This is a genomic window from Methylobacterium sp. UNC378MF, assembly GCF_900103195.1.
In the GTDB taxonomy this organism is placed as follows: Bacteria; Pseudomonadota; Alphaproteobacteria; order Rhizobiales; family Beijerinckiaceae; genus Methylobacterium.
Genome location: NZ_FMWU01000017.1, coordinates 110,586 through 158,396, shown reverse-complemented (window position 1 = coordinate 158,396; position 47,811 = coordinate 110,586). Strand labels below are relative to the sequence as shown.

Annotated in this window: 45 protein-coding genes (1 of these 45 cut by a window edge); 23 read left to right on the top strand and 22 right to left on the bottom strand. The window is 68.5% G+C overall.

Features of this window, described 5'->3' with window-relative positions; genetic code table 11:
- On the top strand, positions 1-1,189 hold a 1,189-nt coding region (locus BLT59_RS18865; protein ID WP_091783712.1), incomplete at its 5' end, for an acyl-CoA carboxylase subunit beta.
- Positions 1,190-1,224: 35 nt separating this feature from the next.
- Here BLT59_RS18865 and BLT59_RS18860 read toward each other — a convergent pair.
- The 3 genes from BLT59_RS18860 to BLT59_RS18850 all read right to left on the bottom strand — a co-directional run bounded on the left by BLT59_RS18860 (position 1,225) and on the right by BLT59_RS18850 (position 3,397).
- A complete protein-coding gene (locus tag BLT59_RS18860; protein ID WP_091783666.1) occupies positions 1,225-1,686 on the bottom strand; it encodes an ABC transporter ATPase in 462 nt (153 codons plus the stop codon).
- A gap of 65 nt (positions 1,687-1,751) precedes the next feature.
- The gene (locus tag BLT59_RS18855; protein WP_091783709.1) at positions 1,752-2,306 is read right to left on the bottom strand and encodes a tellurite resistance TerB family protein; all 555 of its coding nucleotides are present in this window, start codon (positions 2,304-2,306) and stop codon (positions 1,752-1,754) included.
- A 170-nt stretch (positions 2,307-2,476) separates the two neighbouring features.
- The gene (locus tag BLT59_RS18850; protein WP_091783663.1) at positions 2,477-3,397 is read right to left on the bottom strand and encodes a metallophosphoesterase; all 921 of its coding nucleotides are present in this window, start codon (positions 3,395-3,397) and stop codon (positions 2,477-2,479) included.
- A gap of 185 nt (positions 3,398-3,582) precedes the next feature.
- Between BLT59_RS18850 and hemC the strand changes: the two genes are divergently transcribed.
- A complete protein-coding gene (gene hemC / locus BLT59_RS18845; protein ID WP_091783660.1) occupies positions 3,583-4,506 on the top strand; it encodes a hydroxymethylbilane synthase in 924 nt (307 codons plus the stop codon).
- Between the two features lie 10 nt (positions 4,507-4,516).
- Positions 4,517-5,389 (top strand): PhzF family phenazine biosynthesis protein, encoded by an 873-nt coding sequence (locus BLT59_RS18840; protein ID WP_091783657.1) that lies wholly within the window; start codon positions 4,517-4,519, stop codon positions 5,387-5,389.
- Between the two features lie 179 nt (positions 5,390-5,568).
- Here the strand turns inward: BLT59_RS18840 and BLT59_RS18835 are convergent, their stop codons facing one another.
- The gene (locus BLT59_RS18835) at positions 5,569-6,639 is read right to left on the bottom strand and encodes a phytoene/squalene synthase family protein (RefSeq protein ID WP_091783655.1); all 1,071 of its coding nucleotides are present in this window, start codon (positions 6,637-6,639) and stop codon (positions 5,569-5,571) included.
- Complete coding sequence (locus tag BLT59_RS18830; protein ID WP_091783652.1) at positions 6,620-8,143, bottom strand: phytoene desaturase; 1,524 nt, start codon at positions 8,141-8,143, stop codon at positions 6,620-6,622. The genes BLT59_RS18835 and BLT59_RS18830 overlap by 20 nt, the downstream gene beginning before the upstream one ends.
- 620 nt (positions 8,144-8,763) lie before the next feature.
- On the opposite strand from BLT59_RS18830, the gene BLT59_RS18825 reads away from it, so the two are divergent.
- The 3 genes from BLT59_RS18825 (at position 8,764) to BLT59_RS18815 (ending at position 11,537) form a co-directional block, all read left to right on the top strand.
- Complete coding sequence (locus BLT59_RS18825) at positions 8,764-9,735, top strand: GDP-L-fucose synthase (protein ID WP_091783649.1); 972 nt, start codon at positions 8,764-8,766, stop codon at positions 9,733-9,735.
- A gap of 77 nt (positions 9,736-9,812) precedes the next feature.
- Positions 9,813-10,835, top strand: a complete 1,023-nt coding sequence (locus tag BLT59_RS18820) for a lipase (RefSeq protein WP_091783646.1) — start codon at positions 9,813-9,815, stop codon at positions 10,833-10,835.
- A gap of 3 nt (positions 10,836-10,838) precedes the next feature.
- The gene (locus BLT59_RS18815) at positions 10,839-11,537 is read left to right on the top strand and encodes a GDSL-type esterase/lipase family protein (protein WP_091783643.1); all 699 of its coding nucleotides are present in this window, start codon (positions 10,839-10,841) and stop codon (positions 11,535-11,537) included.
- On the opposite strand, the gene ilvD is transcribed toward BLT59_RS18815, so the two are convergent.
- Positions 11,538-13,367, bottom strand: a complete 1,830-nt coding sequence (gene ilvD, locus BLT59_RS18810; RefSeq protein WP_091783706.1) for a dihydroxy-acid dehydratase — start codon at positions 13,365-13,367, stop codon at positions 11,538-11,540.
- Positions 13,368-13,494: 127 nt separating this feature from the next.
- Here ilvD and ade point away from each other — a divergent pair, with 127 nt between their 5' ends.
- On the top strand, positions 13,495-15,216 hold the full coding sequence (ade, locus tag BLT59_RS18805; RefSeq protein ID WP_091783641.1) for an adenine deaminase: 1,722 nt from the start codon (positions 13,495-13,497) through the stop codon (positions 15,214-15,216).
- 88 nt (positions 15,217-15,304) lie between these two features.
- Complete coding sequence (locus tag BLT59_RS18800) at positions 15,305-15,730, top strand: organic hydroperoxide resistance protein (protein WP_091783637.1); 426 nt, start codon at positions 15,305-15,307, stop codon at positions 15,728-15,730.
- 268 nt (positions 15,731-15,998) lie between these two features.
- On the opposite strand, the gene BLT59_RS18795 is transcribed toward BLT59_RS18800, so the two are convergent.
- The 5 genes from BLT59_RS18795 to BLT59_RS18775 form a co-directional block, all read right to left on the bottom strand.
- Positions 15,999-17,147: an acyl-CoA dehydrogenase family protein gene (locus BLT59_RS18795; protein WP_091783634.1), complete on the bottom strand. Its 1,149-nt coding sequence runs from the start codon at positions 17,145-17,147 to the stop codon at positions 15,999-16,001.
- 10 nt (positions 17,148-17,157) lie between these two features.
- A complete protein-coding gene (locus BLT59_RS18790; RefSeq protein WP_091783631.1) occupies positions 17,158-17,907 on the bottom strand; it encodes an SDR family oxidoreductase in 750 nt (249 codons plus the stop codon).
- 43 nt (positions 17,908-17,950) lie between these two features.
- Positions 17,951-19,087, bottom strand: a complete 1,137-nt coding sequence (locus BLT59_RS18785) for a CaiB/BaiF CoA transferase family protein (protein ID WP_091783629.1) — start codon at positions 19,085-19,087, stop codon at positions 17,951-17,953.
- Between the two features lie 218 nt (positions 19,088-19,305).
- Entirely contained in the window at positions 19,306-22,470 is a 3,165-nt protein-coding gene (locus BLT59_RS18780) for an efflux RND transporter permease subunit (protein WP_091783626.1), read from the bottom strand.
- Between the two features lie 49 nt (positions 22,471-22,519).
- Complete coding sequence (locus BLT59_RS18775) at positions 22,520-23,773, bottom strand: efflux RND transporter periplasmic adaptor subunit (protein WP_091783623.1); 1,254 nt, start codon at positions 23,771-23,773, stop codon at positions 22,520-22,522.
- 254 nt (positions 23,774-24,027) lie between these two features.
- Between BLT59_RS18775 and BLT59_RS18770 the strand changes: the two genes are divergently transcribed.
- Both BLT59_RS18770 and BLT59_RS30690 read left to right on the top strand, forming a co-directional pair.
- Positions 24,028-24,255 carry an HOOK family protein gene (locus BLT59_RS18770; protein ID WP_091783620.1) on the top strand — a complete coding sequence of 76 codons (228 nt, stop codon included), beginning with the start codon at positions 24,028-24,030 and terminating at the stop codon, positions 24,253-24,255.
- Positions 24,256-24,592: 337 nt separating this feature from the next.
- Complete coding sequence (locus tag BLT59_RS30690) at positions 24,593-24,856, top strand: hypothetical protein (RefSeq protein ID WP_139174071.1); 264 nt, start codon at positions 24,593-24,595, stop codon at positions 24,854-24,856.
- Here the strand turns inward: BLT59_RS30690 and BLT59_RS18765 are convergent, their stop codons facing one another.
- From BLT59_RS18765 to BLT59_RS32255, 3 genes are read right to left on the bottom strand one after another with little or no spacing between them, the layout of a single operon-like run.
- Entirely contained in the window at positions 24,857-25,006 is a 150-nt protein-coding gene (locus tag BLT59_RS18765; protein ID WP_244514051.1) for a hypothetical protein, read from the bottom strand. It abuts the gene before it with no gap.
- 58 nt (positions 25,007-25,064) lie between these two features.
- On the bottom strand, positions 25,065-25,679 hold the full coding sequence (locus BLT59_RS18760) for a cysteine hydrolase family protein (protein ID WP_091783614.1): 615 nt from the start codon (positions 25,677-25,679) through the stop codon (positions 25,065-25,067).
- Complete coding sequence (locus BLT59_RS32255; protein WP_091783611.1) at positions 25,676-26,929, bottom strand: GNAT family N-acetyltransferase; 1,254 nt, start codon at positions 26,927-26,929, stop codon at positions 25,676-25,678. The genes BLT59_RS18760 and BLT59_RS32255 overlap by 4 nt, the downstream gene beginning before the upstream one ends.
- Positions 26,930-27,026: 97 nt before the next feature.
- On the opposite strand from BLT59_RS32255, the gene BLT59_RS18750 reads away from it, so the two are divergent.
- The 6 genes from BLT59_RS18750 to ureG all read left to right on the top strand — a co-directional run bounded on the left by BLT59_RS18750 (position 27,027) and on the right by ureG (position 32,312).
- The gene (locus BLT59_RS18750) at positions 27,027-28,040 is read left to right on the top strand and encodes a LysR family transcriptional regulator (RefSeq protein WP_091783609.1); all 1,014 of its coding nucleotides are present in this window, start codon (positions 27,027-27,029) and stop codon (positions 28,038-28,040) included.
- 117 nt (positions 28,041-28,157) lie between these two features.
- A complete protein-coding gene (locus tag BLT59_RS18745) occupies positions 28,158-28,778 on the top strand; it encodes an urease subunit gamma (protein WP_091783606.1) in 621 nt (206 codons plus the stop codon).
- A 2-nt stretch (positions 28,779-28,780) separates the two neighbouring features.
- Entirely contained in the window at positions 28,781-30,508 is a 1,728-nt protein-coding gene (gene ureC, locus BLT59_RS18740) for an urease subunit alpha (RefSeq protein ID WP_091783603.1), read from the top strand.
- A 12-nt stretch (positions 30,509-30,520) separates the two neighbouring features.
- On the top strand, positions 30,521-31,009 hold the full coding sequence (locus BLT59_RS18735; protein ID WP_091783600.1) for an urease accessory protein UreE: 489 nt from the start codon (positions 30,521-30,523) through the stop codon (positions 31,007-31,009).
- A complete protein-coding gene (locus tag BLT59_RS18730; protein WP_244514050.1) occupies positions 30,963-31,685 on the top strand; it encodes an urease accessory protein UreF in 723 nt (240 codons plus the stop codon). The genes BLT59_RS18735 and BLT59_RS18730 overlap by 47 nt, the downstream gene beginning before the upstream one ends.
- A gap of 9 nt (positions 31,686-31,694) precedes the next feature.
- Positions 31,695-32,312, top strand: coding sequence for an urease accessory protein UreG (gene ureG / locus BLT59_RS18725; protein WP_091783597.1), 618 nt, complete (start codon positions 31,695-31,697; stop codon positions 32,310-32,312).
- 39 nt (positions 32,313-32,351) lie between these two features.
- On the opposite strand, the gene BLT59_RS18720 is transcribed toward ureG, so the two are convergent.
- Positions 32,352-32,582, bottom strand: coding sequence for a hypothetical protein (locus tag BLT59_RS18720; RefSeq protein ID WP_091783594.1), 231 nt, complete (start codon positions 32,580-32,582; stop codon positions 32,352-32,354).
- A gap of 199 nt (positions 32,583-32,781) precedes the next feature.
- Here BLT59_RS18720 and BLT59_RS18715 point away from each other — a divergent pair, with 199 nt between their 5' ends.
- Positions 32,782-32,985, top strand: a complete 204-nt coding sequence (locus BLT59_RS18715; RefSeq protein ID WP_012319822.1) for a DUF3311 domain-containing protein — start codon at positions 32,782-32,784, stop codon at positions 32,983-32,985.
- Positions 32,982-34,442, top strand: coding sequence for a sodium:solute symporter family protein (locus tag BLT59_RS18710; RefSeq protein WP_091783591.1), 1,461 nt, complete (start codon positions 32,982-32,984; stop codon positions 34,440-34,442). The genes BLT59_RS18715 and BLT59_RS18710 overlap by 4 nt, the downstream gene beginning before the upstream one ends.
- 6 nt (positions 34,443-34,448) lie before the next feature.
- Here BLT59_RS18710 and BLT59_RS18705 read toward each other — a convergent pair whose 3' ends face one another.
- The 4 genes from BLT59_RS18705 to BLT59_RS18690 all read right to left on the bottom strand — a co-directional run bounded on the left by BLT59_RS18705 (position 34,449) and on the right by BLT59_RS18690 (position 37,953).
- Positions 34,449-35,222 carry an ABC transporter permease subunit gene (locus BLT59_RS18705; protein WP_091783588.1) on the bottom strand — a complete coding sequence of 258 codons (774 nt, stop codon included), beginning with the start codon at positions 35,220-35,222 and terminating at the stop codon, positions 34,449-34,451.
- The gene (locus BLT59_RS18700) at positions 35,219-36,133 is read right to left on the bottom strand and encodes an ABC transporter permease (RefSeq protein WP_091783585.1); all 915 of its coding nucleotides are present in this window, start codon (positions 36,131-36,133) and stop codon (positions 35,219-35,221) included. The genes BLT59_RS18705 and BLT59_RS18700 overlap by 4 nt, the downstream gene beginning before the upstream one ends.
- Positions 36,134-36,203: 70 nt before the next feature.
- Positions 36,204-37,262: an ABC transporter ATP-binding protein gene (locus tag BLT59_RS18695; RefSeq protein ID WP_091783582.1), complete on the bottom strand. Its 1,059-nt coding sequence runs from the start codon at positions 37,260-37,262 to the stop codon at positions 36,204-36,206.
- 4 nt (positions 37,263-37,266) lie between these two features.
- Positions 37,267-37,953: a Crp/Fnr family transcriptional regulator gene (locus BLT59_RS18690; RefSeq protein WP_091783579.1), complete on the bottom strand. Its 687-nt coding sequence runs from the start codon at positions 37,951-37,953 to the stop codon at positions 37,267-37,269.
- A 245-nt stretch (positions 37,954-38,198) separates the two neighbouring features.
- Between BLT59_RS18690 and BLT59_RS18685 the strand changes: the two genes are divergently transcribed.
- Positions 38,199-39,101: a UDP-3-O-acyl N-acetylglycosamine deacetylase gene (locus tag BLT59_RS18685; protein ID WP_091783576.1), complete on the top strand. Its 903-nt coding sequence runs from the start codon at positions 38,199-38,201 to the stop codon at positions 39,099-39,101.
- A 19-nt stretch (positions 39,102-39,120) separates the two neighbouring features.
- On the opposite strand, the gene BLT59_RS18680 is transcribed toward BLT59_RS18685, so the two are convergent.
- Positions 39,121-40,167, bottom strand: coding sequence for an HD-GYP domain-containing protein (locus tag BLT59_RS18680; protein ID WP_244514049.1), 1,047 nt, complete (start codon positions 40,165-40,167; stop codon positions 39,121-39,123).
- A 285-nt stretch (positions 40,168-40,452) separates the two neighbouring features.
- On the opposite strand from BLT59_RS18680, the gene BLT59_RS18675 reads away from it, so the two are divergent.
- Positions 40,453-42,318 carry an ABC-F family ATP-binding cassette domain-containing protein gene (locus BLT59_RS18675; protein WP_091783571.1) on the top strand — a complete coding sequence of 622 codons (1,866 nt, stop codon included), beginning with the start codon at positions 40,453-40,455 and terminating at the stop codon, positions 42,316-42,318.
- A gap of 160 nt (positions 42,319-42,478) precedes the next feature.
- On the opposite strand, the gene BLT59_RS18670 is transcribed toward BLT59_RS18675, so the two are convergent.
- Complete coding sequence (locus BLT59_RS18670) at positions 42,479-43,783, bottom strand: aspartate aminotransferase family protein (RefSeq protein ID WP_091783568.1); 1,305 nt, start codon at positions 43,781-43,783, stop codon at positions 42,479-42,481.
- A gap of 92 nt (positions 43,784-43,875) precedes the next feature.
- On the opposite strand from BLT59_RS18670, the gene BLT59_RS18665 reads away from it, so the two are divergent.
- Positions 43,876-44,730, top strand: a complete 855-nt coding sequence (locus BLT59_RS18665) for a LysR substrate-binding domain-containing protein (RefSeq protein ID WP_091783565.1) — start codon at positions 43,876-43,878, stop codon at positions 44,728-44,730.
- A 71-nt stretch (positions 44,731-44,801) separates the two neighbouring features.
- Here the strand turns inward: BLT59_RS18665 and BLT59_RS18660 are convergent, their stop codons facing one another.
- The gene (locus BLT59_RS18660; protein WP_091783562.1) at positions 44,802-45,482 is read right to left on the bottom strand and encodes a hypothetical protein; all 681 of its coding nucleotides are present in this window, start codon (positions 45,480-45,482) and stop codon (positions 44,802-44,804) included.
- An 803-nt stretch (positions 45,483-46,285) separates the two neighbouring features.
- On the opposite strand from BLT59_RS18660, the gene BLT59_RS18655 reads away from it, so the two are divergent.
- Positions 46,286-47,350 (top strand): WcbI family polysaccharide biosynthesis putative acetyltransferase, encoded by a 1,065-nt coding sequence (locus tag BLT59_RS18655; RefSeq protein WP_091783559.1) that lies wholly within the window; start codon positions 46,286-46,288, stop codon positions 47,348-47,350.
- 80 nt (positions 47,351-47,430) lie between these two features.
- Positions 47,431-47,811 carry the beginning of an alpha/beta fold hydrolase gene (locus BLT59_RS18650; protein ID WP_091783556.1) on the top strand. Its footprint extends 648 nt past the window's final position, so 381 of the gene's 1,029 nt are visible here — the first part of the coding sequence; it begins with the start codon at positions 47,431-47,433; its stop codon lies beyond the right edge, outside the window.

Sequence of the window (47,811 nt, the reverse complement as noted above, 5' to 3'; positions counted from 1 at the left end):
GCTCAAGATGCGCGCCCCGATCATCGGCATCTTCGATGCCGGCGGCGCCCGCATCCAGGAGGGCGTCGCCGCGCTCGGCGGCTACGGCGAGGTCTTCCGCCGCAACGTCATGGCCTCCGGCGTCATCCCGCAGATCTCGGTGATCATGGGACCGTGCGCGGGCGGCGACGTCTACTCGCCGGCCATGACCGACTTCATCTTCATGGTCCGCGACACGAGCTACATGTTCGTGACCGGCCCCGACGTGGTGAAGACGGTCACCAACGAGGTCGTGACCGCCGAGGAACTCGGCGGCGCCAAGGTCCACACGACAAAGTCGTCGATCGCCGACGGCTCCTTCGAGAACGACGTCGAGGCGATCCTGCAGATCCGTCGCCTGCTCGACTTCCTCCCGGCCAACAACATCGACGGCGTGCCGGAGCTCGAGAGCTTCGACGACGTGAACCGGCTCGATGCCTCCCTCGACACGCTGATCCCGGACAATCCGAACAAGCCCTACGACATGGGCGAGTTGATCCGCCGGGTTGTCGACGAGGGCGACTTCTTCGAGATCCAGGCGGCCTATGCGCGCAACATCATCACCGGCTTCGGCCGGATCGAGGGCCGCACGGTCGGCTTCGTGGCCAACCAGCCGCTCGTGCTGGCGGGCGTGCTCGATTCGGATGCCTCGCGCAAGGCCGCCCGCTTCGTGCGCTACTGCGACGCCTTCGGCATCCCGATCGTCACCTTCGTGGACGTGCCGGGCTTCCTGCCGGGCACGGCGCAGGAGTACGGCGGCCTGATCAAGCACGGCGCCAAGCTGCTGTTCGCCTACTCGCAGGCGACCGTGCCGCTGGTGACGATCATCACCCGCAAGGCCTTCGGTGGTGCCTACGACGTCATGGCGTCGAAGCACGTCGGCGCCGACGTGAACTACGCGTGGCCGACGGCGCAGATCGCCGTGATGGGCGCCAAGGGTGCGGTGGAGATCATCTTCCGGAGCGAGCTCGGCGATCCGGAGAAGATCGCGGCGCGCACGGGCGAGTACGAGGACCGGTTCCTGTCGCCGTTCGTGGCGGCAGAGCGGGGCTATATCGACGAGGTGATCATGCCGCACTCGACCCGGCGCCGGATCGCCCGCGCGCTCGGCATGCTGCGCACCAAGAAGATGGAGCAGCCCTGGAAGAAGCACGACAACATCCCGCTCTGACACGGGAGCGCCAGCCGGCGGCAGTCTCCGCCGGCTTAGCTGCGGTTGCTGTGCTCGATCACCGCGCACAGCGTCAGCGGGCCCTTGTCGGGCGAGACCATCGCCGAGCAGGTGACCCGGGCGCCAGCGAGATCGATGTTGCTGTGGCGCAGCTTCGAGGCGGTCGCCTGGGCGCGATGTGCCGCCTCGGTGATCACGGCAGCATCGATGCCGGTCACCACGTGCCCGGCCTGTCCGAACAGGTCGTAATAGCGGTCCGGCGGGTTCGCGCCGCGGAACTGCGCGCCCACGGAGGACAGGTCGGGGCCGCCGCAGGCCAGAGTCAGCGTCATGTCCGGGCCGGCCGTGAAGCTCGCATAATCGCTTCGGCGATCGGCCGTCTTGGCCGCCGTCTCGGCGGCGACCTTGTCGATCAGGGCGTCGCACGATTGCGCCCGGGCCGCTCCAAGGCTCGCCGCGAGGGAGGTGAAGACGAGGAGAGGTAAGAGCGCTCGCATAGCCGCGAGGTAGCGCGACGGCCGGAAAAGGCGAGCGGGCCGTCGTGGCCCCGCCGCGATCCGGATCAGGTGGATTCGCCGCTTCGTTGCACCAGTGCATGCACCTCGCCGGCGAGAAGCCGTCGTTTCAGGCGGGCGATACCCTCGCGCTGCAACTCGCTCGGTGGAGAATGCGCGCCGGCCACCTGTGTCAGCATCGTGATCAACTCCCCCCGCTCCGCCGGCGTCAGCGCGTCGCGCAGCAGCGGAGTCAGTGCATCGGCGACCTGCGAGAACGGAAGCCGCGCCTGCGTATAGCCCCAGGCCCGCTCGAAACTGGCCGAGATCCGGTCCACCTCCAGGGGGTTCTCCATGTATGCGAGGATCCGCGTCTTCTCGCTGGCCGTCAGAGGGCTGCCCGTCCGGACCAGCTGGATCATCAGGATGACCGCCGCGAGGCGCGGATCGCGCACACGTTGCAACGGCGTGCCGACGAAGTCCTCGATGGTCGAAACGGCGCGGCGCTGAAGCCCCTTCGTGTCGCGGTTGACTTCCTGGAGACCCTTGATGGTTCCGTGCGTGCGCAAGATCCAGAACAGTCCCGCCGCGATAAGGCCGATGAGGCCGAGCAGGATCGGCATGAGCATCCCCATATCGAATCGATGCGGGACGGTCTCATGCACCTCTCACAGTGTCAAACTGGAGCGAATGCCTTCCAACTACACGCCGCCGTCATAGTATTAAAGGTATCGAAGGCCGTTTTCTTGTGTGCTGCCGGACTGTATTTCAATCAGTCTCGGCTGCTCGGCGCTCAGGTGGCGGTCGGCGACGTGTCCGCTCTCCCCAGATCGAGGAGGACGATCTCCGGCGGAACGCCCATCCGCACCGGGATCCGGCTCATCCCGAAGCCTCCCGAGACGATCATGTGGCGGCCGTCCTGAATGACGTGGCCGTAGGAGTAGTCGTGTCCTTGCACCTTTCGGATCGCGGGCGCGTGGCCGAATAGGCGGATCTGGCCACCGTGGGTGTGCCCGGCGAGCGTCAGCGAGACGCGGTCGGGCACGGAGACGAAGATATCGGGCTCGTGCGCCATCAGGATCACGGGCGCCGCATCCGTGATCGCCTCCAGCGTCCGCGGCAGATCGGCCAGGCTGAACGTGCTCCAGGCGTTAAAGAATGGCTGCTGGTCGCCGAGACCGGCGAGCCAGAAAGGCCGTCCGTCCTTCACGAGGCGCACCGCGTGGTTTTCCAGAACCGGAATGCCCTGCGCCTCCAGAAGGCGCCGGACCGCCGGCACGCCGCGGCCGGACCTCTGAACGGCATGGTCGTCCCACCAATCGTGGTTGCCGAGGATCGCGTGCGTGCCGAGCGGTGCCTTGAGCTCCGTCATCATCCGGGCGAATTGGTCGAGTGGTAGCTTGCGCCACGCGATCCTGCCGGCCGGATAGTCGCCGAGCAGCAGCACCAGATCGGGCTCGAGGGCGTTCGTCGCCGCGACGATCTCCGCGACCCGGTCGAAGGGCATGTACGGCTCGCAGATGTGGAAATCCGCCAGTACCGCGACCCGCATGCGCAAAGCCGGATCCCAGTGCGGCAGCGCCGGCGCGTAGGACGTCACCACCAGCCGGTGCAGTGGCTCGACATCGAAGGCGTAGACGCCCGTTGCGGCCGTGAGGCCGGCACCCGCACCGAGCCCGGTCAGGAACTGCCGTCGGCTCGGCATGATCAGCATCGCGATGAGACCTGTTGACCCTTCGAATGGTGGGCGTCCCGCTAGGCGCGCAGTCCGGCGAAAGCGGGGCGGAGCGGATTTCACGTCCGCGGGACCGCGTTCCGGAACCGGAAGACCGAGCGTGGCCTGACGCCGCGCTCGGTCTATAAGGCTTTGTCTCGTCCAGCGAAGCGATCCGGAACCAGATGTTGAACCGCCCCCTGCGCATCGGCACCCGCGGCTCCCCGATGGCGCTTGCGCAGACCGGGATGGTCCGCGACCGGATCGTGGCGGCCAATCCGGGCCTGGAGACGGAATTGGTGGTCGTCACCACCGTGGCCGACAAGATCCTGGACCGGCCCCTCTCCGAGATCGGCGGGAAAGGTTTGTTCACCAAGGAACTGGAACAGGCGCTGTTCGCCGGCGAGGTCGACGTCGCCGTGCATTCCATGAAGGATGTGGAGACCTGGCTGCCCGACGGCCTCACCATCGCCTGCATCCTTGAGCGTGATGACCCGCGAGACGCGTTCCTGTCGCCGCACGCCGACGGCCTGGCGGGGCTGCCCACGGGCGCACGGGTCGGGACCTCGTCGCTCCGCCGCGGCGCGCAGGTCCTGATGCGGCGACCCGATCTCCGGGTGGTCCCGCTGCGGGGCAACGCCAACACGCGGATGCGGAAGCTCGAGGCCGGAGAGTGCGACGCCACGCTCCTCGCCCTGGCGGGCCTGCAGCGTCTCGGCCTGGAGAGCATGGCGCGCAGCGTGCTCTCGGTCGAGGAGATGCTACCGGCCGTGGCCCAGGGCGCCCTGGGCATCGAATGCCGCTCGGATGACCCGGTGATCCGCAACCTCCTGGTGCCCATTGCCTGTGAGCGGACCACCATCGCGGTGTCGGCCGAGCGGGCGCTGCTCGCGGAACTCGACGGATCCTGCCGGACTCCGATCGCAGCCCTTGCACAGATCGACGGCGACCTTCTGCGGATCGACGGCTTGCTGTTCCTGCCCGATGGCAGCCGCCACTGGTCGGCCTCCCGACAGGGGCCTGCGACGGATGCGGAGCGGATCGGCCGGGAGGCCGGAGCTGCCCTGAAGGCAGCGGCCGGCGACACGTATACCCGCCACCTGCAGTGAGACCGGGCTTATGCACGCCGTGACGATAGTCGACGTCTTCACGCATGCGGGCGCGGGCGGAAATCCCTGCCCGGTCGTCTCCGACGCGCAGGGGCTCGACGCGGGGGCCATGCGGGACATCGCCCGGCGTTACGGCCACGAATCGGGCTTCGCGCTGCCGCCCGATGATCCGGACCATGACCTGCGCCTGCGCTTCTTCGTCCCGAATCACGAGATGGAGATGTGTGCCCACGCCACCATCGGCGTTCTGTGGGTTCTGGCCCGCGAAGGTCGGCTGCCGAGCTCGCCGGTGCGGATCGCGACCGCAAGTGGCTCGGTGACGGGCTTCCTAACGCCGCGCGGCGCGGAGGCGTGGAGTGTCGCGATCACGCAGCCGGTTGGGCGTGTTCGTCCCCTCGGGGACGCGCAAAGAGCCGACGTCTGCGCGGCGCTTAGAATCGGGCCTGACGCTCTCGCTGCGCGGCCGGTCCACAATGCCGTGACGTCGCGGGTCAAGACCCTCGTGCCGATGCGCGATACGGCCGCGCTCAACGCCCTCGCGCCCACCGGCGACGCTGTCGAGGCGGCATGCGCGCGGATCGGTTCGACCGGGCTCTACCCCTATGCCGTGCTGGACGGGCCGGCGCGCCTGTTCGAGGCGCGGCAATTCCCCCGCGCCTCAGGCTATCCCGAGGATGCCGCCACGGGGATCGCCGCGGCGGCCTTGGCCTTCGGGCTGCTGCAGGACGGTCTCATCGCCGCGGATGACCGCCCGATCCGGATCCTGCAGGGGCGGGCCATGGGCCGCCTGTCGGAAATCCGGGTACGGCTCGGTTTCGCCGAGGGGCGCCCGGTCGGGTGCCTCTTGGAGGGTGACGTTGCTTCAGTGCAGGCCGCTCGCTAGGGGCCGGCGAAGGATCCGATCGGCGCCTGAGATCGGACGCAGACGGAATTGCCCATCTCGGATACGTCAGAGGCCCGGCTCGCCCTGTCCGCAGCAGAGGCTGTTTGTGATGAACGTCGGCCCTGGATCCGCACCAGGCGGTGATTGGCTGATCGCTCAGCGAGACCGCACTCGACCAATCAGGACGGCGCCGAACGGCCGAACGCCTCGCGTTCACGCATCCGCTCGATCAAGTCGAGGACGTGCACGACGCGGCCACTCACGTGCCACCAGGGCCGCAGAGCCGGACGCTGGCGCATCGGCAGGGAGGATTCGCGTGCTACGGCCTCGATCAGGAAGGCCGCCTCGGGAAGCGGCGGCGCGCCGAGGCCCAGCGCTCCCGCAGGCGTGCGGATTGCGCGGGCGATCAGGGCGAACTTCCGCGGGGTTCTGACCCGTGCGCGACGGCGAACCGAATCGTAGCCATGCGCGGCCACCACCAGGCCGATTTCGGCGTAAATCAAACTGGCTGCCCGAATCGAGGCCCGACAGCCGCCGGGCAGCGCCGAGATTCCCGCCTCCGCGCGGGCATAGAGTCGCTCCGCCTCGGCGAGCAGGCGGGCCACCACGTCGGCCAGAGCAGGGCTCGGCCGTGGATCGGCAAGGAACGCATCGGGATCCAGCCCGGCCGCCCGCATCCAATCCAGCGGCAGATAGAGGCGACCCATCCGGGCATCCTCGCCGACATCGCGCGCGATGTTGGTTAACTGCATCGCTGCGCCGAGATCACAGGCGCGGGCCAGGGCGTCGGGTGTGCGGGTGCCCATGACCAGGGCCATCATCGCTCCGACGGAACCCGCCACCCTGGCCGCATACGCGTGCAATGCCCCGAGATCGGCGTAGCGCCGGCCCTCGGCATCCCAGGCGAAGCCCTCGATCAGTGCGCGCGGCAGCGCCTCCGGGATCGCGTAAGTGGCGACGATCTCGGAGAAGGCGCGATCGGCAGGCGCGTCGGCTGGCTGGCCCGCATAGGCTTGGCCGATCCGTGTCTCGAGCCGCACCACTGCGCGGCGACGCTCGGCCGGGTCGGCCGCGTCGTCGACGAGGTCATCCGAGAGGCGGCAGAAGGCGTAGAGGCCGTAGGCGGCCTCGCGCACATCGCCCGGCAGCAGCTGACCGGCCGCGAAGAAGCTCTTCGAGCCGGCCCGGATCGCGACGCGGCAGGCAGTCCGGTCGGCCGCAGCGGCAAATTCAGGCGGTAACGCGGGCATCGGGGACCACGCTGTCGAGGATACGGGCGGAGGAGAGGACCCCGGGCAGGCCTGCGCCCGGATGCGTCCCGGCGCCGACTAAGTAGAGGTTGCGGATGCTGCTCGACCGATTGTGCGGGCGGAACCAAGCCGATTGGGTCAGCACCGGCTCCAGGCCGAAGCCCGAACCCCGGTAGCTGAGGAAATCGTCCTGGAAATCGAGCGGGGTCGTGACCTTCGAGGTCACGATGGCCTCCGACAGGCCGGGCAATACGCTCTCTTCCAGCATGGCGGCGATCCGGCGCCGATATGGTTCGGCGAGGGCGTGCCAATCCTGGCCGCCGGCGAGGTTCGGAACCGGTGCCAGTACGTAGAAGGCGTCGCATCCCGGGGGCGCAAGGCTTGGATCGGTGGCGGTCGGCCGGTGGAGGTACAGACTCGCATCCTCGGCCAGCACCTTGCGGTCGAAGATGTCGGCCAGCAGGTCGCGATATCGCGGCCCGAGCAGGATCGTGTGGTGATCCACCTTCGGAAAGCGCCGGCTGGTGCCGAAGTACCAGACGAACAGCCCCATCGATGAGCGGGCGCGCTGGAACCGGCCCGAACTCCAGCGCTGCGCCTCGGGCAGCAGACGCGCATGCGTCACGGCCGAGTCGGCATTGGAGACCACAAGGTCGGCGGCGATCGTCTCGCCGCTCGTCAGGTCCACGCCCGTGGCCGCGCCCGCCTCCACCCGGATGCGCGTAACCTCGACGCCGAGGCGCAGGCGGCCGCCCTGGGACCGGATCAGCCGCACCAGCCCGTCGACCAGTTGCCCCGTTCCGCCCATCGCGAAGTGGACGCCCCAGCGCCGCTCGAGGTCGGCGATAAGGCAATAGATGGCGCTGGCTCGAAACGGGTTGCCGCCGATCAGCAGCGGATGGAAGCTGAACACTGTCCGCAGCCGCTCGTCGCGGATGAAGCGCGCCACCACGTCGTGGACGGACCGGTGTCCGGAAAGGCGCAGCAGGTCGGGCGCGATCTTCAGCATCGAACCGACACTGCCGAAGGGCACGTGACCGAGTTGCTCGAAGCCGATCCGGCAGACGGCACGGCTGTGGGCCATGAAACGATCGTAGCCCGCGACATCGTCCGGCGCGAAGCGCGCCACCTCGGCACGCATGCGGTCCACGTCGCCGCTATAGGCGAAGGATGTGCCGTCGGCGAAGCGGATCCGGTAGAACGGATCCATCGGCACAAGCATCACATCGTCTGAGAGCCGGCGACCGGCCAACTGCCACAGCTCCTCGAAGAGCTGCGGCGCCGTGACGATGGTCGGACCGGCGTCGAAGGTGAACCCGTCCTGCCGGTGGACTCTCGCACGCCCCCCCGGCTGCGTCAGGCGTTCGAGCACGGTCACACGGTAGCCCCGCGCACCGAGCCGGACTGCCGCGGCAAGGCCGCCGAAGCCCGAGCCGACCACGAGGGCATGCGGGCGCCGATCGATCTTTTGCGCAATCTTTTGGTCGACCGCGAGTGTCAGCATTGCTTGACACTACCGCCTCCCTTTCACGGCGCGCAAGACCGAAATGCGTTTGACGGCGTCTCCTATGTGCGTTGTTCAGAATGCGCCGGCCAGACCGGCCCGAACGTCGCCGTCGCAGGTCTTGGCAACGCCAACGGTCACTCCGTCTCGGGCGCAGGCAGTCCTGAGCCGATGCCCCACGGTGAGACCAACAACCGATTCGAGACGACCCCTAGTCGAACACCGCCGGAAGCGGTGCAGAGCAGTAGTCCGTCCGCCATCGACGTCGCATGCACGACAGGCTGAGACGCCACGGGGCACGTTGCCGACAACGGCAAGGCCACGAATCCGCCGGAGAACGATCCCGATCACCAAAGCTGCACGGCGAAGCGCGTTTCCGGAACAGCCTCGACATCGATTGCTTTGTGAGCAGGAACGCGGTGCGGCGACTGTCCAGGCAACCATATGCAACTTTTAGATGTGCCAACATCGAACTCGCGCTGCAGCGGGATTCGGTCCGCCGGCGACCACTCGGGGAGCCTGTCCCGCCTCACAAAACGCGTGTTTGCCCGGCGATATCGCGCCGCAAAGGGGCTATAGGGGCTTGGAAATCCGAGCTTTCGGCAGGGAACGAACGCGTGATGGACGGTCGAGGTCAGACCATTTTCGTGGCGGGCCATCGGGGCATGGTGGGCTCGGCGATCGTGCGTCGCCTGCGTGAGCTGGGTCACGAGCGGATCCTCACGGCAGACCGCCGGGCTCTCGACCTTCTGGATCAGGCCGCTGTCCGGCGCTTCTTCGCCGAGAACCGCATCGATCAGGTCTACCTCGCCGCCGCGCGTGTCGGCGGCATCCACGCCAACAACACCTACCCGGCCGAGTTCATCCACGAGAACCTGCTGATCCAGTCCAACCTGATCGACGCCGCGCACACGCACGGCGTCGACCGGCTTCTGTTCCTCGGCTCGTCGTGCATCTACCCGAAGCTCGCCCCGCAGCCGATGCGCGAGGATGCCCTGCTGACCGGGGTGCTCGAGCCGACCAACGAGCCCTACGCGATCGCCAAGATCGCGGGGATCAAGATGTGCGAGAGCTACAACCGCCAGTACGGGCGGCGCTATCGCAGCGTCATGCCGACGAACCTTTACGGGCCGAACGACAACTTCCATCCCGAGAACGCCCACGTCCTGCCGGCGCTGATGCGCCGCTTCCACGAGGCGAAGCGGGAGGGTCTGGCGAAGGTCACGGTCTGGGGCACCGGCCGTGCGATGCGCGAGTTCCTGCACGTCGACGACATGGCGCGGGCCAGCGTCTACGTGATGGAGATGGATGATGCGGTCTACGCCGCGAATACGCGTCCCGACCTGTCGCACATCAACGTCGGCACCGGTGAGGATTGCACAATCCGCCAGCTGGCCGAGGCGCTTGCCCAGGTGATCGGCTACGAGGGCCAGCTTGAATTCGACGCCACCAAGCCCGACGGGACGCCGCGCAAGCTGATGGACGTCTCGCGGCTTAAGGCCATGGGCTGGCGGCCCGAGATCGCTCTCGAAGACGGGCTGCGCCAGACCTACGGCTGGTTCCTGGAGAACCACACGACGCTGCGGAGCTGAGCGGGCTCTCCGTCCCGCCGCTCGGTTCAACATCCATCGCACAGCCACCGGGCATCCGCCCGGGGAGGAGACGGATCATGGCCCACCGGCCGCCCGACCACAGCGCGGACGCGCGACGGCGGAAGTTCCTGCAGAGCTTCCAGAACTTCGACGCGAACAGCCGGTTTCCCGCGCCCTACGCGCATTTCGCCGGCAAGCCGCTGACCGAGGCGCCCGGTCAGGGCTGGCGCTACGACGCCCTCGGGTACCGCAACGACGTGCATGCCGATACGCGGCCCCCATCCGAGACGCTGCGGGTCTTCGTCGTCGGCGACAGCACCTTGATCGACGGGCAGGTCTTCGCCGACACCGTGCCTGGACGGCTGGAGACCGGGTTGAAGCGGGCGCACGGTCCGGGCGCGCGGGTCTACAATTTCGGCGCGGTCTCGGCCTGCCTGAACCAGATGATCGCCCTGATCACAACGCGGCTGATGGATCTGCAGCCCGACGTCATCCTGATCGTCGGCGGCGCCACCGACATCTTCCAGCCCTGGAGCTTCGATCCGCGGGCTGGCGTCCCCTACAACCACTTCGCGAACGAGAGCCTGTACGATTACTTCTTCGATCCGAGGAAGTCCGCCGACGACGCGGAGGCCCTGTCGTATGACGGCCTGCAGGCGATGATCTTCAACCGCCTCGAGAACCTGCGCGCGCTCACGAACTGGCAATCCGACATCTGGGAATGGGAGGTGGTGCGGCAGTTCGAACTGGCGCTCAAGCGCCTCGCGCGGCTCGCGCCGGGGATCGGCGCGCCGGTGCGGTTTCTGCTGCAGCCGACGGTCGTCCGCAAGGGGACCCTCGCGGGCGCGGAGGGCGGGGCCGCGTCCGGCGCGTTCCTCGCCTATCTCGACCGCCAGTACGAGCGCTTCGAGAGCATCCTGGGGCGGCTGGACACGGCCGATCGGGCCTTCGCGGCGCGGGATCTGAGCCGGCTGTTCGAGGCCGATAGCCGCGCCCTGTTCACCGACATCGTCCACGTGACCTCGGAGGGCCGCCAGGTGATGGCGGACCGCCTGCAGGCGGAAGTCACCGAGGTGATCGAGGCGGCGACGCCCGCCTGAGCCATGGCCGAACCGATCGTCTTCATCGGGGACTCGATCACGGAGCTCTGGGGCTTCCACCGGGCCGGCACCTTCGAGGCCTACGACCTCATCCCCCGCGGCGGCTCCGGCCAGACGGCACGCTGGATCACGATGCGATTCGCCCGCGATCTCGCGGAGACCGAGGCCTGGGGTGTGCATCTCCTGTGCGGCGTCAACGATATCGGCCGCAACGAGGGCGCCTTCGTCTCGGTCGAGGGGATCTGCCGGACGCTGGCCGGCATGCTTGACGAGGCCCGCGTCCTGGGCGTGAGGGCCTGGATCGGCTCGCTCACGCCGGTGGACGGCATCCCGTGGAACCCGGAGGTGCGGGACGCGCCCGCCATGATCGCGGCGGTCAACGCGTGGCTCCGGGACCACGCCCACGAACACGGCGCGACGTTCATCGACTATCACGCCGTGCTGGCGACCGAGACCGGCGGACTCCGACCTGACTACGGGACGGACGGGCTTCACCTGAGCCCGGCGGGCTACGCGGCGATCGAGCCGCTGATGCTCCGGGCCCTGGGGCGCATCCCGGAGGCCCCGCCCGAGCCCATGTCGTCCGCGAAGGGAACGCCCGCGAAGGCGACGCGGACAACCCGCGCGCGCCTCATCGGCGTCGCGGTGGCGGCGGCAGCCCTGTTCGCCGCCGTCGCAGCCCTGGTTCTCGAACTCCGCTGATCAGACCCGCCGCACCGCGCCGTGCGCCGCGCTCGTCGTGAGCATCGCGTAGGCGCGCAGGGCCGCGCTCACCTTCCGCTTGCGCGGCTTCGCCGGCTGCCAGCCCGCCGCCTCCTGGGCGCTGCGACGCTCGTCGAGCTCCGCCTGGTCCACGTCGAGATGGATGCGGCGGTTCGGGATGTCGATAGCGATCCGGTCGCCGTCGCGCACGAGGCCGATGAGGCCGCCCTCGGCCGCCTCGGGCGAGACGTGCCCGATGGACAGACCCGAGGATCCGCCGGAGAACCGCCCGTCGGTGACGAGGGCGCAGGCCTTCCCGAGCCCCTTCGATTTCAGGTAGCTCGTCGGGTAGAGCATCTCCTGCATGCCGGGACCGCCGCGCGGACCCTCATAGCGGATCAGCACGACCTCACCGGCCGTGACCTTGCCGTTGAGGATGCCGTCGACGGCCGCGTCCTGGCTCTCGAACACGCGGGCGCTGCCCGTGAAAGTCAGGATCGAGGCGTCGACGCCCGCGGTCTTCACGATGCAGCCCTGCTCGGCGAGGTTGCCGTAGAGCACGGCGAGGCCGCCGTCCTGCGAGTAGGCGTGCGCGGCGTCGCGGATCACGCCGCCCTCCCGGTCGACATCGAGCTCGTCGAAGCGGGACTCCTGGCTGAAGGCCACCTGGGTCGGCACGCCGCCGGGGGCCGCGCGGTAGAAGGTCTGGACCGAGGCGGCCGGCGCGCCGCGCACGTCCCAGCGGGCGAGCGCCGCGCCCAGCGTGCCGGCCGAGACGTTGCCGACGCCGGTGTCGATCAGGCCGGCCCGGTCGAGCTCGCCCAGGATGCCCATGATGCCGCCGGCGCGATGAACGTCCTCCATGTGGACGTTGGCCACTGCGGGGGCGACCTTGCACAGCACCGGCACCCGCCGGGACAGCCGGTCGATATCGGCCATGGTGAACGGCACCTCGCCCTCGTGGGCGGCGGCGAGCAGGTGCAGCACCGTGTTGGTCGAGCCGCCCATGGCGATGTCGAGGGTCATGGCGTTCTCGAATGCCCGGAAGCTCGCGACCGCGCGCGGCAGCACGCTGGCGTCGTCCTGCTCGTAGTGGCGGCGGGCCAGATCGACGATCAGGTGGCCGGCCTCGACGAAGAGGCGCCTGCGGTCGGCGTGGGTGGCGAGCACCGAGCCGTTGCCCGGCAGGGCGAGGCCGAGGGCTTCGGTGAGGCAGTTCATGGAATTCGCCGTGAACATGCCCGAGCAGGAGCCGCAGGTCGGGCAGGCCGAGCGCTCGATGACGGCGACGTCCTCGTCGGAGATCCGGTCGTCGGCGGCCGCGATCATCGCGTCGACGAGGTCCACCTTCTTGGCGATGCCGGGCAGCTGGACCTTGCCGGCCTCCATCGGGCCGCCCGAGACGAACACCGTCGGGATGTTGAGGCGCAGCGTCGCCATCAGCATGCCGGGGGTGATCTTGTCGCAATTGGAGATGCACACCATCGCGTCGGCGCAGTGCGCGTTCACCATGTACTCGACGGAATCGGCGATCAGCTCCCGCGACGGCAGCGAGTACAGCATCCCGTCGTGGCCCATGGCGATGCCGTCATCGACCGCGATGGTGTTGAACTCCTTGGCGACGCCGCCGGCCGCCTCGATCTCCCGCGCGACGAGTTGGCCGAGATCCTTGAGGTGGACGTGGCCCGGCACGAACTGCGTGAAGGAGTTCACCACCGCGATGATCGGCTTGCCGAAATCCGAATCCTTCATGCCGGTGGCGCGCCAGAGGCCGCGGGCACCGGCCATGTTGCGGCCGTGGGTGGTGGTGCGTGAGCGATAGGCAGGCATCGAGAGCTTCGACCAGTTCAAAGGTGAGCGGCTTCTGCGCCCGCGCCCGCGCATCCGCAAGCGTCGCGGAAGGGCTGGCACCCGTGGCATGCTTCTGGCGGATGGCAGGACGGAGGGTCGACTCGCGATGACACAGGTGGATTTTCTCCGGCGGGCCATTGCGCAGGGTCAGGGCCGGGCCGAGGCCGATCTCGTCCTGAAAGGCGGCCGTTTCCTCGACCTCGTGACCGGCGACCTCGTGGCGTCCGACATCGCGATCTGCGGCGACCGGATCGTCGGGACCTTCGGCCAGTACCGCGGCGCCCGGGAGATCGACGTCTCCGGCAAGGTCGTGGTGCCGGGCTTCATCGACACGCATTTCCACGTCGAATCGTCGCTGATGCCGCCCCAGGAATTCGAGCGTTGCGTTCTGCCACACGGCGTCACCACCGGGATTTGCGACCCGCACGAGATGGCCAACGTGCTCGGCACCGACGCCTTCACGTGGTTCCTGGGCGCCTCCGAAACCCTGGTGATGGATCTGCGGGTGCAGCTCTCCTCCTGCGTCCCGGCAACCGATCATCTGGAGACATCGGGCGCCAGGATCGAGGCGCACGATCTCCTGCCCTTCGCGGCGCATCCAAAAGTGATCGGGCTTGCGGAATTCATGAACTTCCCGGGCGTGCTGGCGGCGGATCCAGGCGTGCTCGACAAGCTCGCAGCCTTCCAGGGACGGCACATCGACGGCCACGCCCCGCTCCTGCGCGGCCTCGGGCTCAACGGCTACATCGCAGCCGGCATCCGCACCGAGCACGAGGCGACCTCGCCCGAGGAGGCCCGCGAGAAGCTCTCCAAGGGCATGACCGTGCTGATCCGCGAGGGCTCGGTCTGCAAGGACCTGCACGCGCTCGCGCCGATCCTGACCGACCGGTCGGCACCGTTCCTGGCCTTCTGCACCGACGACCGGAATCCCCTCGACATCGCCGAGGAGGGTCACCTCGACTTCGTCATCCGCACCGCCATTGCCCTCGGCGTGCCGCCGCTGGCCGCCTATCGCGCGGCGTCCTGGTCGGCGGCCCGGGCCTTCGGCCTGCACGACCGAGGCCTCGTCGCGCCCGGCCAGCGCGCCGATCTGGTGGTGCTCGACGATCTCGCCGGCTGCACCGTGTCGCGTGTGCTCAGCGCGGGTCGCCCGGTGGACGCGGCGCTCTTCGACGCGCGTCCGGCGATCGAGCCGATCGGCCGCCGGAGCGTGCGGGCGCGGCGGGTGACGGCGGCGGACTTCGCCGCGCCGGGCTCCGGGCCATCGACGCCGGTGATCGGGGTCGTGCCCGGCAAGATCATCACCCTGCGTCACGACCTCACCCTGCCGTTTTCCGGTGGCGAACGCCGGATCGACCTCGATCAGGACGTCATCAAGGTCGCCGTGGTCGAGCGCCACGGCCGGACACCGCCGGGATCGCGCGGCATCGGGGTCGCGTTCGTAAAGGGCTTTGGCCTCAGGCGCGGCGCCATCGCCTCGTCGGTCGGGCATGACAGTCACAACATCACGGTCGTCGGCGCGGACGATGCCGACATGGCGGTGGCGGTGAACCGCCTCGGCGAGATCGAGGGCGGCTTCGTGGTGGTCGAGGACGGTCGCGTGCTGGCCGAGATCGCGCTTCCGATCGCCGGCCTGATGAGCCTGATGCCGTTCGACGCCATCCGCCAGTCGCTCGTAACCCTGCGCGCCGCGGCGCGAAGCCTCGATGTCGTCCTCCCGGAGCCCTTCCTGCAGGTGGCGTTCCTGCCGCTGCCGGTCATTCCCCATCTGAAGATCACCGATCGGGGTCTCGTGGATGTCGATCGCTTCGCGCTGATCGACCCTTGAAATTAGATTGTGCACAATCTAACTGGGGTGTGCGGAAGCCAGTCGGGGCCTACATGCCGGCTTCCTTCCCGAAAATCGGAGATTGCTCATGCCCGTAGACGTGAAGTACCGCACGACCGCCACTGCCACCGGAGGCCGCGACGGCGCCGCTCGGACGGCCGACGGCAGCTTCGAGGTCAAGCTCTCGACCCCGAAGGAGCTCGGTGGCGCAGGTGGTCCGGGCGCGAATCCGGAGCAGCTCTTCGCGTCCGGCTACTCGGCCTGTTTCCTCGGCGCCATGAAAGCCGTCGCGCCTTCGATGCAGCTGAAGGTACCGGCGGACACGACCGTCACCGCCGATGTCGGCATCGGCCCGCGCTCCGAGGGCGGATTCGGCATAACCGCCGACCTGACGATCAGTCTGCCGGGCCTCGACCGCGCGGACGCGCAGAAGCTCGTCGATGCCGCGCACCAGGTATGCCCGTACTCCAATGCGACCCGCGGCAACGTCAATGTCGGTTTGAAGCTGGCCTGAAGGGGCTTTCGAGCGGGCTTCGTCTCGGCGAAGCCCGCCTTCGCTGAGTCCTGAATGCGGCCGCTCCGTCTTCGTTTGCACAGCGGAGCCGTTAAGGCAGCACCTCCAGGCCCCAGGTCGCGCATCGCGGCTCTGCTTCGCTGTTTTCGCGGCGACCGTACTGGCAGAGGGCCTATTTCGGACGCCCTTCCTTTCTCCGGCGTCCACCACGGATCTTCTCGCGCCCGTCTCCCAGGTTCACCTGCTGCCAGTCTCCAGATGGGTCCTGTCAGTACGAGCGCGGAAGGCCGAGGACGTGTTCGGACAGGTAGGCGAGGATCAGGTTCGTGGAGATTGGCGCGACCTGGTAGAGGCGCGTCTCGCGGAACTTGCGCTCCACGTCGTATTCCTCGGCGAAGCCGAAGCCGCCATGGGTCTGAATGCAGGCGTTGGCCGCCTCGAAGGAGGCGTCCGCCGCGAGCATCTTGGCCATGTTTGCCTCGGCCCCGGGATTGGCGCCGCCCTCGTAGAGGGTCAGCGCCTCGCGGACCATCAGCTCGGCCGCGCGCATGTTCGCGTAGGCCTTGGCGATCGGGAATTGCACGCCCTGGTTGGCGCCGATCGGCCGCCCGAAGACGGAGCGCTCGCCGGCATAGGCGCGCGCCCTGTCGATGAACCACTTGGCGTCGCCGATGCACTCGGCGGCGATCAGGATCCGCTCCGCGTTCATGCCGGACAGGATGTAGCGGAAGCCCCTGCCCTCCTCGCCGATGAGGTTCTGCGCCGGCACCCTGAGATTGTCGAAGAAGATCTCCGTGGTGGCGTGGTTCATCATCGTGCGGATCGGCCGGATCGTCAGGCCGTTGCCTCTCGCTTCGCGCATATCGACGAGCAGCACCGACAGGCCGTCCGTGCGCTTCATGCCGTCTGCCTTCGGTGTCGTGCGGGCCAGGAGCAGCATCAGGTCCGAATGCTCGGCGCGGCTGGTCCAGATCTTCTGGCCATTGACGACGTAGCGGTCGCCCTCCAGGCGCGCCGTCGTCTTCAGGCTGCCCGTGTCGGTGCCGGAGGTTGGCTCGGTCACGCCGAAGGCCTGGAGCCGCAGTCGGCCCTCCGCGATCGCCGGCAGGTATTCGGCCTTCTGCGCCGCGGAGCCGTGCCGGAGCAGCGTGCCCATCGTGTACATCTGCGCATGGCAGGCGCCGCCGTTGCAGCCCGCCCGCTGCACCTCCTCGAGGATCGCAGCCGCGGCGGAGAGCGGCAGGCCGGAGCCGCCGTACTCCTCGGGGATCAGGACAGACAGGTAACCGCTCTCGGTCAGCGCGTTCACGAACTCCGTCGGGTATGCCATCTCCCGGTCGAGGGCCTGCCAGTACGATCCCGGGAAGCCGGCGCAGAGCTTGGCGACCGCCTCGCGGATCTCGGTATAGGCTTCCATCGAGACCTCCTCAGGCCGTGCGGCCGCCGTCGACGGGCAGATCGACGCCGGTGATGAACGCCGCCTCGTCGGAGGCGAGGAACAGCGCCGCCGCGGCGATGTCGCTCGCTTCCGACAGTCGACCGAGCGGGATCGTCGCGATGAAGCGGTCGCGGTTCTCGGGCGTGTCAAGGACGCCCATGAAGTGCTCGAGGAGCCCCGTGGCGCCCATGACCGGGCAGAGGGCGTTCACCCGGATCTTCCAGGGCGCCAGCTCCAGGGCGAGTGACTTCGAGGCGAGGCTCGCCGCGCCCTTCGAGGCGTTGTACCACGTCAGGCCCGGACGGGGCCGCAGCGCCGCCGTCGAGCTGACGTTCAGGATCGCGCCGCCGCCCGCGTCGCGCATCAGCGGCGCGACCTCCCGGACGTAGTGGAAAATCGACTTCACGTTGACCCGGAAGACCCGGTCGAAATCCTCCTCCGTCACCTCCATCAGCGGCTTGTTGCGGTGGGTGGTGCCGGCGTTGTTGACGAGAACGTTCGGCACCCCGAAGCGCTGCCGCGTCTCGGCGACGCTGGCGGCGACGTCGGCCGCCAGCCCGACATCGGCGGTGATCGCGATCGCCTTGTCGCCGAGCGCCGCCGCGACACGCTCGGCCGCCGCACCGTCGATGTCGACGCAGGCCACCTTGGCGCCCTCCGCGGCGAAGCGCTGGGCAATCCCGGCCCCGAAGCCGCTGCCGGCCCCGGTCACGAGCGCGATCTTGCCGTCCAGTCTCATCGTTTCCTCCCGCCCATTCTGATGTGCCCTCGTATCCGGGTCGTCACCCCCGGCGCGCGAATTCCGCCCGGATCCGTACGCCGTGCTCGTCGATCGCCGGGACGGGACCGAGGGCGCGGACCGCGCCGTCGATCAGCACCGGTGGCGCCACGATCCGGGCCGGCCCCGAAGGCGTGCGAACCTCCGCGCGGATCAGGGCCGGGTGCGTGGCGAGGTCTGCCAGGGTGTTGACGAAGCCGTAGGCAGTGCCTGCCGCCTTCAGCCGGACGGCGGCCGCCTCGCGGCTCAGCCGCACCAGCTCGGCGCCGATGCGCAGGTCGACCGCGGCGCGGTTCGCCACGCGGTCATTGTTGGACGCGAAGCCCTCGGCCCGGGCGAGATCCGGCTCACCGAGCACGCCGGCGCAGAAGCTCGCCCATTCGCGCTCGTTCTGGATCGAAATCAGCACGAGGCTGCCGTCGGCCGTTGGGAAGGCGCCGTAGGGGCAGATCGACGGATGCGCGAGGCCGACCCGCTGCGGGGCCTTGCCCGTCCCCTCGAAGTAGAGCAGCGGCACGTTCATCCAGTCGGCCGCGCCGCTGAACAGGCTGACCTCCAGAGCACAGCCCTGCCCGTTGATCCCGCGGGCGATCAGCGCTTCAAGGACCGCGGCATGGGCGTCCATCCCGCAGGCGACGTCGCAGACGGAGACGCCAACGCGCCCGGGGCCGGCTGGGTGGCCGGTGATCCCGGCGAGCCCACTCTCGGCCTGGACCAGCAGGTCGTAGGCCTTCATGTCGCTGTAGGCGTTGCCGGTGCCGTAGCCCGAGATGTCCACGGTGATCAGCCGGGGGTAGCGCGCGCGCAGCTCCGCCGAGCCGAAGCCGGCCCGCGCCGCCGCCCCCGGGGCGAGGTTCTGGACGAACACGTCGGCCTGGGCGAGGATCGCGTGCAGCAGGCGCGCATCCGCCGGATCCTTGATGTCGGCGACGAGGCTCTCCTTGCCGCGGTTGAGCCACACGAAGTAGCTCGCGAGCCCGTTGACCGCCGCGTCGTAGCCGCGGGCGAAATCACCCTCCGGCCGCTCGATCTTGATGACCCGGGCCCCGGCATCGGCGAGCCGCGAGGTGCAGTAGGGCGCGGCGACGGCCTGCTCCAGGGCGAGTACGGTCAGTCCTCGCAGCGGCAGCGTCTGGCTCATCCGCGTCCTTGAAATCCAGGGGCCTGCGGGCCGGTCCGAACTCAACTGGTTCGGCGGCCGATTTCGCCAAGCGGGGCGGGGTTACAGGCTCATGGGCCCGCGGGAGCCCGCCTCCGTCATCGCGAGCGCAGCGAATGGATCGAGGGACGCGCCACGCTCGGGCATCACTTGCGACACTGGGTTGCTTCGCTGCGCTCGCAAAGACGGCGGGGCCCCGGTCACTCCGCCGCGCGCAGCGCGGGCGGACCGCGGACCTCCTCCACCGGCTCCGGATCATCGAGCGCCGCGTCTACCGCCTCCGGCTTGTCCCGGAACGACAGCCGGTGCGCCAGCCGGTCGAGGTAGATGTAGATCACCGGCGTGGTGAACAGCGTCAGCACCTGGCTGACCGCGAGGCCGCCCACCACGGCGTAGCCCAGCGGCTGGCGAATCTCCGAACCCGTGCCGGTGGCGATCATCAACGGGATGCCGCCGAGGAGCGCCGCCATCGTGGTCATGAGGATCGGCCGGAAGCGCAGCAGCGCGGCCTTCCGGATCGCGACCTCGGGCGAGAGACCCTCCTCGCGCTCGGCCACGATGGCGAAGTCGACCAGCATGATGCCGTTCTTCTTCACGATGCCGATGAGGAGGATGATGCCGATCAGCGCGATCAGGCTGAAGTCGAACCCCGCCCACATCAGTACCGCCAAGGCGCCGACACCGGCCGATGGCAGCGTCGACAGGATCGTGATCGGGTGGATGAAGCTCTCGTAGAGGATGCCGAGGATCAGGTAGACCACGAACAGGGCCGCCAGGATCAGCAGCGGCACCGTCGAGAGGGATTGCTGGAAGGCCTGTGCGGTGCCCTGGAAGCCGCTCACCACGGTCGGCGGCACCTGCAGCTCCCGCATCGCCCGGCCGATCGCCTCCGTGGCCTGGCCGAGGGCGACGTCGGGGGCGAGGTTGAAGCTGATCGTCACCGCCGGAAACTGGCCCTGGTGGTTCACGGCCAGCGGCGCAACCGGGTCCGTCGTCCAGCGGGCGAAGGCCGCGAGCGGCACCTGCCCGCCGCCGATCGGCGCCTTGATGTAGATCCTGTCGAGGCTCTCCACGCTGCCCTGGAGCGCCGGCAGCACCTCCAGCACCACGTGGTAGCTGTTCAGCTGCGTGAAGTACTGCGCGATCTGGCGCTGGCCGAACGCGTCGTAGAGCGTGTCGTCGATGAGCTGGGGCGTGATGCCGTAGCGCGAGGCGGCGTCACGGTCGATCGACAGCGTCAGCGTCGTGCCGCGGGTCTGCTGGTCTGTGGCGACGTCCCGCAGCTCCGGCAGCGTCTTCATCTTGTCGAGGATGCGCGGCGCCCAGGTGTTCAGCTCAGCGAGGTCCGGATCCTGGAGGGTGTACTCGAACTGCGTCCGCGAGGTGCGGCCGCCGGTGCGCACGTCCTGGGTTGCCTGGATGAAGGTCCGGATGCCTGCCACACGCTCGAGCTTCGGGCGCAGCCGGCCGATCACCTGGAAGGCGTTGGCGTCCCGCTCGTCGCGGGGCTTGAGCGTGATATACATGCGCCCGGAATTGAGCGCCTGGCCGTTGCCGCCGAGCGACATGCCGACCGTCGCCACCGCCGGATCGGCCTGGACGATCGCGCCGACCTTCTCCTGCAGCGCCTTCATCGCCGAGAACGAGATGTCCTGACCCGCCTCGGTGACGCCGATCATGAAGCCGGTGTCCTGCTGCGGGAAGAAGCCCTTCGGGATCGCCACGAACAGGTAGCCGGTCAGTGCCAGCGTGGCGAAGAAGACGAGGAGCGTCACGCGGCGGAAGCGCAGGGCGACGTCGAGGGCGTCGGCGTAGACCGCCAGCAGCCAGTCGAAGGCGGCCTCGCTCATCCGGTAGAGGCGGCCGTGGCGCTCGGCGTCGTGGGCCTTCAGCAGCCGCGAGGCCATCATCGGTGTCAGCGTCAGGGAGACGAAGGCCGAGACCGCGATGGTCATCGACAGAACCACGGCGAACTCGCGGAACAGCCGGCCGATGATGCCGCCCATCAGCAGGAGCGGGATCAGCACGGCGATCAGCGACACCGAGATCGACACGATGGTGAAGCCGATCTCGCCCGCGCCCTTGAACGCGGCCTCCATGGGACGCATGCCCTCCTCGACGTAGCGGCTGATGTTCTCCAGGACGACGATGGCGTCGTCGACCACGAACCCGACCGAGATGGTCAGGGCCATCAGCGAGAGGTTGTCGAGGGTGTAGCCCGCCATCCACATCAGCGCGCAGGCGCCGAGCAGCGCGAGCGGCACGGTCACGCTCGGGATCACGGTCGCCCAGAAGCTGCGCAGGAACACGAAGATCACGCCCACGACCAGCGCGATCGTCAGCAGCAGGGTGAACTGTACGTCCTCGACCGAGGCGCGGATCGTCTGCGTCCGGTCGCTCAGGATGCCGACTTTGATGGCGGCCGGGAGGGTGGCGGTCAGGCGCGGCAGCTGGGCCTTGATGCTATCCACCGTGTCGATCACGTTGGCGCCGGGCTGCTTGAATACGACCAGGAAGATGCCGCGCTTTCCGTTGGTCCAGCCTGCCTGCTTCGTGTCCTCGGGCCCGGCGACGGCCTGGCCGATGTCGCGCACGCGCAGCGGCGCGCCGTCGCGATAGGCTACGATGACGTCGTTCCAGTTCTGCGCCGCGGTGAGCTGGTCGTTGGCGTAGATGGTGTAGCTATGGCTGCCGCCGTCGATGCTGCCCTTCGGGTTGTTGACGGTGGTGAGGGTGAGCTGCGCGCGCACATCCTCCAGCGACAGCCCCTTGGCCACGAGCTTGGCCGGGTCGATCTGGATCCGCACGGCGGGCTTCTGCTGGCCGCCGATGAAGACCTGGGCGACGCCCGAGATCTGGCTGATCCGCTGCGCGAGCTGCACGTCGACGGCGTCGTCGACGTCGATCAGCGGCATGCTGTCGGAGGTGGCCGAGAGCAGCAGGATCGGCGAATCGGCCGGATTGACCTTGCGGTAGGTCGGCGGAGTCGGGAGGTTCTTCGGGAGCTGGCCGCTGGCGGCGTTGATGGCCGCCTGGATGTCGCTTGCGGCGCCGTCGATGTTGCGGTTGAGGTCGAACTGGACCGTGACCGTCGAGATCCCGAGGGAGCTCGTCGAGGTCATCTGCGACACGCCGGGAATCTGCGAGAACTGCCGCTCGAGTGGCTGCGCCACCGACGAGGCCATCGTCTCCGGGCTGGCCCCGGGCAGCTGCGCGGTCACCTGGATGGTCGGGAAATCCACCTGCGGCAGCGGCGCGACGCCCAGCAGCGGGTAGGCCACCACCCCGAGGAACAGGATGCCGACCATGATCAGCGTGGTCGCCACCGGGAACCGGATGAACGGCGCCGAGATGCCGCCCTTCATGGCCGGGCTCCGCGCGGAGACGCGCCCGCCATGAGGCGTGCCGCGCGCATCACTGGACCGCCTCCGCCTGCGCGGTGTGGGCGGCGTGCGGATCAGCCACGAGGCTGCCGTCCTGCACCTTGTACTGTCCGGCCACGATGACCCGCTCGCCGGGTCGGAGGTCGCCGCTGAGAACGCGCGTCCGCCCCGAATCCGACCGGCCCGCTTTCAGCGCGCGCTGATGCGCCCGGCTGGCATCGTCCACCACGAAGGCGAACAGGCCGTCCGGCCCGTGCTGGATCGCGTCGTCCGGCACCGTCGTGGCGACCGCGACCGTGCCGACCCGCATCTTGGTGGAGACCGACAGGCCCGGCCACAGGGCGTGCTTCCTGTTCTCGAAGACGGCCTTGAGGCGGATCGTGCCGGTCGCGGTGTCGACCTGGTTGTTGAACAGGGCGAGCTTGCCGTCGGCGAGCTTGGTCAGCCCGTCCGACGTCCAGGCCTCGACCGGCACGTCGCCGGCCTTGAGGGCCGCGGTGATCGCGGGCAGCTGGTCCTCCGGGGCCGTGAACACCACGAAGATCGGCTCGACCTGCGTGATCGTCACGATCGGGGTCTGGCCGGCCGCGTTGACGATGTTGCCGATATCGACCTGCCGGAAGCCCGTGACGCCGTCGATCGGCGCGCGGATCGTGGCGTAGCCGAGCTGCGTCGTGGCGTTGTCGATGGCGGCCTGATCGGACGCTACCTGCGCGGTGAGCTGGGCGACCAGGGCCGTCTGTGTCTCGGTCTGCTGCCGGGAGGCATAGGCGCCGAGCCCGGTGTAGCGGACGAGGTCCGCCTTCGCATTACCGAGATTGGCCGTGTCCTGCTCCTTCTTGGCTTTCGCCTGATCCAGCGCCGCCTGGTAGGGCCGCGGGTCGATCTGCACCAGAACGTCCCCCTTGTGGACGGTCTGGCCCTCGCGGAACGCGACCTGCTGGATCTCGCCGTCGACGCGTGTGCGCACCTGGACGGTGTTGTAAGCCTGAACCGTGCCCAGACCGTTCGACACGAGTGCGAACGGCCCCTGCTCCACCGTACCGAGGGTAACGGGCACAGGAAGCGGCGCGACTGCCTTGGTCGGCGCGGCGGTCGAATTCAAACGCGTGTAGCCGTAAGCGCCGCCGCCCACGACAGCGAGAAGCAGCAGGATCAGGCGGGCCGCACCGACGCGTCTCGGCGCCGGGCCGGATGCCGGCCGAGGCATGTCGCAGTCGCCCCTGAGCGCAAGGGTCTCGTCTGATCGAGATGCGTCGGAATCGTGCCCGTCTTCACGCAGCATGCGCCGATGTCCGCCCGTTGATCCCACCGCGCCGCGAACCGGGATATTTTGCATTCAGTAGCATACAACGCGCTCGCTGGGCACCGCGGCACTCCATGGATCGCAGCAATGTTCCCCCCACAGAAAGCGTGCTACCGCCGCCGAGACTAGGTCGCGCCGCTGCGTCCGACGCCCTATCTGCACGATTCCCGCCCGGCGCGGCGGAGCGGGCTGTTCGCCGTTGCCGCGCGCAGGATGTGAGACCGGGATGCCCCATGGCCTCGACGTTGGAACTGGACGGTCTGAACGAACTCCGCGATGCGCTCATTGAGGAGCGGCAAATCATCGTCGCGTCGGTGCGCAAGCTGCGCGACGTGCGCCGGCAGAAGGGCACCTTCGTGCTGGGCGACGGCGCGGAAGCCGGACCACGGCTCGTGGCGGTGCAGGAGCAGATCGAAATGGTCGAATCCATCATCGCCGTGCTGACGCAATCTCAGGCCTGACGTCCTGGGCCCCCTCGCCAGGGGTTCTGCAGAGCGGGATTGGCATAGTTCGATGTCCGGTATGTTTCTGGGCCTTTCGCTGGCCTGACCCCCTATCAGAGACATGCCGTGGGCAAAAAAGCGAAATTAAGTTGGGTTCTATTGCAAGATCTACTGTCCATTCGGTGAAATATAGTGCTCTAAACCGGTAGAAGGCCGTCTTCGGTTTCAGTGTGCACAATACAAGCCCTGCATCTGCTGAGACCGATCGCGGCATTTGGATCGTCCCGCGCGAACGCTCGGCTCAGGCGCTGGTTTGCCGGCGACGGATTTGCTTTGGGGTGACGATCACGTCGGCTTGTACAAGATCTGCCCATCTTTCGGGCTGGACGATCCCGATGCTGCCCTGGTACCGCACCGTAACTCAAGGCGCGAGATTTTGAACATGGACGCCTTCGATCACGCCCGCACGGTACGCGACGCCGACGAAATCACCGATACGCCTCACGAGATCGAGCTACAGGCCCTGTGGCGTGCCCTCGCCGCAGACCGAAGCGCGCGCGACGAGCGGACCGCGCGCCTGCGTGCCATGCGTTTGATCGGCGGCGACGGAGCGGATTGATCAGCCGGTCGCCGGTTCCCGCTCGGGAAGTCGGCTTGCCAGCAGGAATCCGACCGCCATCGCCATGGCCTCGGCCTGCGCGATCAGCGTCGGCTCTCCAGCGTCGCGCGCCGCCTGAAGCAGCGCGATCGCGTGCCTTCCGAGGCGCATGTCCACATCCTCGTCACGCAGTGGGATGTCGTCAGGGTTCCCGGAATTCTGGGCTCGGTCAGTCATTGCTGTGCGTGGGCCTTGAAGCGGCGAGCATGGGCTTGAACGGCGAGGAGGTGGCGATCCAGGATTGCGTGTCCGTGACGTCACCGAACACCCGCATGATCGCACTCACCGTTCGGTGGATCTCATGAGCGGCGATATCCTCCAGGCCGTGGCTGGCGGAGGCATCGGACAGGAAGGTCACCGCCTGTCCGCGGTGGTAGGCATCGACCGCCGTTGCGAGGCAGGATGACTCGCCGGCGAACCCCGCGATGACCAGCGGCGGCAAGCCGCGCTCCATCGCGTCGGCGAAGGCGGGACTGGCGTAGCAGGAGGGCCGGTCCCGATCGAAGATCATGTCGCAGCCATGCGGTTCGAACCCTTCGATCCAGCGGGCGAAGCGGCTGCCTGCCTGGAACAGCGGAGCGCCGACCCAGCGGACATAGGCCACCTGCATGCCGCTCTCGCGGGCATGTGAGAGCGCGCGGCGGCAGTTCAGGAGTGCGGGCCCGATTTTCGGAACGGCGAGCGGACGGCCCGCAATCTCGTATTCCTGCTGCATGTCTACCAGCACCAGCACCGGGACGCTGCGCGGGTGGCGATACAGCGCCGGATTGAGCGGCCGATTCATCGCGCCGCGACCTCCCGGTCGACGGACGGACGGGTCACAGCGCGGCTCCGCGAGCGGTCGAGCGCGCCAGCCCGGTGCCAGCGGCCTTCCGGCCGGATGATGACGTACGGATCGACGCCGAGGCCGATGGCTTGCGGATGCGGTTCCGCTTCCATCAGCATTTCGATGTAGTCGAAATCTGAGAACACCAGTTCCTGGGCGCCCTCGAAGACCCGGAAGCCGAAGCGGCTCCAGAAGCCGACAAGGCGCTTCTGGGCATGACCGTAGAGACGGCGGTAGCCCTTGACCCGCGCCAGCTCGATCCCGGCCCGGACCAGCGCGAAGGCCATGCGGGTGTTGCGGAACTCGGCCCGGACCGCCAGGCGCTCGATCTTCGCGAAATCTGCGAAGAACCGGATGCGCAGGCAGCCCGCCGGCTCGTCGCCGACATAGCCGATCAGGTGCGTTGCCGAGAGATCGTTGCCGTCAAATTCCTCTTCGTAGGGGCAGGCCTGCTCGCCCATGTACACGGCTGCGCGCAGGGCGATCACCCGGGACAGATCTTCCAGGTTTCGGGCCACCGCGACGCTGATCCCGGTCCCGCCCGGCTTGTGACTGTCATAGGGGGGCGCCGGATCCCCCTTCGGCCCACGCCCGAAATGATACAGGTCCCCGCGGGCAGTGTTCCTGAGGGTGAAGCCGAGCGTCGTGAGGAGATCCGCGCCCTCGGGCGTCGCCGCCCGGGCATAGAAATCGACGCCGCGATAGGTTGGGCTCGACAGACGGTCGAAGACGAGGCTGACGCCGCCGGCAAGCCGTCGCCGCGCATAGACGGCCCAGACGTAGATCCCGGCCGGACGTTCGTGTTGACCGGCCAGCATCGCCACCGGCGGCTCCGCCGTGTCGAGAGTTCCGTCCTTGAGGGCGGTCAGACCGTCTGCGTTCAGCATCAGACAGGCGACGAAACCTTCGCCTCTTGGCTGCGCAGCATTGAATTTATGTCTCTGCGCGATCGCAACGACGCTGTCGGGATTGATCGACATGACGCGCCGGACAGCCTGGACCGATGCAAGATCGGGCAGATTCGTTCGTGCATCTTCGATCAACCGATGCAGATCACTTGGTGTCGGCATGAAGATAACGAGATGACGGGCAACGCGGTCGACGCGCAGCGCGCTCAATTCATGGCGTGGCTCCGCAGAGACTGGCGCTGTTCCAAATTGATCCGCGTCCCGCGCAACGAACTGAGCGCGCGTGATATGCAGCGTCATCGGATGACCTGTCATTCGGTTTCGGATTGACGGTCCAGCACTTCGCATCTAGCGCTCTGGTTGTCTGTGCAAAATTTGGAACAGGGGCGTTCCGTCGATGGAACAGGCCGAGGCGAGCCGGGAGGCGATGCCTGACTGGCAGAGCATCCGGGTCTTCCTGACGCTCGAGCGGTCCGGGAGCTTCCGGTCGGCCGCCCTGAAGCTCGGCCTGTCGGTGAACTCGGTGCGACGGCGGATCGCCGATCTGGAAGCCTTGATTGGTGCGCCCCTGCTGACGCGTCATGTCGACGGCATCCGTCTCACCGTCGAGGGTCACGCGATTTTGGAAGCCGCCGCCCGCATGGAGGCGGCGGCTTTCAGCTTGGTGCGAACGGGCGAGGCCACCCCCTTCGCCGAGACTGGCGAGGTGCGGATTGCCGTCACGGAAGGTCTGGGTGCCTTCTGGCTCGCGCCGCGGCTCGTCGAGTTCCAGCGCGCGAACCCACGTCTGACCGTTGACCTGCGCTGCGCCATGGAATCGGCCGATGTCCTGCGGCTTGAAGCCGACGTGGCTATCCAGTTGACGCGGCCGACCAGCCCGGACCTTCGTGTGGTCAAGCTCGGCCGGATCCACATGATGCCGTACGCCGCGCGGATCTACGAGGAGACCTATGGGCTGCCGCTCCGCCCCGAAGATCTCGAGCGCCATCGCATCGTGGTTCAGGATGGCGGGCAGACCGTGCCGCTCGAAGACTATGTGAGGACAGTCCCGGGCTTTCCCGCGAAGGTCCCGATCACGCTGAAAGTCAATGTCAGCAGCGCGTATTACTGGGCAATTGCCAAGGGCGCCGGCATCGGATTGCTGCCCACCTATGCCAGCGCAATCGGCGCTCAGGTCGTTCCGCTGGACAATCTTGGCCGCTTCGGCGTCGACATCTGGCTGACCTATCACCCGGATGCGGAGCGGATTACCCGCGTGCGGCGGACGATCGATTGGCTGCGATCCTCCTTCGATCCGAAGCGTTATCCGTGGTTCCGGGACGAGTTCATCCATCCCCGTGACCTGCCGGGCGCCGTCAAGGGCTCGCCCCTGCCAGATCTGTTCGCCGGGTTTGTCGCCATGACACCGTGACGGCCGACGCTGCGCGCTGCACCCGCGGTGGTCCGGGTCCTGCAACGGCCGCCGCCCGCCCTTGACCGCGCCGCGCGCATGATCCTTGCTCCGGCCGCCGCGACGACGAGGTTGCCCGTGCTGCTGACGCCCCGAGAGAAGGACAAGTTGCTCATCGCCATGGCGGCGCAGGTGGCGCGGAATCGCCTCGCCCGCGGCGTGAAGCTCAACCATCCGGAGGCGGTGGCGCTGATCACCGACTTCGTGGTCGAGGGCGCGCGGGACGGCCGCACCGTGGCCGACCTGATGCAGGCCGGTGCCACCGTGCTGACCGCCGATCAGGTCATGGAAGGCGTGCCCGAGATGATCCACGACATCCAGGTGGAGGCGACCTTCCCGGACGGCACGAAGCTCGTCACCGTGCACCATCCGATCCGCGGCGCGGCCTCTTCCGACGTCCCTGGAACCGTGACGACGCTGCCGGGAGAGATCGTGTTCAATCCCGGCGCCGAGCGGACCGTGATCGAGGTCGCCAATGTCGGGGACCGGCCGATCCAGGTCGGCTCACACTATCACTTCTTCGAGGTCAATCCGGGCCTCGTGTTCCCGCGCGAGCAGGCCCGCGGCAAGCGCCTCGACATCGCGCCGGGCACCGCCGTGCGGTTCGAGCCGGGATCGACGCGGGAGGTCGCGCTCGTGCCGCTCTCCGGCGGGCGCACCGTCTACGGGTTCCGCGGCGACGTGATGGGCAAGCTCTGATCATGGCCAACACGCCCAAGCCCGCCAGCCTGCCCCGCTCGGCCTACGCCGACATGTTCGGCCCGACGGTCGGCGACCGCGTCCGGCTCGCCGATACCGGCCTGGAGATCACGATCGAGCGCGACTTCACGACCTACGGTGAGGAGGTGAAGTTCGGCGGCGGCAAGGTCATCCGCGACGGCATGGGCCAGAGCCAAGCCACCAACGCCGACGGCGCCGTCGACACGGTGATCACCAATGCGGTGGTCCTCGATCACTGGGGCATCGTGAAGTGCGATGTCGGCATCGTGCGCGGCCGGATCTTCCGGCTTGGCAAGGCCGGCAATCCGGACGTGCAGCCCGGGGTCGACATCGTGGTCGGGCCGGGCACCGAGGTCATCGCCGGCGAGGGCAAGATCCTGACGGCGGGCGGCTTCGACAGCCACATCCACTTCATCTGCCCGCAGCAGATCGAGGAGGCGCTCTGCTCGGGCATCACCACGATGCTCGGCGGCGGCACCGGCCCGGCGCACGGCACCTTCGCCACCACCTGCACGCCGGGCCCCTGGCACATCGCCCGGATGATCGAGGCGGCGGACGCGTTCCCGATGAACCTCGCCTTCGCCGGCAAGGGCAACGCGTCCCGCCCGGAGAGCCTCGTCGAGATGGTCCGGGCGGGCGCCTGCGCGCTGAAGCTGCACGAGGACTGGGGCACGACGCCGGCCGCGATCGACACCTGCCTGTCGGTGGCCGATGCCCACGACATCCAGGTCATGATCCACACCGACACGCTCAACGAATCGGGCTTCGTCGAGGACACGATCGCGGCGTTCAAGGGCCGGACCATCCACGCCTTCCACACCGAGGGCGCGGGCGGCGGCCACGCGCCGGACATCATCAAGGTGGCCGGGCTGCCGAACGTGCTCCCGTCGTCCACCAACCCGACGCGGCCCTACACGTGGAACACGATCGACGAGCATCTCGACATGCTCATGGTCTGCCACCACCTCGACCCGTCGATCCCCGAGGATCTCGCCTTCGCGGAGAGCCGGATCCGGCGCGAGACCATCGCGGCCGAGGACATCCTGCACGACATCGGCGCGCTCTCGATGATGTCGTCCGACAGCCAGGCGATGGGCCGGGTCGGCGAGGTCATCATCCGCACGTGGCAGACCGCCGACAAGATGAAGCGCCAGCGGGGCGCCCTGCCGGGCGACGCGTCCGGTACCGACAACCTGCGGGCGCGCCGCTACGTCGCCAAGTATACGATCAACCCGGCCATCGCGCACGGCATCTCCCGTCACATCGGCTCGGTCGAGGCGGGCAAGCTCGCCGACCTCGTGCTGTGGAATCCGGCCTTCTTCGGCGTGAAGCCCGACCTCGTGCTGAAGGGCGGCAGCATCGCGGCCGCCCCCATGGGCGATCCGAACGCCTCGATCCCGACGCCGCAGCCGGTCCATTACCGGCCGATGTTCGGCGCCTACGGACGGGTGCCCTTCGCCACCGCCCTCACCTTCGTCTCCCGGGCGGCGGTTGAGGACGGCCTTCGGGAGCGGCTGGGCGTGCAGAAGGAGCTGGTCGCGGTGGAGAACGTCCGCGGCGGCATCTCGAAGAAGAGCATGGTGCTGAACGACGCGACGCCGGTCATCGAGGTCGATCCGGAAACCTACGACGTGCGCGCCGACGGCGAGCTGCTGGTCTGCGAGCCGGCCGAAGTCCTGCCGATGGCGCAGCGCTACTTCCTGTTCTGAGCGCGGCCATCCATGATCCGCGCCACCCGCATCATCCGCCGCGACGCCCTGTCGGGCGGTGAGATCGTCGACCGCGTCGTCCTCGATCACGGCGACCGCCACCGCCGCCGCGTCGCCATGCGCGGCGCCGGGGGGCTGGGCTTTCTGCTGGACCTCCCGGAGCCGACCGTGCTGGAGGACGGCGACGCCCTGGTCCTGCAGGACGGACGCCTCGTCTGGGTCGAGGCCGCGCCGGAGCGTCTGCTCGAGATCCGGGCTGGCAGCGATCACGCGCTCAAGCGCCTGATCTGGCATATCGGCAACCGGCACATCGCCGCCGAGATCGGCCCGGACGCGGTCTGGATCGCGCACGACCACGTCCTCGCCGAGATGGTCCGGGGCCTCGGCGGTACCGCCGAGTCGGTGGAGCGCCCGTTCCGGCCGGAGGGCGGCGCCTATTCCGGCGACCACGGGCATGACCACCCGCACGGCGGCCACCATCACCACCATGCCGCGGGCTGAGGCGCTGGAGGCGCTCCGCCTGATGGCGTGGCTGTCGCCCGGCTACCCGGTCGGCGCCTACGCCTACTCGCACGGGCTGGAATGGGCGGTCGAGGCCGGCGACGTCCGCGACGAGGCGAGCCTGAGGGCGTGGCTCCGGGACGTCTGCGAGCGCGGCGCCCTGCGCAACGACCTGATCCTGGCCGCTCACGCCCACGCGGCGGCGCTGTCATCCGACGGCGTCGCGCTGGTCGCCGTCAACGACCTCGCCCTGGCCCTGGCGCCGTCGCGCGAGCTTCACCTAGAGACGAGCCAGCAGGGCCGGAGCTTCCTCGACGCGACGCGCGGCGCGTGGCCTTGCGACGCCCTGGCCGCCCTGGCGGAGCAGCTGCCGGGCCCGGTCGCCTATCCGGTCGCGGTCGGCCTCGCGGCGGGCGCGTACCGCATGGCAGTCGGGCCGGCGCTAGCCGCCTACGGCCTCGCCTTCCTCCAGAATCTCATCTCCGCGGCACTCCGGGCGGCGCCCGTGGGTCAGGCCGCCGGCACGCGGGTCGTCGCCGCCCTCGCGCCGCGCATCGCCGGGCTCGCCGGCTCCGCTGCCGAGGCGGGTCTTGATGCCCTTGGGACCGCCACCTTTCGCCTGGATCTCGGTTCCTTCCGCCACGAGACCCAGTATTCCCGCATCTTCCGATCCTGAGCCCGCAGCATGACCACCACCAACGGCCCCCTCCGCGTCGGCATCGGCGGACCTGTCGGTTCCGGCAAGACCGCCCTGATGGAGCAGCTCTGCAAGCGCTTCCGTGACCGCTACGAGATCTGCGCCATCACCAACGACATCTACACGAAGGAGGACGCGCGGATCCTCACCGTCGCGGGCGCCCTTCCGGAGGAGCGCATCCTCGGCGTCGAGACCGGCGGTTGCCCGCACACCGCGATCCGCGAGGATGCCTCGATCAATCTCGCCGCGGTCGCCGAGATGAACCGGCGCTTCCCGAAGCTCGACCTCGTGCTGATCGAATCCGGCGGTGATAACCTCGCGGCGACGTTCTCACCGGAACTCGCCGACATCACCCTCTACGTCATCGACGTGGCCGGCGGCGAGAAGATCCCCCGCAAGGGCGGTCCGGGCATCACCCGGTCCGATCTGCTGATCGTCAACAAGACCGACCTCGCGCCGCTCGTCGGTGCCGACCTGTCGGTGATGGAATCCGACACGCAGCGGATGCGCGGCACCCGGCCCTACGTCTTCGCCTCCCTGCGCGAGGGGGCAGGCGCGGACGCGGTGGCGCGCTTCGTCGAGGAGGCGGGCGGCCTGGGCCGTTGAGACGACGCGCCGGCCCGACCGACCGGCTCGTCGAGGCTGCTAGCGTCCGGCCTCGGCCGAGCGCGCGCGGACCGACGACGTGCTCGGGACGCCCATGAGCGCGTCCAGGCGGCTCATCCGCGCGTTGAAATCGTTCATGACGTTCTGGCGCGCCTTAATGGCGGCGCTGGGCTGCGCCTTGGCGGGCGTGTGGCGCGCGCGGGCTTCCGCCTGGGCCGCAGGAAGGGCGAGGAGCGCGGCCAGCGCCGCGATGGTCAGAGTACGGGTCATCTCGTGAAATCCCTCGGCGTCCGTCCTGTCGGACGGCGCGACGTCTCACGAGAATATGCGCGCCCGGAGCGCGGCCGCGTGCGCGAGCGCACAGCACGCAGACGTGATCGGGATGAGCGCCGTCGGGCGCTCGCGGCGTTGACAGCGGTCCGTGACTGATTCACCCCGCGGTATCGGGGCCTTCTGAACGGTATCGCGCATGCGAAATCTGCGGTGGCTGGCCGCCCTGCCTTTCCTCGGCATCCTCGTCGGCCCGTTCTTCCTGAACCGGGTCGAGCCCTTCGTGTTCGGCTTGCCGCTGCTCCTCGCCTGGCTGGTGTTCTGCGTGATCGGAACCTCGGCCGTGATGGGGCTGATCTATCTGACCGACCCTCAGAACCGGGCGCCGGAGGATCCGCGATGAGCGTCGCGCTCGTCATCGTGGCCGCCGGCTTCGCCCTGGCGATCGGCCTCGGCCTCTACGCGCGGGTCGGCCGCGAGATGGGGCTGGAGCAGTGGACCGTCGGCGGCCGCGGCTTCGGCACCGCCCTGGTCTTCCTCCTGATGGCCGGGGAGATCTACACGACCTTCACGTTCCTCGGCGGCTCCGGCATTGCCTACGGCAAGGGCGGCCCCGCCTACTACATCCTCTGCTACCTGACGCTCGCCTACGTCACCTCGTACTGGCTGCTGCCGCCGGTCTGGCGCTACGCCAAGCAGAACAACCTCTACACGCAGCCCGATTTCTTCGCGCGCAAGTACGGCAGCCGGGCGCTCGGCATGCTGGTGGCGCTCGTGGGGATCGTCGCCCTCGTCCCCTACCTCGTGCTGCAGTTCAAGGGGCTCGGGATCATCGTGTCGACGGCGTCCTACGGGGCGATCTCGTCGACCGCCGCGGTCTGGATCGGCGCGGCCGCGCTCACCGCCTACGTGGTGGTGTCGGGCGTGCACGGCTCCGCCTGGACGGCGGTGATCAAGGACACCAGCATCCTGTTCGTGGTGGTCTTCCTCGGGATCTACCTGCCGGTGCACTATTACGGCGGCTACGAGGGCCTGTTCACGGCGATCGAGGCCGCCAAGCCCGGCTTCCTGGCCCTGCCCGACCGCGGCCAGAGCCCGACGTGGTTCACCACCACGGTCCTGCTCACCGCGCTCGGCGGCTACATGTGGCCGCATACCTTCGCGTCGCTCTACACGGCGCGCGAGCCGGGCGCGTTCCGGCGCAACGCGGTGATCCTGCCGATCTACCAGCTGATCAACCTGTTCGTGTTCGTGATCGGCTTCACCGCCGTGATGCAGGTGCCGGGCCTCACGGGTCCCGACGTCGACCTGTCGCTGTTCAAGCTCGCCCTCGCGACCTTCCCGCCGTGGGTCATCGGGTTGATCGGCGCCACGGGCGTGCTGACCGCCCTCGTCCCGGGCTCCATGATCCTGATCGCCGGGGTCACGCTGGTGGCCAACAACCTCGTTCGCCCCCTGCGCCCGGGCATGGACGACGCCGCGACCGCGCGGCTGTGCAAGATCCTCGTGCCGGTGCTGGCGCTGGTCTGCGTCGGCTTCACCCTGTCGGGCGGCGACACGATCGTGCAGCTCCTGCTGATGGGCTACAACTTCGTGACGCAGCTCTTCCCGTGCTTCATCACCAGCCTGATGCGCCGCAATCCCCTCGACCGCCGCGCCGCGATCGCCGGCATCGTCGCGGGCGTGGCCACCGTGGCGGCGACCGTCTTCTCCGGGTTCAGCCTGTCGAAGCTGCCCGTCCTGGGACCGCTTCAGGACGTGAATGTCGGCATCGTGGCGCTGGTTGTGAACGTCATCGTGACGGTTGTGGTGGCGCGGACGGTGCGCGCGGGCGCGACGGCCGCGCAGGCCGCGGAGTGACGCCGCTCAGCCGTGTCCGCGGCGGGCGGTGAGCCAGGACGCCAGCAGCACCGCGACGCTCACCAGCCCGACGAGCAGGGTCGAGGCCGCGTTGATCTCCGGATTCACGCCGAGCCGGACCTGGCTGTAGAGCCGCATCGGCAAGGTGGTCGAGCCCGGGCCGGAGACGAAGCTCGAAATCACCAGGTCGTCGAGCGACAGGGTGAAGGCGAGGAGCGCTCCCGCCGCGAGGGCCGGCGCCAGCAGCGGCAAGGTCACGGTCATCAGCACCCGCGCCGGCGCCGCGCCGAGATCGGCCGCCGCCTCCTCGAGGGACCGGTCGAGGCCGCGTAGACGCGCACCGACCACCACCGTCACGAACCCGGTGCAGAAGGTCGTGTGCGCGATAACGATGGTCACGAGGCCGCGGTCCAGCCCGATCCCGATGAACATCAGCAGGAGCGAGAGGCCGATCATCACCTCCGGCATCACAATCGGCCCGAACACGAGTCCCGTGAACAGGGCGCGCCCCCGGAAGCGGCCCTGCCGCTCCAGGGCGAGGGCCGCCAGCGTGCCGAGGATCGTGGCGAGCAGGCTCGCAAGGATCGCGACCTTCAGGGAGACCCAGGCGGCGGCGAGAAGCGGCGCGTCGGAGAGCAGCGCGCCGTACCAGCGGGTCGAGAACCCGCCCCAGACCGTGACCAGGGGCGAGGCGTTGAACGAGTACACGATCAGCACCGCGATCGGCCCGTAGAGGAAGCCCAGGCCGGCCGCCAGGGCGGTGCGGGTCACCCAGGTCACGGCGCCTCGCCCTCGCCCGCGCGCAGGCTGTCCCGGAACAGCACCACCGGTCCGATGACGATGGCGAGGATCAGCACGGCGACCGCCGAGGCCAGGGGCCAGTCGCGGTTCGAGAAGAACTCGGTCCAGAGCACCCGACCGAGCATCAGCGTCTCCGACCCGCCGAGCAGATCCGGGATCACGAACTCGCCGACCATCGGGATGAAGCACAGACCGGCGCCGGCCGCGATCCCCGGCAGGCTGAGCGGCACGGTCACGGTCCAGAACACCCGGCTCGGCGCGGCGCCGAGATCCGCCGCGACCTCGCGCAGAGTCGGATCGAGACGGTTCATCACTGCGTAGAGCGGCAGCACCATGAAGGGCAGGTAGGCGTAGACGAGCCCGACGATCACCGCCGCGTCGGTGTTCAGGATCGTCAGCGGCGCGTCGATCAGCCCGACCCGTCGCAGGGCGAGATTGAGCAGACCCTCGGGCTTCAGGATCGCGATCCAGGCGTAGATCCGGATCAGAAAGCTCGTCCAGAACGGCACAATCACCAGCGCCACGAGCAGCGGTTGCCAACGGGACGGCGCCCGCGCCAGGGCGTAAGCGAGCGGCGTGCCGAGGGCGACGAGGATCAGGCTGGCCACGCCCGCATAGGCCAGGGAGCCGAGGGCGGCATCGCGGTAGAGGGGGTCGGCGTAGAGCGTCAGATAATTGTCGAAGTTCAGGGCTTCGAGAAAAGCCGACCAGCCGTCGAGCCCGGCCCGCCAGTCGAGCACGGGCAGGTATGGCGGGATCGCCGTCGCCGGCTCCGACAAGCTGATCTTGAGAGTGATGGCGAAGGGCAGCAGGAAAAACGCTGCCAGCCACAGGAAGGGCGGAAGGCGCACCAACCGGTCGAAGAGGCCGACGGGCGTCCGCCCGCTCACGGACCCGGCCTCCGGTCGCCCGGCCGCGCGGACCGACGCTGATCGGCGTCGGCCTTCGACACGGCGGCCCTCATGCCGGCAGGATCACGGCGACGTCGGCCGGGAAGCCGGCCCGCGCGTCCGAGCCCGGCGCCGCGCCGGCCTCCGCGGGCCGCCCGCTCGACCGCAGGGTCGCGCCGTCGGGCAGTCGCAGCGTCCGGCGCAGCCGGTCGCCCAGGAACACGGCGTCGGTGACGACGACCGGCAGCCCCTCCGCACCCAGCACCACATCCTCGGGCCGCACCGCCACCACGACAGCTGCGCCCTCCTCGAGCGCGGCCGCCGCGACACCCCGCACGGGACCGTGCGCGGTCTCGACCGTGCGGATCGCGTCGGGGCTCACAGGCCCGAGCCGGCCGGGAATGAGGTTCACGTCGCCGAGCAGGCCGGCTACGAAGCGGGTCGCCGGGCGCCTGTAGAGGTCGGCCGGCGGCCCGACCTGGATCAGACGGCCCGCCTCCATGACGCCGATCCGGTCGGCGAGCATCATCGCCTCCTCGGGATCGTGCGTGACGACGACGAAGGCGGTGCCGAGGCGACGCTGGACCGCGCGCAGCTCGCCCTGCGTCTCCTCGCGCAGGCCGCGATCGAGCGCGCCGAGCGGCTCGTCGAGCAGCAGCAGCTTCGGCTCCCGGGCCAGCGCCCGGGCCAGGGCGACCCGCTGACGTTGACCGCCCGAGAGCGTGTCCGGTCGACGGCTGCCGAATCCGTCGAGGCGCATGAGCTTGAGGAGATCCGACACCCGTTCCGCAACCGCCGCGCGACCGCGTCCGTTCAGGCCATATCCGATATTGCCGGCCACGCTCATGTGCGGAAACAGCGCGTAGGACTGGAACATCATGTTCACCGGCCGCCGATGGGGCGGCAATGCGGTGAGGTCCTGCTCACCCAATAGGATCCGTCCGGTCGTTGGCGTCTCGAAACCTGCAATCATGCGCAGGAGGGTGCTCTTGCCGCAGCCGGACGGCCCGAGCAGGCAGAAGAACTCACCCGCCTCGAGATCGAGACTCACGGCATCGACGGCGCGATGGGTGCCGAAACGTTTGGTCAGCTCCTCGAGCCGCAGGCGCGGCGCCGGCAGGTCCGACAACGGATCAGGAATCCTCGCGCAGCGCCTCGGCCACGCGCGCTTCCAGAAGGTCCGGCCGGCGCAGGACCAGGGCGCCTCGGGTGCGGTCCACCAGTCCTTCCGCGGCCATCGCGGTGAATTCCCGGGTCACCTGCTCGCGGCGGCAGCCGATCCGGGCGGCGAGGACGTGATGGTAAGGCGGCGGCGAGACCACCCGCTCCCCCGTGGTGCCGGTCCGCGGAACGGAAAGGCGCAGCAACTCGGCGTAGAGGCGGTGCTTGAGGTCGAGCAGGGCGTGCTCCATGAGCCGCGTGTTCAGCTCGCGCACGCGCTTGGCCAGAAGCCGGAACAACCGGTCGGCGATCGCCTCGGAGGCGAACACGATCTGCCGGAATACCGCCGCCGGCACGACGCAGACCTCACCCCGCGTCAGCGCCGTCACGTTGGCCGAGCGGCCGATCCCGTCGATCGCCGCGAGTTCGCCGAAGAACGCCCCGCCCCGCATCTCACCGAGGATGACCTCCTTGCCGGACTGGGTCCGGTTCAGGATGCGGACCTCGCCGGAGGCGATGAAGTACACGTCGGTGGAGATGTCGTCGAAGTCGACGAGAACCTCGTTCTCGTCGAAGCGGCGCCAGTGGCACCGGGGCTCGTAGGGGCTGAGCTCGATGCCCGGATCCTTGAAGAAGGGTATCGTCCCCAGCCGCGCCATCGATCGTGTTCCCTCAACTCCGGCCTCCGTCCCTGCCCTGACGGGGGCCGACCAGCAGATCTGGGGACGGGAGCAGCCCGCACTGTGAAGCCGCGCCCCACCGGGGCGGTGCTGGATCGATCGGGCAGCCGCAATCGTGACGGCCGCAGGCTGAGCGGTCAAGCCGCGTCATGTTGAACAGGAGTTTATTGGCGTGGATCAGGGATGAGGGCTAAATTCCTGGCCCGCCGCGGCGGGCAGTAGCGATGCATCAAGACGTTCCATTCTCGCGTTCGACATTTTCTGCGGGTCCCCGCCGGCAGGCGACGCTCGCCTGCGCCTTCGAGCGGTCTGGGCGCAGCCTCCATTCCGGGCGGTACGCGACGATCCGTGTGAGCCCGGCACCGGCCGGCCACGGCGTCGTTTTTCGGCGCCGTCTGAAGGACGGTCGCGCCGTCAACGTGCCGGCACACTGGCACTACCGGGAGTCGCAGCCGCTCTCCTCGGCTGTGCGGCGCGACGGCGTCCTCGTCCGAACGATCGAGCACCTCATGGCCTCGCTCAGCGCGCTGCGGATCGACAACGTGCTGGCCGAGATCGATGCGGACGAATTGCCGATCTTCGACGGCAGCGCGACACCATGGTGCGAGGCGATCCGGGCGGCAGGCCGACGCGAGCAGGCCTTGCCCTCCCGGGTGATCCGCCTGCGCCGCACCGTGGCGGTCGAGAGCGGACGGCGCCGGCTTCAGATCGAGCCGGGCCCTGGCCTACACATCACCGGCCACATCGCATTGGCGCATTTCGGGTCGATCGATTGGTCGGGCGCGATCACGCCGGAGAGCTTCGAACGGGAGATCGCGCCGGCCCGCAGCTTCGGTCGCTATATGCGCGCCATGGCCGGCCGCGCCTACGGTTACGTGATGGGAAACGACTTTCTCCAGGGCGTGTCGCCCCGTTCGGCGGCGCTCTTGGTGCGCGGGCATGTGCTCGGCGGGATGCGGGGACCGGGCGAGCCGGTTCGGCATCGGGTCCTCGACCTCGTCGGTGATCTCGCCCTGGCAGGGCACCCGATCGAGGGACGCGTCTCGGCATTCCACACCGGCCACGAACTCAACCATGCCCTCGTCGCCGCCCTGATGCGCGACGGTTCAGCCTGGGAACTCGTCTGAGCGGCGGCCAAAAGCGACCTCAGGCGGAGGCGCGGAACGGCGTGTCGCAGGCAACAGCGACCGCGCCGAAGGCGCGGACCAGATCCGCGTCGAGCTTCGCGTTCATCTGACTCAGGATCGCGTAGGCCTCCCGCGGGGATTTCGGCGCCTTATAGGGTCGTGCCTCGATGAGCGCGGCGAAGATGTCGCAAATGGTGATCAGCCGGACCAGATCCGGGATCTGCTGCCCGCGCAGGCCGTCCGGATAGCCTGAGCCGTCGAGATATTCGTGGTGCGAGCGGACGACCGCCAGCGTCAGAGCGTCGTAGTCGCCCGTTAGCAGCATGGCGTGACCGAGGGTCGGGTGACGATCCATCTCGCTGCGCTCTGCCGGCGTCAGCGGAGCCGGCTTGTTCAGGATTGCGAGGGGGATCTTGGCCTTTCCGATGTCGTGGAGCAGTGCGCCTTTGACGAGGTAGCGGGAATCGGCCTCTTTGAGCCCCAAGGCCCGGGCGAATTCTGCGGCAATTCCGGCCACGCTCAGGCAATGCCGGTGGGTGACGTCGTCGAAGCTCGCGACGATCTTCAGCCAGTCCCGCACCTTCGCCTCGCGGACCGCCTGATTGACCAGGTCGGCGCCGGTTTCGACGACCGCGGCCGGCGGCGCCTGATCGGCACGAAACAGGCTTACGAAGACCGAGCGGGCTTCCTGAACTTGGTGCCGCCAGTTGGCAGCCGAGCGCGGGTCCGGCTTGCTGTTGGTCAGGGTGGCGACCGCATTCAGTAGCATGGCGCTCGCCGTGGCGGCCGGCATCACCCGCGTTGCGCCGAGGGCGGTCGCCTGGATCTCGCCGCGACCGAGATTACCGTGGATGAGCGCGAGGAACGGTGTCCCCGGACCCCGCGTCACCGACAAGGCCTCGCGCAGGCGGCGTACCGATTCGGACGTCAACGCGCTGACGTCGCTGATGATCAGCGCGGCTCCCGGCGGCGGAACGGCATCGCCGTAGAGATCATGCAATGCCACGGACTTGCCACCGCCGAGATTGCGCGCGAGCCGCTCGCCGCGCTCGACATCGTCGGTCAAGATCAGGGTCTGGCCCAATATCCCCCCCTCTCGCTCGCCCCCTTCCCGGGAATCCAATCGAGCGGCTCATGTACGCTGTCGGACCAAAGATCAGCAGATCCCCGACAGGATGCACAGAACTCGCCGCAGATTTGATGGCATTCCGTTAAAAATCCGGCCGTCGAATCAGGTGTTCACCGCTTCAAATAGGCAACGATCTGGAGAACCGGATCGCCGCGGGGATGGTGACCGGTTCGCGCGGTTGCGGCGCTTGCCTCGCCGCGTCCGGACCGCCAGAACGCCGTCATGCTGCGCGTCAACGACCTTACCTATCGCATCGGCGACCGTCTGATCCTCGATTCCGCGAACTTCACGATCCCGGAAGGAGCGCGGGTCGGGCTCGTCGGTCGCAACGGGGCTGGCAAGACCACGCTGTTCAAGGCCATTCTCGGCGACTTGCCGGTGGATGCGAAATCCGTCGCGCTGCCCAAGGGCATGCGAATCGGCGCGGTCGCCCAGGAAGCTCCGGCCGGGCCGGAGACGCTGCACACTGTCGTACTCGCCGCCGACACGGAGCGCGCCAGCTTGATGGCGGAGGCTGAGCATGCGGACGGGTTGCGCCGGGCCGAGATCGAGACGCGGCTCGTCGATATCGGTGCCCACTCGGCGCCGGCCCGCGCCGCCGCGATCCTGCATGGCCTCGGGTTCGATGCGGCTGCCCAGGCGCGGCCCTGCTCGGACTTCTCAGGCGGCTGGCGGATGCGCGTGGCGCTGGCCGCCGTGCTGTTCTCGGAGCCTGACCTGCTGCTCCTCGACGAGCCGACCAACTACCTCGACATCGAAGGCACGCTCTGGCTGTACGATTACCTGGAGCGCTATCCACGGACTGCGATCATCATCAGCCACGATCGCGACCTGCTCGACACCAGCGTCGACCACATTCTGCACCTCGACCGTGGCAAGCTGACCATCTATCGCGGCGGGTATTCGAGCTTTGCCAAGCAGCTCTCGGAGAAGCGGGTCCTCCAGGCCAAGGCGAAAGCCAAGCAGGATGCCGAGCGCGCGCATCTCCAGAGCTTCATCGACCGGTTCAAAGCCAAGGCCACCAAGGCGCGCCAAGCCCAGTCGCGGATGAAGCGCCTGGCCAAGATGGAGCCGATCGCGGCGCTGCTCGATGACGACGTGCCGGTGATCCACCTTCCGAGCCCGGAGAAGCCTCTGTCGCCGCCGATCGTCGCGATGGAGCGCGTGAAGGCCGGTTACGGGGATCGGGTCGTCCTGACGGGTCTCGACCTGAGCCTCGCGCCGGATGACCGGGTGGCGCTGCTGGGCGCCAACGGCAACGGCAAGTCGACCTTCTGCAAGCTGATTGGCGGCCGGCTCGGACCCGTCGCCGGCGAGCTCAAGCGCTCCTCCAAGATGGAGGTCGCCTATTTTGCACAGCATCAGCTCGACGAGTTGCGGCCCACCGAGAGCGCCTATGCGCATGTCCGGACCCTGATGCCGGACGTGCCCGAAGCGAAGGTGCGTGCCGCCACCGCGCGTCTCGGATTTGGAGCCAACAAGGCCGATACGCCGGTCGAGAAGCTCTCGGGCGGCGAGAAGGCGCGGCTGCTCATGGGACTGGCAGCCTTTCACGGCCCGCACCTCCTGATCCTGGACGAGCCGACCAACCACCTCGATATCGAGAGCCGGCAGGCCCTCGTGGAGGCGATCAACGACTACGAGGGCGCGGTCATCCTCGTCTCTCACGACCGCTTCCTGGTCGAGGCCTGCGCCGACCGGCTGTGGCTGGTCGCGGACGGCACGGTGAAGGCCTTCGACGGCGACATGGACGATTATCGGCGCTTCGTCCTGTCGGGTCCGGACCGCGAGGACGAGCGCGACACCGAGACGTCCGGCGGCCAGAAGGCCGAGGCACGGCGCGCCGGCGTCGAGCGCCGCGCAGCCCTCGCGCCGCTGCGCAAGCGCCTGGAGGCCATCGAGGCGCGGATGGCCAAGCTGACGGCGGCGATTCAGAAGATCGACGCCGCCCTGGAGGACGGATCCGCCTTCCGCGAGAATGCTGTCAAGGCCGGCGAGATCGCCAAGATGCGTGCGGACGCGTCGAGCGCGCTCGCCTCCGCCGAGGAGGAGTGGCTGACTGTGAGCGCGGAGATCGAAGCTGCCTGAAACGCTCGTGGCTGCACTTCGAAGGTCGGGGCTGGTGCTCACCGCCCTCGTGAGCGCGGCGAAGCCAGCAAGGAGCGCTGCGATCCACGATAGCGAGCTGTCCTAACGCGCTCCGCCGCGCTCGCGCCGAGGGCGTCGCGGCGGTTCGATCCGGTGCTTGTCAGATCGAAAGCTCGATTGCCCGTTCCAGAATATCGACACCGAGGTCGATCTCCTCATTCGTGGCGGTCAGCGGCGGGGCGATGCGGAACACGCCGCCCGTGCCCGGCAACTGCACGATGTTCATGCTCAGCCCGAGTTCGAGGCAGCGCCGGGTAATCGCGTCACCGAGTTCCGGGGCCGGGACCTTCGTGGCCCTGTCGGCAACGATCTCGACGCCTTGCAGGAGGCCACGCCCACGCACGTCGCCGATGCAGGAGAAGCGCTGCTGGAGCGCCCGCATTCGGGCGTCGAGCCGGGTCCCGGCCTCCTTGGCCCGCGCCACGAGGCCGTCGCGCCGGACGATCTCCAGCACCTTGAGGCCGACTGCTGCGGGAAGAGGATCGGAGACGTGTGTGGTGTAGAACAGGAACCCGCGGGCGTGGCAGAGATCCTCGATCTCCGGCGTGGTCATGACCGCCGCGAGCGGCAGGCCGGCGCCCAGGGTCTTCGACAGGGTGAGGATGTCCGGTACAACCCCGTCCCGCTCGCACGCGAACATCAGGCCGGTGCGGCCGACCCCCGTCTGGGCCTCATCGAGAATCAGCAGCATGCCCCGCTCCACGCATTTGCGCTTGAGCGCCGCCAAATAGCCGGGCGGAAGCTCGAGAATGCCGCCGGAACTGAGGATCGGCTCCGCCAGAAAGGCCGCAAGGTTGCCGGTCGACTGCCGGTCAACCAGGGCGAACGCGTAATCGAGTTCGGTCTGCCAATCTGAAGCCCCATCTTTTTCGAAGGTGGGGCGGTAGGCGTTCGGCGCAGGGATCGCGAAGGACCCGACGGAAGCGGGGCCGTAGCCCTTGCGGCCGGCGCTGTAGGTCGCCGCCGCAGCTCCCGCCGTCATGCCGTGCCAGGACTGGGCGAAGCCGACGATTTCCCAACCGCCGGTAGCGAGCTTGGCCATACGCAGCGCGGCCTCGTTGGCCTCGGCACCGGTGGTCAGCAGAAGGGTTCGTTCCAGACGGCCGGGAGCGATCCCGGCCAATTCCGTCGCGAGATCGACCACGGGACGGCTCAGCATGCCGCTGAACAGATGGTCGAGATGCCTGACATGGTGCGCCACGACGGCGGCAATCTCTGGGTGTCCGTGGCCCAGGATCGCGCTCATCTGGCCAGAGGTGAAGTCGAGGATCTTCCGGCCCTCGACGTCGTAGACGAAGCTGCCCGCCGCCCGTTCTATGACGACCGGGGCAAAGGTTCCACCGTAGCGCACCAGATGCCGCCGCGCACGGGACCAGAAATCAGGGTCGTCATTCTGCGTCGTCATCGATCCTCCTCCCCACCGGAGTAAGGCGATGCTAGAACCGCGGCTGAATCCAGAAAACCTTATATTTCTGAACCGAGAGTTCAGAGAACCTGATGGCGCAAAATCTCGACATCGACCTGCTGCGCAGCTTCGTTGCGGTGGCGGAAACCGGAGCCCTCAGCCGTGCCGCGGAGCGGGTTAGCCGGAGTCAGGCCGCGCTCAGCATGCAGATGAAGCGCATGGAGGACCTCCTCGCGCAACCGCTGCTGCGACGAACCGGACGCGGCGTCGTCCTGACGGTCCAGGGGGAGCGCCTTCTGGTCCATGCGCGCCGGATCCTCGCCTCGCATGACGACGCCGTGGCGGAATTGTCCGGCCAGAGCCTCAACGGCACTCTGCGATTCGGTTGCCCGGATGATTATGCGCAGGCGTTCCTTCCAGGGCTCCTGCGTGGTTTTGCGCGTCATCACCCCGAAGCGGCCATCGAAGTGGTTTGCGCCGCGACGCCCCGTCTCGCGGAACGCCTGCAACGCGGCGGGCTCGATCTGGCGCTCGTCTCCGCCCCGCTCGCGGCCGGGCGGGACATCTTGAGGCGGGAGGATCTCGTTTGGGTCTCGCTGCGCGGTGTTCCGGCGACTCGGCTGGATCCCCTGCCCCTCGCGCTGGGCGACCCCGATACCCTCGACCACAGGGCGGCGCGTGCCGCCCTCGACGCCGCCGGCCGTGCATACCGGATCGCCTATGCGAGTAGCAGCCTGTCGGGGCTTCTTGCCGTGGCGCGCTCCGCACAGGCCGTCGCTGTTCTGACCCGGGCCGCGGTCCCCCGCGACCTGCACATTCTGACCCGCGGCAGCGGTCTGCCCGCGCTACCGAGCATCGGCGTGACGATCCACATGGATGAGCCGCACGCCGCACCGCTGACACGCGCTTTCGCCGCGCACGTTCGGTCGGTCCTGCCGACGCTCTGACCGAGCGGTCGTTCGGCAAGGAACTCCGATCGGCTGGCCCGATGTGGCTTTGAGCGGCCGGAGGCCAGGACCTACTCTGCGTCGGGGTGTTTTGGCCAGAACACGACAATGTCGTCGTTATCGACATTGATCCAGTTGATATGTGTCCTCGGGTGATCCTGGCTGATGGTCTCGAAATGTGCGCTGTTGCAGAGGAGGTAAATTTCCGCCGCCAGCCCGTCGAGACCCGCATCTGCTGCGGCCTCGCTCAAGGCGGAGCGGAGATCTGCGTCGGGCAGCTGAAGGCCGCGGAACTTCCGTCCGGCCACCTCAGGGAAGGCCGCGCTCCAGGCGGCGATCACCCGTGGATTGTCGTATTTCACGACTGTATCGGTCCCGACGATGCGGGTCGGATTATGGTCCAGCCTTACATCTTCGGTCCAGTTTCGGTTGGAGGCGCCGAGCGTCTTGGTCGTCTCCGGCGAGACGACGGGAGTTGTCGCCGTGACCGTCGCCATTGCCACCTCGACGATCTGTGCACCGCGCAGGTCTCGCAGGTCGAGCGGCGTCGCATCGCTGGCCTGGATCCGTGTCTCGGCCAGCGCGAAGACGGCTCCGGCCGCCTCCGGTGAGAGTGTGTAGACGGACCGGGGATCCAGCGGCACAGGCGGTACCGGTGTCACGGTCTTCGCTGTTGTGAGCGCGACGGCTTCGGCATGCTGTGGTTTCTGGGCGTTCGCCGTGACGGCGGCCATCGAAGGTACGTAATCCATCGCACAGTCTCCAATCGTTCGAGTCGATGCGACCCCCGTCCTTGCCACGCGAAGCCCCCACCCTCCCGCCTTGCTGGCCGCTGATCGATAGCTTCGCGGCGCGGCGCGCGTGATCGCAGCCCTTCGCTCGGAGCGGCAAACGCCACAGCGGCGGTTGCGACTGACCGTCCGAGGGGTGCCGATGCGGCGCGCCTTAACCCGCATCGCCAGCGTTGTCGCCAAGGCCGGTTCTGCAGGTCGAATCGGGCTGCCGGGTGCGCTCAGCTCAGATCCAGGCGCGTCCGACTGAGACGCGGAAATCGGGGATGTCGGGTGTCGAACCAGGGAACGCCTCGGTCGTCGGGCGCCTGACGATCCTCATGTTCGCCGGCACGCCATCCGCGAGCTTCATGCTCCGTTAATTTGATCGTGCACCCAAGGGCTTGACAATGTCAACGATGGTCAAGACGTGATTTTTCCCGCATTAGCAGCATCGATATATCAATTCTTTTCGAATGGTATTATCTATTTCAAGTCAAAATTTAATAGATTTGAATATAGTTGGATGTTAATTTGGTGAGATTAGCGAACGAATTTCCTTGCGTGCAGCTTTTTCGTCCCGCGAGATCCACAGAGCGCAGGGACTTGATGTAAAACGGTGCGGAATCCGGAACGCGCCACGACCGTCCAGTGCATCGCGCGTCCGGCCGCCTATCGGGAAGAGCGGCAGGGGCTTCACAGGGTCAGCGCCGCGGTTCCGATCGCCGGATCGAGGCAGAAAGGCCGCGTTTGCCCACGGCCCGCGGACATGCGAGAGAGGCCGGATGTTGACCGTCGATAGCCTCTGGCGCGCGCGGCACCGGCTCGCGCAGTTCGGGAAGAAGCGGACAGGTTCGCCGCGCATCCTCGTGATCGGTGTCTGTCAAGCCGGGTCCATCGCCAAGGCGATGCGCTACCTGCTGCCCCACGCGCAGGTGGATTTCGTCTCGGCGTTCACGGCGTCGCGCCGGTTCCCGCGGCTCGCCGACCTTATGGCGCACGCGGACGGCTATGATCACGTCTTCACCAGCATCTACCTGCCCAAGTTCAAGGGCGGCGGCACCATCGACACGCTCCGGACGCACCCGAAGGTCCGCCTGATACCGACCATCGTGTTCAGCGCCTATCATCCCGACCTCGTCCATGTCGGCGTGCAGGATTCCGTCACGCTCAACGGCCTGATCTCGGGGCCGATGGGGCACTCGCACTCGGCGATCACGCTGTTTGCCTACCTGTCCGGCTTCTCGCAGGCGCAGGCACTGCGTCTGTTCTCCGAGCCGGTCTTCGAGCGCCTCGGATACTTCAACCTCTGGGACGAGTCGGTCTCGTACCTGCGCGGGCTCGGCGTCCAGGCCGGGTATGATCTCGACACGCACCTCACGCGGTGGGCGCGTCGAGGCTGCTTCATGCACTCGATCAACCACACGAAGCTGTACGTGGTGGCCGACCTCGCCCGGGGGCTGCTGACACGGGCCGGCGTGCCCTTCGAGGAATGCGACCTCGACGCGTTCCTGCCGGACGATCTCGGCGGCCAGGGCAGTTGGCCGGTCTATCCGGAGATCGCCCAGCATTACGGCGTGCCGGGCAGCGCCCTGTTCTTCAAGGCGGAGACGCGCCGGTCCGGGCCCGCGCGGACGATGAGCCGGGCCGAGTTCGTCGCCGCCTCCTACGCGAATTACGACCGGCGCGAGCGGAAGCTCCTGATCTCGCAGCGCGTCCAGGGCTGGCTCAACGATCCGCCGACGGTGGACTTCCTGCGCGAGGCCGCGGGTCGGGCCGAGGCGCCGGCGCGGTCGGCGAGCCGGGCCCCTGCGGTGAATGCCGGCAGCCTCGCCGGCCACGCCTCGTAACGTCCGGCCGGGCACTTCCCTTCGGTCCCGGCGTTGTCGCGCACGGCCCGCCGTAGCGGGATGGACGACGAGGTGTTCCGATGGGTTCCCTGTCCCGCCATCGCACCGGTCTTACTGCGACCGCGGCGGCCCTGACGCTCGTCGGCTCGGCCGCGGCCCTGGTCGGCTGGAGCGCGCTCGCGGTGAACCGGCGGATGACCCTGCCGTCCGCCCTGCCAGGCCGGCACGAGCGGCTCCGGACCCGCCGCGCCGGCGCGCTCTCGCTCTATGGGTCCGTCGAGGCCGTGGGCGTGCCGCTCCTGCTGATTCACTCGATCAACGCGGCGGCGAATGCCTACGAGGTCCGGCCGCTGTACCTGCACTACCGCGGAACGCGCCCGGTCTACGCTCTGGACCTGCCGGGTTTCGGCTTCTCGGAGCGCTCGCGCCGCCGCTACACGCCGCGCCTGATGGTGGAGGCG

Coding starts and splice junctions, on each gene's coding strand:
- BLT59_RS18855 (WP_091783709.1), bottom strand. CDS start 2,306: ATGCCGATCCTGCTCGGCCTCATCGGCCTTATCGCGGCGGGACTGTTC.
- BLT59_RS18670 (WP_091783568.1), bottom strand. CDS start 43,783: ATGACGACGCAGAATGACGACCCTGATTTCTGGTCCCGTGCGCGGCGG.
- BLT59_RS18760 (WP_091783614.1), bottom strand. CDS start 25,679: ATGAATCGGCCGCTCAATCCGGCGCTGTATCGCCACCCGCGCAGCGTC.
- BLT59_RS18735 (WP_091783600.1), top strand. CDS start 30,521: ATGATCCGCGCCACCCGCATCATCCGCCGCGACGCCCTGTCGGGCGGT.
- BLT59_RS32255 (WP_091783611.1), bottom strand. CDS start 26,929: ATGACGCTGCATATCACGCGCGCTCAGTTCGTTGCGCGGGACGCGGAT.
- BLT59_RS18795 (WP_091783634.1), bottom strand. CDS start 17,147: ATGGAAGCCTATACCGAGATCCGCGAGGCGGTCGCCAAGCTCTGCGCC.
- BLT59_RS18730 (WP_244514050.1), top strand. CDS start 30,963: ATGACCACCCGCACGGCGGCCACCATCACCACCATGCCGCGGGCTGAG.
- BLT59_RS18690 (WP_091783579.1), bottom strand. CDS start 37,953: ATGGCGCGGCTGGGGACGATACCCTTCTTCAAGGATCCGGGCATCGAG.
- BLT59_RS18800 (WP_091783637.1), top strand. CDS start 15,305: ATGCCCGTAGACGTGAAGTACCGCACGACCGCCACTGCCACCGGAGGC.
- BLT59_RS18685 (WP_091783576.1), top strand. CDS start 38,199: ATGCATCAAGACGTTCCATTCTCGCGTTCGACATTTTCTGCGGGTCCC.
- BLT59_RS18815 (WP_091783643.1), top strand. CDS start 10,839: ATGGCCGAACCGATCGTCTTCATCGGGGACTCGATCACGGAGCTCTGG.
- BLT59_RS18790 (WP_091783631.1), bottom strand. CDS start 17,907: ATGAGACTGGACGGCAAGATCGCGCTCGTGACCGGGGCCGGCAGCGGC.
- BLT59_RS18665 (WP_091783565.1), top strand. CDS start 43,876: ATGGCGCAAAATCTCGACATCGACCTGCTGCGCAGCTTCGTTGCGGTG.
- BLT59_RS18710 (WP_091783591.1), top strand. CDS start 32,982: ATGAGCGTCGCGCTCGTCATCGTGGCCGCCGGCTTCGCCCTGGCGATC.
- BLT59_RS18785 (WP_091783629.1), bottom strand. CDS start 19,087: ATGAGCCAGACGCTGCCGCTGCGAGGACTGACCGTACTCGCCCTGGAG.
- ureC (WP_091783603.1), top strand. CDS start 28,781: ATGGCCAACACGCCCAAGCCCGCCAGCCTGCCCCGCTCGGCCTACGCC.
- hemC (WP_091783660.1), top strand. CDS start 3,583: ATGTTGAACCGCCCCCTGCGCATCGGCACCCGCGGCTCCCCGATGGCG.
- BLT59_RS18780 (WP_091783626.1), bottom strand. CDS start 22,470: ATGAAGGGCGGCATCTCGGCGCCGTTCATCCGGTTCCCGGTGGCGACC.
- BLT59_RS18770 (WP_091783620.1), top strand. CDS start 24,028: ATGGCCTCGACGTTGGAACTGGACGGTCTGAACGAACTCCGCGATGCG.
- BLT59_RS18825 (WP_091783649.1), top strand. CDS start 8,764: ATGGACGGTCGAGGTCAGACCATTTTCGTGGCGGGCCATCGGGGCATG.
- BLT59_RS18655 (WP_091783559.1), top strand. CDS start 46,286: ATGTTGACCGTCGATAGCCTCTGGCGCGCGCGGCACCGGCTCGCGCAG.
- BLT59_RS18660 (WP_091783562.1), bottom strand. CDS start 45,482: ATGGATTACGTACCTTCGATGGCCGCCGTCACGGCGAACGCCCAGAAA.
- ureG (WP_091783597.1), top strand. CDS start 31,695: ATGACCACCACCAACGGCCCCCTCCGCGTCGGCATCGGCGGACCTGTC.
- ade (WP_091783641.1), top strand. CDS start 13,495: ATGACACAGGTGGATTTTCTCCGGCGGGCCATTGCGCAGGGTCAGGGC.
- BLT59_RS18775 (WP_091783623.1), bottom strand. CDS start 23,773: ATGCTGCGTGAAGACGGGCACGATTCCGACGCATCTCGATCAGACGAG.
- BLT59_RS18840 (WP_091783657.1), top strand. CDS start 4,517: ATGCACGCCGTGACGATAGTCGACGTCTTCACGCATGCGGGCGCGGGC.
- ilvD (WP_091783706.1), bottom strand. CDS start 13,367: ATGCCTGCCTATCGCTCACGCACCACCACCCACGGCCGCAACATGGCC.
- BLT59_RS18715 (WP_012319822.1), top strand. CDS start 32,782: ATGCGAAATCTGCGGTGGCTGGCCGCCCTGCCTTTCCTCGGCATCCTC.
- BLT59_RS18835 (WP_091783655.1), bottom strand. CDS start 6,639: ATGCCCGCGTTACCGCCTGAATTTGCCGCTGCGGCCGACCGGACTGCC.
- BLT59_RS18675 (WP_091783571.1), top strand. CDS start 40,453: ATGCTGCGCGTCAACGACCTTACCTATCGCATCGGCGACCGTCTGATC.
- BLT59_RS18860 (WP_091783666.1), bottom strand. CDS start 1,686: ATGCGAGCGCTCTTACCTCTCCTCGTCTTCACCTCCCTCGCGGCGAGC.
- BLT59_RS18830 (WP_091783652.1), bottom strand. CDS start 8,143: ATGCTGACACTCGCGGTCGACCAAAAGATTGCGCAAAAGATCGATCGG.
- BLT59_RS18850 (WP_091783663.1), bottom strand. CDS start 3,397: ATGCTGATCATGCCGAGCCGACGGCAGTTCCTGACCGGGCTCGGTGCG.
- BLT59_RS18765 (WP_244514051.1), bottom strand. CDS start 25,006: ATGCGCCTCGGAAGGCACGCGATCGCGCTGCTTCAGGCGGCGCGCGAC.
- BLT59_RS18750 (WP_091783609.1), top strand. CDS start 27,027: ATGGAACAGGCCGAGGCGAGCCGGGAGGCGATGCCTGACTGGCAGAGC.
- BLT59_RS18720 (WP_091783594.1), bottom strand. CDS start 32,582: ATGACCCGTACTCTGACCATCGCGGCGCTGGCCGCGCTCCTCGCCCTT.
- BLT59_RS18820 (WP_091783646.1), top strand. CDS start 9,813: ATGGCCCACCGGCCGCCCGACCACAGCGCGGACGCGCGACGGCGGAAG.